The sequence below is a fragment of the Mycobacterium sp. Aquia_216 genome (assembly GCF_026723865.1).
Taxonomy (GTDB): Bacteria; Actinomycetota; Actinomycetes; order Mycobacteriales; family Mycobacteriaceae; genus Mycobacterium.
This window is the reverse complement of record NZ_CP113529.1, coordinates 3,336,778-3,392,582: the sequence shown is the minus strand read 5'-3', so window position 1 is coordinate 3,392,582 and position 55,805 is coordinate 3,336,778. Positions and strand designations below refer to the sequence as shown.

Annotated in this window: 58 protein-coding genes and 3 pseudogenes (1 of these 61 running past the window's edge); 36 read left to right on the top strand and 25 right to left on the bottom strand. The window is 65.8% G+C overall.

The genetic code is table 11. The features are described 5' to 3' along the window. The first annotated feature begins 100 nt into the window (after window positions 1-100). Window positions 101-1,231 carry a nitronate monooxygenase gene (locus OK015_RS15780; protein WP_268124245.1) on the top strand — a complete coding sequence of 377 codons (1,131 nt, stop codon included), beginning with the start codon at window positions 101-103 and terminating at the stop codon, window positions 1,229-1,231. A gap of 18 nt (window positions 1,232-1,249) precedes the next feature. Here OK015_RS15780 and OK015_RS15775 read toward each other — a convergent pair whose 3' ends face one another. Genes OK015_RS15775 through OK015_RS15765 form a run of 3 tightly spaced genes read right to left on the bottom strand, consistent with a single transcriptional unit; the run spans window position 1,250 to window position 2,213 of the window. After that, a complete protein-coding gene (locus OK015_RS15775) occupies window positions 1,250-1,474 on the bottom strand; it encodes an Rv1893 family protein (protein ID WP_268124243.1) in 225 nt (74 codons plus the stop codon). Window positions 1,475-1,518: 44 nt separating this feature from the next. Continuing rightward, the gene (locus tag OK015_RS15770) at window positions 1,519-1,809 is read right to left on the bottom strand and encodes a hypothetical protein (RefSeq protein ID WP_268124241.1); all 291 of its coding nucleotides are present in this window, start codon (window positions 1,807-1,809) and stop codon (window positions 1,519-1,521) included. A 5-nt stretch (window positions 1,810-1,814) separates the two neighbouring features. Further along, window positions 1,815-2,213, bottom strand: a complete 399-nt coding sequence (locus OK015_RS15765) for a hypothetical protein (RefSeq protein WP_268124239.1) — start codon at window positions 2,211-2,213, stop codon at window positions 1,815-1,817. 275 nt (window positions 2,214-2,488) lie between these two features. On the opposite strand from OK015_RS15765, the gene OK015_RS15760 reads away from it, so the two are divergent. From OK015_RS15760 to OK015_RS15745, 4 genes are all read left to right on the top strand, one after another. Then, window positions 2,489-3,766 carry a cytochrome P450 gene (locus tag OK015_RS15760; protein WP_268124237.1) on the top strand — a complete coding sequence of 426 codons (1,278 nt, stop codon included), beginning with the start codon at window positions 2,489-2,491 and terminating at the stop codon, window positions 3,764-3,766. A 24-nt stretch (window positions 3,767-3,790) separates the two neighbouring features. Then, complete coding sequence (locus tag OK015_RS15755; RefSeq protein ID WP_268124235.1) at window positions 3,791-4,804, top strand: alcohol dehydrogenase; 1,014 nt, start codon at window positions 3,791-3,793, stop codon at window positions 4,802-4,804. Between the two features lie 22 nt (window positions 4,805-4,826). Continuing rightward, complete coding sequence (locus OK015_RS15750; RefSeq protein ID WP_442791305.1) at window positions 4,827-5,366, top strand: YceI family protein; 540 nt, start codon at window positions 4,827-4,829, stop codon at window positions 5,364-5,366. A gap of 97 nt (window positions 5,367-5,463) precedes the next feature. Beyond that, a complete protein-coding gene (locus OK015_RS15745; protein WP_268124231.1) occupies window positions 5,464-6,393 on the top strand; it encodes an SAM-dependent methyltransferase in 930 nt (309 codons plus the stop codon). Window positions 6,394-6,418: 25 nt separating this feature from the next. Here OK015_RS15745 and OK015_RS15740 read toward each other — a convergent pair whose 3' ends face one another. Continuing rightward, the gene (locus tag OK015_RS15740; RefSeq protein ID WP_268124229.1) at window positions 6,419-7,546 is read right to left on the bottom strand and encodes a DUF7159 family protein; all 1,128 of its coding nucleotides are present in this window, start codon (window positions 7,544-7,546) and stop codon (window positions 6,419-6,421) included. A gap of 639 nt (window positions 7,547-8,185) precedes the next feature. Between OK015_RS15740 and OK015_RS15735 the strand changes: the two genes are divergently transcribed. The 8 genes and pseudogenes from OK015_RS15735 to OK015_RS29260 all read left to right on the top strand — a co-directional run. Beyond that, the gene (locus OK015_RS15735; RefSeq protein ID WP_268124227.1) at window positions 8,186-9,175 is read left to right on the top strand and encodes an esterase family protein; all 990 of its coding nucleotides are present in this window, start codon (window positions 8,186-8,188) and stop codon (window positions 9,173-9,175) included. Between the two features lie 115 nt (window positions 9,176-9,290). Beyond that, complete coding sequence (locus OK015_RS15730) at window positions 9,291-9,788, top strand: chorismate mutase (RefSeq protein ID WP_268132783.1); 498 nt, start codon at window positions 9,291-9,293, stop codon at window positions 9,786-9,788. A gap of 131 nt (window positions 9,789-9,919) precedes the next feature. Next, window positions 9,920-10,333: a resuscitation-promoting factor RpfC gene (rpfC, locus tag OK015_RS15725; RefSeq protein ID WP_268124225.1), complete on the top strand. Its 414-nt coding sequence runs from the start codon at window positions 9,920-9,922 to the stop codon at window positions 10,331-10,333. 34 nt (window positions 10,334-10,367) lie between these two features. After that, window positions 10,368-10,841 carry an SRPBCC family protein gene (locus tag OK015_RS15720; RefSeq protein WP_268124223.1) on the top strand — a complete coding sequence of 158 codons (474 nt, stop codon included), beginning with the start codon at window positions 10,368-10,370 and terminating at the stop codon, window positions 10,839-10,841. A gap of 14 nt (window positions 10,842-10,855) precedes the next feature. Further along, on the top strand, window positions 10,856-11,713 hold the full coding sequence (locus OK015_RS15715) for an SDR family oxidoreductase (protein ID WP_268124221.1): 858 nt from the start codon (window positions 10,856-10,858) through the stop codon (window positions 11,711-11,713). 12 nt (window positions 11,714-11,725) lie between these two features. Next, complete coding sequence (locus OK015_RS15710; protein ID WP_268132781.1) at window positions 11,726-12,139, top strand: lipoprotein LpqH; 414 nt, start codon at window positions 11,726-11,728, stop codon at window positions 12,137-12,139. A gap of 24 nt (window positions 12,140-12,163) precedes the next feature. After that, window positions 12,164-12,268 (top strand): annotated as a pseudogene (locus OK015_RS15705) (hypothetical protein); the annotation flags it as partial. After that, window positions 12,244-12,405: pseudogene (locus OK015_RS29260) on the top strand (cytochrome P450); the annotation flags it as partial. The pseudogenes OK015_RS15705 and OK015_RS29260, both read left to right, overlap by 25 nt. A 27-nt stretch (window positions 12,406-12,432) precedes the next feature. Here the strand turns inward: OK015_RS29260 and OK015_RS15700 are convergent. Then, window positions 12,433-13,347, bottom strand: a complete 915-nt coding sequence (locus OK015_RS15700; protein ID WP_268124219.1) for a dienelactone hydrolase family protein — start codon at window positions 13,345-13,347, stop codon at window positions 12,433-12,435. Window positions 13,348-13,428: 81 nt separating this feature from the next. On the opposite strand from OK015_RS15700, the gene OK015_RS15695 reads away from it, so the two are divergent. The 4 genes from OK015_RS15695 (at window position 13,429) to OK015_RS15680 (ending at window position 17,652) form a co-directional block, all read left to right on the top strand. Then, window positions 13,429-13,872 (top strand): limonene-1,2-epoxide hydrolase family protein, encoded by a 444-nt coding sequence (locus tag OK015_RS15695; RefSeq protein ID WP_268132779.1) that lies wholly within the window; start codon window positions 13,429-13,431, stop codon window positions 13,870-13,872. 1,483 nt (window positions 13,873-15,355) lie between these two features. Continuing rightward, a complete protein-coding gene (locus OK015_RS15690) occupies window positions 15,356-15,997 on the top strand; it encodes a TetR/AcrR family transcriptional regulator (protein ID WP_268124217.1) in 642 nt (213 codons plus the stop codon). A gap of 33 nt (window positions 15,998-16,030) precedes the next feature. Then, window positions 16,031-17,086: an oxygenase MpaB family protein gene (locus tag OK015_RS15685; RefSeq protein ID WP_268124215.1), complete on the top strand. Its 1,056-nt coding sequence runs from the start codon at window positions 16,031-16,033 to the stop codon at window positions 17,084-17,086. Next, window positions 17,083-17,652, top strand: a complete 570-nt coding sequence (locus tag OK015_RS15680; protein ID WP_268124212.1) for a GXWXG domain-containing protein — start codon at window positions 17,083-17,085, stop codon at window positions 17,650-17,652. Before OK015_RS15685 ends, OK015_RS15680 begins: the two co-directional genes overlap by 4 nt. A 100-nt stretch (window positions 17,653-17,752) precedes the next feature. On the opposite strand, the pseudogene OK015_RS15675 reads toward OK015_RS15680, so the two are convergent. Further along, window positions 17,753-18,015, bottom strand: a pseudogene (locus OK015_RS15675) (integrase core domain-containing protein); the annotation flags it as partial. Between the two features lie 183 nt (window positions 18,016-18,198). Here OK015_RS15675 and OK015_RS15670 point away from each other — a divergent pair. Further along, on the top strand, window positions 18,199-18,372 hold the full coding sequence (locus tag OK015_RS15670; RefSeq protein WP_268124210.1) for a 5'-phosphate oxidase: 174 nt from the start codon (window positions 18,199-18,201) through the stop codon (window positions 18,370-18,372). Here OK015_RS15670 and OK015_RS15665 read toward each other — a convergent pair. Continuing rightward, entirely contained in the window at window positions 18,369-18,707 is a 339-nt protein-coding gene (locus tag OK015_RS15665) for a hypothetical protein (RefSeq protein ID WP_268124208.1), read from the bottom strand. The genes OK015_RS15670 and OK015_RS15665 overlap by 4 nt on opposite strands. Before the next feature lie 75 nt (window positions 18,708-18,782). Between OK015_RS15665 and OK015_RS15660 the strand changes: the two genes are divergently transcribed. After that, a complete protein-coding gene (locus tag OK015_RS15660) occupies window positions 18,783-18,908 on the top strand; it encodes a hypothetical protein (protein WP_268124206.1) in 126 nt (41 codons plus the stop codon). Between the two features lie 570 nt (window positions 18,909-19,478). On the opposite strand, the gene OK015_RS15655 is transcribed toward OK015_RS15660, so the two are convergent. From OK015_RS15655 to bfr, 8 genes are all read right to left on the bottom strand, one after another. Further along, on the bottom strand, window positions 19,479-21,413 hold the full coding sequence (locus tag OK015_RS15655; RefSeq protein ID WP_268124205.1) for an adenylate/guanylate cyclase domain-containing protein: 1,935 nt from the start codon (window positions 21,411-21,413) through the stop codon (window positions 19,479-19,481). A 284-nt stretch (window positions 21,414-21,697) separates the two neighbouring features. Further along, window positions 21,698-22,132 (bottom strand): SRPBCC family protein, encoded by a 435-nt coding sequence (locus OK015_RS15650; RefSeq protein WP_268124203.1) that lies wholly within the window; start codon window positions 22,130-22,132, stop codon window positions 21,698-21,700. Further along, on the bottom strand, window positions 22,132-22,965 hold the full coding sequence (locus OK015_RS15645) for a lysophospholipid acyltransferase family protein (protein WP_268132777.1): 834 nt from the start codon (window positions 22,963-22,965) through the stop codon (window positions 22,132-22,134). The genes OK015_RS15650 and OK015_RS15645 overlap by 1 nt, the downstream gene beginning before the upstream one ends. Window positions 22,966-22,980: 15 nt before the next feature. Then, window positions 22,981-24,102 (bottom strand): amidohydrolase family protein, encoded by a 1,122-nt coding sequence (locus OK015_RS15640; RefSeq protein WP_268124201.1) that lies wholly within the window; start codon window positions 24,100-24,102, stop codon window positions 22,981-22,983. A 2-nt stretch (window positions 24,103-24,104) separates the two neighbouring features. After that, a complete protein-coding gene (locus OK015_RS15635) occupies window positions 24,105-25,448 on the bottom strand; it encodes a glutamine synthetase family protein (protein ID WP_268124199.1) in 1,344 nt (447 codons plus the stop codon). 30 nt (window positions 25,449-25,478) lie between these two features. Continuing rightward, the gene (locus tag OK015_RS15630) at window positions 25,479-25,973 is read right to left on the bottom strand and encodes a carboxymuconolactone decarboxylase family protein (RefSeq protein ID WP_268124197.1); all 495 of its coding nucleotides are present in this window, start codon (window positions 25,971-25,973) and stop codon (window positions 25,479-25,481) included. Between the two features lie 42 nt (window positions 25,974-26,015). Next, on the bottom strand, window positions 26,016-28,112 hold the full coding sequence (locus tag OK015_RS15625; protein WP_268124195.1) for an MDR family MFS transporter: 2,097 nt from the start codon (window positions 28,110-28,112) through the stop codon (window positions 26,016-26,018). 88 nt (window positions 28,113-28,200) lie between these two features. Further along, window positions 28,201-28,689, bottom strand: a complete 489-nt coding sequence (bfr, locus tag OK015_RS15620; protein WP_268124192.1) for a bacterioferritin — start codon at window positions 28,687-28,689, stop codon at window positions 28,201-28,203. Between the two features lie 245 nt (window positions 28,690-28,934). On the opposite strand from bfr, the gene OK015_RS15615 reads away from it, so the two are divergent. Beyond that, a complete protein-coding gene (locus OK015_RS15615) occupies window positions 28,935-29,132 on the top strand; it encodes a (2Fe-2S)-binding protein (protein WP_268124190.1) in 198 nt (65 codons plus the stop codon). 51 nt (window positions 29,133-29,183) lie between these two features. On the opposite strand, the gene OK015_RS15610 is transcribed toward OK015_RS15615, so the two are convergent. Genes OK015_RS15610 through OK015_RS15595 form a run of 4 tightly spaced genes read right to left on the bottom strand, consistent with a single transcriptional unit; the run spans window position 29,184 to window position 32,104 of the window. Then, window positions 29,184-29,942, bottom strand: a complete 759-nt coding sequence (locus OK015_RS15610) for an enoyl-CoA hydratase/isomerase family protein (RefSeq protein ID WP_268124188.1) — start codon at window positions 29,940-29,942, stop codon at window positions 29,184-29,186. Between the two features lie 37 nt (window positions 29,943-29,979). Next, on the bottom strand, window positions 29,980-30,432 hold the full coding sequence (locus OK015_RS15605; protein WP_268124186.1) for a TIGR03618 family F420-dependent PPOX class oxidoreductase: 453 nt from the start codon (window positions 30,430-30,432) through the stop codon (window positions 29,980-29,982). 7 nt (window positions 30,433-30,439) lie between these two features. Then, window positions 30,440-31,141, bottom strand: coding sequence for a hypothetical protein (locus OK015_RS15600; RefSeq protein WP_268124184.1), 702 nt, complete (start codon window positions 31,139-31,141; stop codon window positions 30,440-30,442). A 27-nt stretch (window positions 31,142-31,168) separates the two neighbouring features. Beyond that, the gene (locus tag OK015_RS15595) at window positions 31,169-32,104 is read right to left on the bottom strand and encodes a hydrogen peroxide-inducible genes activator (RefSeq protein ID WP_268124182.1); all 936 of its coding nucleotides are present in this window, start codon (window positions 32,102-32,104) and stop codon (window positions 31,169-31,171) included. Window positions 32,105-32,206: 102 nt separating this feature from the next. On the opposite strand from OK015_RS15595, the gene OK015_RS15590 reads away from it, so the two are divergent. From OK015_RS15590 to OK015_RS15580, 3 genes are read left to right on the top strand one after another with little or no spacing between them, the layout of a single operon-like run. Next, window positions 32,207-32,794, top strand: coding sequence for a peroxiredoxin (locus OK015_RS15590; RefSeq protein ID WP_268124180.1), 588 nt, complete (start codon window positions 32,207-32,209; stop codon window positions 32,792-32,794). Between the two features lie 25 nt (window positions 32,795-32,819). Then, on the top strand, window positions 32,820-33,356 hold the full coding sequence (locus OK015_RS15585; protein WP_268124178.1) for an alkyl hydroperoxide reductase: 537 nt from the start codon (window positions 32,820-32,822) through the stop codon (window positions 33,354-33,356). Window positions 33,357-33,362: 6 nt separating this feature from the next. Then, a complete protein-coding gene (locus OK015_RS15580; RefSeq protein WP_268132775.1) occupies window positions 33,363-34,682 on the top strand; it encodes an alpha-amylase family protein in 1,320 nt (439 codons plus the stop codon). Here OK015_RS15580 and OK015_RS15575 read toward each other — a convergent pair. Next, the gene (locus OK015_RS15575; protein WP_268124176.1) at window positions 34,679-35,113 is read right to left on the bottom strand and encodes a DUF1810 domain-containing protein; all 435 of its coding nucleotides are present in this window, start codon (window positions 35,111-35,113) and stop codon (window positions 34,679-34,681) included. The genes OK015_RS15580 and OK015_RS15575 overlap by 4 nt on opposite strands. 18 nt (window positions 35,114-35,131) lie before the next feature. On the opposite strand from OK015_RS15575, the gene OK015_RS15570 reads away from it, so the two are divergent. Further along, window positions 35,132-36,376: an alpha-hydroxy acid oxidase gene (locus OK015_RS15570; protein ID WP_268124174.1), complete on the top strand. Its 1,245-nt coding sequence runs from the start codon at window positions 35,132-35,134 to the stop codon at window positions 36,374-36,376. 9 nt (window positions 36,377-36,385) lie between these two features. Here the strand turns inward: OK015_RS15570 and OK015_RS15565 are convergent, their stop codons facing one another. Then, entirely contained in the window at window positions 36,386-37,150 is a 765-nt protein-coding gene (locus OK015_RS15565) for an AraC family transcriptional regulator (RefSeq protein WP_268124172.1), read from the bottom strand. A gap of 92 nt (window positions 37,151-37,242) precedes the next feature. Here OK015_RS15565 and OK015_RS15560 point away from each other — a divergent pair, with 92 nt between their 5' ends. The 8 genes from OK015_RS15560 to OK015_RS15525 all read left to right on the top strand — a co-directional run bounded on the left by OK015_RS15560 (window position 37,243) and on the right by OK015_RS15525 (window position 44,672). Continuing rightward, on the top strand, window positions 37,243-38,046 hold the full coding sequence (locus tag OK015_RS15560) for a sulfite exporter TauE/SafE family protein (RefSeq protein WP_268124170.1): 804 nt from the start codon (window positions 37,243-37,245) through the stop codon (window positions 38,044-38,046). 61 nt (window positions 38,047-38,107) lie between these two features. Continuing rightward, a complete protein-coding gene (locus OK015_RS15555) occupies window positions 38,108-38,656 on the top strand; it encodes a CGNR zinc finger domain-containing protein (protein ID WP_268124168.1) in 549 nt (182 codons plus the stop codon). Window positions 38,657-38,738: 82 nt separating this feature from the next. Beyond that, window positions 38,739-41,069 (top strand): endopeptidase La, encoded by a 2,331-nt coding sequence (gene lon, locus OK015_RS15550; protein WP_268124166.1) that lies wholly within the window; start codon window positions 38,739-38,741, stop codon window positions 41,067-41,069. Between the two features lie 143 nt (window positions 41,070-41,212). Next, entirely contained in the window at window positions 41,213-41,602 is a 390-nt protein-coding gene (locus tag OK015_RS15545) for a nitroreductase family deazaflavin-dependent oxidoreductase (RefSeq protein ID WP_268124165.1), read from the top strand. Between the two features lie 39 nt (window positions 41,603-41,641). Continuing rightward, a complete protein-coding gene (locus OK015_RS15540) occupies window positions 41,642-41,974 on the top strand; it encodes a TfoX/Sxy family protein (RefSeq protein WP_268124163.1) in 333 nt (110 codons plus the stop codon). Between the two features lie 43 nt (window positions 41,975-42,017). Next, window positions 42,018-42,662 (top strand): endonuclease, encoded by a 645-nt coding sequence (locus OK015_RS15535; protein ID WP_268124161.1) that lies wholly within the window; start codon window positions 42,018-42,020, stop codon window positions 42,660-42,662. Beyond that, entirely contained in the window at window positions 42,659-43,393 is a 735-nt protein-coding gene (locus OK015_RS15530; RefSeq protein ID WP_268124159.1) for a DUF72 domain-containing protein, read from the top strand. Before OK015_RS15535 ends, OK015_RS15530 begins: the two co-directional genes overlap by 4 nt. Window positions 43,394-43,439: 46 nt before the next feature. Continuing rightward, window positions 43,440-44,672, top strand: a complete 1,233-nt coding sequence (locus OK015_RS15525; protein WP_268124157.1) for an NAD(P)/FAD-dependent oxidoreductase — start codon at window positions 43,440-43,442, stop codon at window positions 44,670-44,672. On the opposite strand, the gene OK015_RS15520 is transcribed toward OK015_RS15525, so the two are convergent. The 3 genes from OK015_RS15520 to OK015_RS15510 all read right to left on the bottom strand — a co-directional run bounded on the left by OK015_RS15520 (window position 44,646) and on the right by OK015_RS15510 (window position 50,817). Further along, complete coding sequence (locus OK015_RS15520; protein ID WP_268124154.1) at window positions 44,646-46,769, bottom strand: NAD-dependent epimerase/dehydratase family protein; 2,124 nt, start codon at window positions 46,767-46,769, stop codon at window positions 44,646-44,648. The two genes, OK015_RS15525 and OK015_RS15520, sit on opposite strands and share 27 nt — an antisense overlap. Window positions 46,770-46,877: 108 nt before the next feature. Beyond that, window positions 46,878-48,362: an acetyl-CoA acetyltransferase gene (locus OK015_RS15515; RefSeq protein ID WP_268124152.1), complete on the bottom strand. Its 1,485-nt coding sequence runs from the start codon at window positions 48,360-48,362 to the stop codon at window positions 46,878-46,880. 43 nt (window positions 48,363-48,405) lie between these two features. After that, the gene (locus OK015_RS15510) at window positions 48,406-50,817 is read right to left on the bottom strand and encodes a CaiB/BaiF CoA-transferase family protein (RefSeq protein WP_268124150.1); all 2,412 of its coding nucleotides are present in this window, start codon (window positions 50,815-50,817) and stop codon (window positions 48,406-48,408) included. A 133-nt stretch (window positions 50,818-50,950) separates the two neighbouring features. Here OK015_RS15510 and OK015_RS15505 point away from each other — a divergent pair, with 133 nt between their 5' ends. Further along, complete coding sequence (locus OK015_RS15505; protein WP_268132773.1) at window positions 50,951-51,850, top strand: undecaprenyl-diphosphate phosphatase; 900 nt, start codon at window positions 50,951-50,953, stop codon at window positions 51,848-51,850. Here OK015_RS15505 and OK015_RS15500 read toward each other — a convergent pair. Continuing rightward, window positions 51,837-52,358, bottom strand: a complete 522-nt coding sequence (locus OK015_RS15500) for a GNAT family N-acetyltransferase (RefSeq protein WP_268124148.1) — start codon at window positions 52,356-52,358, stop codon at window positions 51,837-51,839. The genes OK015_RS15505 and OK015_RS15500 overlap by 14 nt on opposite strands. Before the next feature lie 93 nt (window positions 52,359-52,451). Here OK015_RS15500 and OK015_RS15495 point away from each other — a divergent pair, with 93 nt between their 5' ends. The 3 genes in view from OK015_RS15495 to OK015_RS15485 are tightly spaced (at most 46 nt apart) and all read left to right on the top strand, a layout consistent with a single transcriptional unit that may run on beyond the window. Continuing rightward, on the top strand, window positions 52,452-53,300 hold the full coding sequence (locus OK015_RS15495; protein WP_268124146.1) for an SDR family oxidoreductase: 849 nt from the start codon (window positions 52,452-52,454) through the stop codon (window positions 53,298-53,300). Window positions 53,301-53,346: 46 nt separating this feature from the next. After that, window positions 53,347-55,728 (top strand): phosphoketolase family protein, encoded by a 2,382-nt coding sequence (locus OK015_RS15490; protein ID WP_268124144.1) that lies wholly within the window; start codon window positions 53,347-53,349, stop codon window positions 55,726-55,728. A 45-nt stretch (window positions 55,729-55,773) separates the two neighbouring features. Continuing rightward, window positions 55,774-55,805 carry the beginning of a CPBP family intramembrane glutamic endopeptidase gene (locus OK015_RS15485; protein WP_442791114.1) on the top strand. Its footprint extends 736 nt past the window's final position, so only the first 32 of its 768 coding nucleotides appear in the window; the start codon lies at window positions 55,774-55,776; its stop codon lies beyond the right edge, outside the window.

Below are 55,805 nucleotides of genomic sequence, written 5' to 3'. Positions count from 1 at the left end.
TCGTAGTTACCGGGCGCAGGCGAGGGGCCCCTGGCCACGTCATCGGCGTGGGTACTAAACTAGAACACGTTCCAATTCGGCCGGCATCCCAGGAGTTGTAATGCACACCCCTATTTGCGACGACCTCGGCATCGAGTTCCCGATCTTCGCCTTCACCCACTGTCGCGACGTCGTGGTGGCGGTCAGCAAGGCCGGGGGGTTCGGCGTACTCGGGGCGGTCGGCTTCACGCCCGAACAGCTGGAGATCGAGCTCAACTGGATTGACGAGAACATCGGCGACCACCCGTACGGCGTCGACATCGTGATACCGAACAAGTACGAGGGCATGGACTCGAACCTGTCGGCCGAAGAACTGACCAAACAGCTTCAGTCGATGGTGCCGCAGGAATACCTGGACTTCGGAAAGAAAATCCTCGCGGATCACGGCGTGCCGGTCGAGGACAGCGACGGCGACACCCTGCAGCTGCTCGGGTGGACCGAGGCGACAGCCACGCCGCAGGTCGAGGTGGCGCTCAAGCACCCCAAGGTGAAGATGATCGCCAACGCGCTCGGCACTCCGCCGGCCGACATGATCAAACACATCCACGAGGCCGGGCTCAAGGTGGCCGCGCTGTGCGGCTCCCCCTCGCAGGCCCGCAAGCACGCCGACGCGGGCATCGACATCATCATCGCGCAGGGCGGCGAGGCCGGCGGGCACTGCGGTGAGGTGGGCTCAATCGTGCTGTGGCCGCAGGTCGTCAAGGAGGTCGCCCCGGTCCCCGTCCTCGGCGCGGGCGGCATCGGCAGCGGCCAGCAGATCGCCGCGGCCCTGGCGCTGGGCTGCCAAGGCGCGTGGACCGGCTCCCAATGGTTGATGGTCGAGGAATCCTCGAACACCCCGGTACAGCAGGAGGCATACGTCAAGGCCGGCAGCCGCGACACGGTGCGCAGCCGCTCGTTCACCGGCAAGCCGGCCCGCATGCTGCGCAACGACTGGACCGAAGCGTGGGAGAAGCCGGACAACCCCAAGCCCCTTGGTATGCCGTTGCAGTACATGGTGTCCGGCATGGCCGTGCGGGCCACGAACAGGTACCCGAACGAATCCGTCGACGTGGCGTTCAACCCCGTCGGCCAGGTCGTCGGTCAGTTCAATAAGGTGGAGAAGACGTCGACCGTGATCGAGCGCTGGGTGCAGGAGTACCTGGAGGCGACGAACAGGCTCGACGAGCTGAACGAGGCCGCCACCGTCTAACGGGCGACTACTTGTCGGCTAGTCCTCGTCTACGTCGTACTTACCGCCGGTGAAGACCTCTTTGGTCCTTTCGACAGCGTGGGTCGCGATGTCGATCGAATTCTCGACGATGCCGCTGACACCACCCTTGAGATCGCCGCGGATGATGTCGCTGGCGTTTTCGACGATGTCCGAAGCCTTTTCGACGGCATTGGTCGCGATGTCCTTGACCGCGTCCACGGCGTCTCTGGGATTGACCGCCACCGGAGTCTCCTATCGTTGCCGGACTTTGATACGACTCTAGTAGGTCAGTAGTTGACCAGGCTTCGCCAATAGTCTTCCGGGATCTCGGCGCCGGAACGCAGAATCCGCGCCAGCCCAACGGCCATCGCGATGCCGAGCAGCCCCAGCGATAGGCCCGCCAGTCCGATCACCGCCCAGAGCGCGGCGGTGACCGCTGGCCACGGCGACAGGACCGCGAGCACCGGAGCGAAGAAGAAACCGGTCCCGATGTACCAGGCCGAGCCGGCACGGTCGGACGCCAACACGAAGCGCAGCCACCGGGGAATAGGACTCTGAGCCGGGCGACTTTCGCGCATGATCGTTATCCCGACGGGGGGAAGAACCCTGCGCCGGTGAACCAACCCTCTTGCCAGCCTTGAGCTCCCAGGCAGAGCATCGGAAGTCCGGCATCGGACTGCGCCGCGGCCTGCGGGCCCGGGCACTTGGCACCGGCCTGCTGGACGCCGTACAGCGGATACGAGATCACCCAGTAACCAATGGTCGCCGCCGGGAACTGGTTAGGCGGCGGAAAATGGCACGCTTCAGCCTGGCCGCTGGGGCCTCGGCCGAAAATGAAACGCTCGTAGTTGTCGCACGGTGCGCCCAACGAGGCCTGATAGTTCATGTTCGGCACGTCGCCCTCGTAACCGGCTGCCGCACCCGGCGCCGCCGCGACGGCGCCCGCCGTGACCGCAGCGGCGGCGAGTAGTTCGCGAATCATGCGCTCCACCCCTTCGCGTAAGCGTCACCTGGTCCGTCCGTGCCGGTGACCTGGACCAAAGCATATCGACTGTGGTCCAGGCCACAAGGCCCAGGCAGTTGCGCCCTGCCCGCAGGGACCCCGACGGCCCTGTCGAGACTGATGAACTCGCTTGACGCTGAACATGTTGCAATTTGGTCGGTCGAAGTTGGGTCAGTACTTCCCAACAGTGGTGTTGCGGTGGTTTATTTGGCACAAGACATACGACTAGAAGACTTCGTATCGAGGAGTGGGCCTTGTCAACTACCAAGACGACCACCAAGCCGACCCCAAACCTGCCTCCGGGATTCGACTTCACCGATCCAGACATTCACGCTGAGCGATTGCCGGTCGAAGAGCTGGCCGAGCTGAGACGGACCGCACCGATCTGGTGGAACGAGCAGCCGGACGGCTGCGGCGGGTTCGACGACGGCGGGTACTGGGTGGTGTCCAAGCACAAAGACGTGAAAGAGGTTTCGATACGAAGCGATGTGTTCTCCAGCCTCGAGAACACCGCCCTGCCCCGCTACAAAGACGGCACCGTCCAGCAGCAACGCGAAACGGGCAAATTCGTCCTGCTCAACATGGACGCTCCGCAGCACACCCGGCTGCGCAAGATCATCTCCCGGGGCTTCACTCCCCGCGCCGTCGAACGGTTGCGCGACGACCTCAACGAGCGTGCCCGGCAGATCGTGCAGAGGGCTGCCGCGGAGGGTTCCGGCGATTTCGTGGAGCAGGTGTCGTGCGAGCTTCCGCTGCAGGCCATCGCCGGACTGCTGGGTGTGCCGCAGGAAGAACGCATGAAGCTGTTCCACTGGTCCAATGAGATGGTGGGTGACCAGGATCCCGAGTTCGCCCGCAACGATGCGATGGGCGCTTCGATCGAACTGATCACCTACGCCATGCAGTTGGCCGCCGACCGGGCGCAAAACCCCGGGGAAGACATCGTCACCAAGCTGATCGAGGCCGACATCGACGGCCACAAGCTCTCCGACGACGAGTTCGGTTTCTTCGTCATTCTGCTGGCGGTGGCCGGCAACGAGACGACCCGAAACTCGATCACGCAAGGCATGATGGCCTTCACCGACTTCCCCGACCAGTGGGAGCTGTACAAGCGGGAGCGCCCCGCCACCACCGCCGACGAAATCGTCCGCTGGGCCACTCCGGTCACATCGTTCCAGCGCACCGCGCTCGAGGATTACGAGCTGTCGGGTGTGCAGATCAAGAAGGGGCAACGGGTGGTAATGGTTTACCGCTCGGCGAATTTCGACGAGGACGTCTTCAAGGACCCGTTCAGCTTCAACATCCTGCGTAATCCCAACCCGCACGTGGGATTCGGCGGCACCGGCGCCCACTACTGTGTCGGGGCCAACCTGGCGCGGATGACGATCGACCTGATGTTCAACGCGATCGCCGACGCCATGCCCGATATGAAATCCGCCGGCAAGCCGGAGCGGCTGCGTTCGGGATGGCTCAACGGCATCAAGCACTGGCAGGTGGACTACAACACCAACGGATGTCCCGTCGCGCACTGAAGCGGGATTCGAGGGGGTAGGTCGATGGCGACACATCAAGCGGTCCAAATACAGTCCCCCGGTGGGTCTTTGGAGCTGGCGGAGGTCGAATCTAAACGACCGGGCCGCGACGAGGTACGGCTGAAGGTCACGGCCTGCGGCGTATGCGGCACGGACCGCGCGTTCGCCAACGGCGGCTTCCCGAACATGACGTGGCCGCTCACCCTGGGGCACGAAATCGCTGGAACCATAGCCGAACTCGGCGAGGGTGTCGAAGGCTTCGCGGTGGATGACCGGGTCGCCGTCGGCTGGTTTGGTGGGAACTGCGCCCGCTGCGAGCCATGTCGTCGGGGCATTTTCATCCACTGCGCGAACATGAAGGTTCCGAGCTGGCAGTACCCCGGCGGCTACGCGCAATCGGTGACGGTGCCGGCCAACGCGCTGGCCCGAATTCCGTCCGAGCTGTCCGATGTGGAAGCCGCACCGATGGGCTGCGCCGGCGTCACGACGTACAACGCGTTGCGTCACACCAAGGCGTTGCCCGGTGATCGAGTCGCGATTCTCGGTGTCGGCGGACTCGGCCACCTCGCTGTGCAGTTCTCCCGGGCGATGGGTTTCGAGACCATCGCGATCGCACGCGGCGCCGGAAAAGAAGCCGACGCGCGAAAGCTGGGTGCCCACCACTACGTCGATTCCACCAGTGGTGACGTCGCTCAAGCACTGCAGGCCCTCGGCGGGGCAGCGGTTGTGTTGGGCACCGCCGGCAACTCCGCGGCGATGGCCGACACGGTCGGCGGGTTGCGGCCGCAAGGCGAGTTGATCACCATCGGCGTCACCACGGAACCGCTGCCGATCAGTCCAGTGCAGCTGATCACCCCCGGGGTGAGTATTGTCGGCCATCCCTCCGGCACATCGAGAGACGTCGAAGACACAATGCATTTCGCCGTGCTGTCGGGTGTGCGGCCATGGATCGAGGAGTTGCCGCTAGGGCAGGCCGCCGACGGCTACGCCGCCATGGAGCAAGGGCGAGCGCGCTACCGCACCATCTTGACGATGTGAATACAGTCGGCCTGTGACCGACTTGTGGACTCTCGACGCCGCTGACGGCGAACTGCTTCTTCGTACCGGCGTCAAGGGCCGGGCCGCGCGCATTGGCCATCGCCTGACGATCGCGATGACGCGTTGGCGGGCGACGGTGCGCTGGGCCGGCGCCGATCCCGTTACGGCCGAGCTCACGGTCGACACGGACTCGTTCGAGGTGGTCGACAGCCAGGGTGGCGTCAAGGGCCTCTCGAGCCCCGAGAAAGCGCTGGTGCGCTCGAACGCGTTGAGCTCATTGGAAGCCGACCGCTTCCCCGACATCCGCTTCACCGCCGACGATATCGACGAGACCGAAAAGGGTTACCGGCTCACCGGCACGCTTCAAATTCGCGGAAAACAGCGAGCGCACGTAATCGACTTGCGCACAGAAGATCTCGGCGATTCCTGGCAAATATCCACCGAATCCACGGTCCGCCAGTCCGACTACGGCATCAAGCCGTACTCGCTGCTGATGGGCTCGGTACAGGTCGCCGATGACGTGACGTTGTCTTTTACCGCGGTTCACGCCAAGGACGATTGAACTCCACTGGCCGTACTCGTCGGCGCGTGTATCCTCGGTCGAGGATTCATTAATTCCGCTAAGTATCTATTTTCTCGCCTTCTCGAAAGGGGTCGAAATGCCTCGTACAGACAACGATTCGTGGGACCTGGCGACCAGTGTCGGAGCGACCGCCACCATGGTGGCCGCTGCTCGGGCGGTCGCCACGAAGGCCGACAACCCGCTGATCGACGATCCCTTCGCCGAGCCCCTGGTGCGAGCCGTGGGAATCGAATTCCTCGCTCGATGGGCAAACGGCGATATTGCCGCGTCCGACGTCGACGCAGCCGACGAGCCCTGGGGTTTGCAGCGGATGGCCGATCTGATGGGTGCCCGGACGCGGTACTTCGACGCGTTTTTCCGGGACGCGATGGACGCCGGCATCCGCCAGGCCGTCATTCTGGCGTCGGGGCTCGATGCGCGTGCCTACCGGTTGTCTTGGCCGACTGGGGCCACCGTGTTCGAGATCGACCAGCCCGAAGTGATCCAGTTCAAAACCTCCACGTTGGCCGATTTGGGCGCACGGCCGACGGCCGAGCTGCGGGCGGTGCCGATCGATCTGCGGCACGATTGGCCAACAGCCCTGCGCGAAAACGGATTCGATGCCACTGCGCCCAGTGCATGGATCGCCGAGGGCCTACTTGCGTTCCTGCCGCCGGATGCCCAGGATCGTTTGCTGGACAACATCACCGGTCTCAGCACGCCCGAAAGTCGGCTGGCTGCCGAGATTTTCGGTACCCCGCCGGATGAAAACGGTGAGCAAGCGCCGGACATGGTTGCGGCCGCCGGGGAGCGCTGGCGCGCGCACGGGTTCGATGTGGAACTCGCCGACTTGCGCTATGACGTCGAGCGCAACGATGTCGCCACATATCTGAATCGTCACGGCTGGCAGACACAGGTCAGGACGCTGAACGAATTGTTCGCGGACCACGGGCTACCCGAAGTGCCCCCGGCCGCGGGCAACCCGGCCGCCGGTGCCTATTACTGCACCGCGATTCGGCAGCCCTAGGCTGCCGCTGCGGAGTGTTTGAACTTTAAGGCTGCGGCGGTTCGCTCGGCGTCGTTGGATCGCCGGCGCCGCCGGGTATGTGTTCGAGCACTCTCGTCAAATACGGCTGCGGCCCGTTCGGGTCGAGTTGCTGCTCTGTCGGGGTGCCTTGCTCCTCCGGTGTGCCGGGCCGCGAAACCGGCTCACCGGTAGCGGCCCAGCCCGGCGCGGATGGCTCGGCCGACAGTGGCGGTGCGACCGCGGGCGTGACGGCTTCGGCAACCTGCGGCGTCGGTCCGTGCGCCGCGTGCTTCGTCGGTGCGCGCCCCGCGTCGGGGGCGAGCTGAATACCGACGGCAACCGCAAGCGATGAGACGAAGGTGATCGCCCCGGCGGCCAACGCGGTCACGGCCCCGGCGTAGGACAAGTGCCCAGGCCGCTTCGGCGGCGCGGCGGGTGACGGTTCGCTGGTGTCCGCGATCAGTCGCTCGTCGGTGAACTCGGTGCTTCGGGCCGCCGCCAGCGCCGCACCGCGTGCGACCGTCACCTGTGCCATCGTCTGCGCGAAAACCGGTACTGGCAGGGCCTTTTCGAGTTGCCACGAGAAGCCGTCGATGTCGCTGTCCGCGCCGACGACAACCACGCCGCCCGGGCGCCATCCGTTGCGGTCAAACATTCCGGTCAACCAGGATCGCAGCCCGTCGAACCCGCCGCTGATGTGCTTGACGACCGTTTGGGTCTCGTCGTCATGGGTGTCGACCATGACGACGGTCGCCCACTCGTGTTCGAGAACGCACACCGCGGTCTGCGCGTACCCGATGACCGGGGCGATCGCCCGCGCCAGGGTCTCGACGGCTTCGAGCAACCGAACCGGCACCACATTGTCGAACCCGGCATCGGTCAATGCTTCCAACAGCAGTGCGGCCTGCGCGGCCGCCTCGTCGTTCCATGTCACCCCGACGACGCGCAGGTGATGCTCGCTCGCGCTGGCCTGCGCGTCCACCCGCAAGACCTGCTGTGCGACCTGCTCGGCGGTACTCACGGCGGGAACGCCGTCATCGGCGTAGAGCGCCGTTTCCTGGTGGTCCAGGATGGTGCCGTCTGCGCCGTGCCCCTCAGCGAGGACCCACCCGAAGGTGGTCGGCGTCAGTGATAGCCCTAGTACCGTGTCCAAAGTTTGCACCTCAATCGTCCCGGGCTCCGACGCCCCCTGCCGAACCGTCGCGCACCACAAATCGCTGGTGCGGCTATTCGTGAGGGCCGGTACGGACCGGGTTAGCGTTCGGTCTCCATCGGCTTGCTCCGTGAGAGCCTACGCGGTCGTGGCGGGTTCGGCTGCATCGATGTCAGATCGCGGGACAACCTGGGCGCACCCTCGATCGGCGACGGAATCGAACTATTTGTCGACCGCGTCAAGCACTGCGGCGCCGGGTCGCCGACGGTGGTCCGCCGGCGTACCACGCGTCAATGGAACTAACCGTTCGGGCGATTGGACGTCGCGTAGGGCGTGTCGAAATCGGCGGACGATCTTGATTAGACAACTTTTGTAGTCCCTGTTGTCGCACGCCACTCCCCGGTGTCTCAATTTTCGCAGTATGGCTTCTACCTGGTGTTTTGCTTGGCGGGTGCGGTAAATGACGGTGCGGATGCGGTCGCGAGCTTTCCCGATCAGTTATCGCACTCCGTATATTTTTGCCAGTAGTGGATACAAAACTGCGATGAGAACGCGTCCCAATCGACATTTGACCTATTCACACGGTAAATTCTGCCGAGGGCACCATGCCAGGACATACGACCGACAAGGGGCGCAGGTATGACAGACGTGAGCGAGAAGATCCGGGCCTGGGGGCGCCGGCTTTTGGTCGGTGCGGCAGCGGCTGTGGCCCTGCCGGGTCTGATCGGTCTTGCCGGCGGCGGGGCCACCGCGAGTGCATTCTCGCGACCTGGCCTGCCCGTCGAATACCTGCAGGTGCCGTCTGCAGGCATGGGCCGCAATATCAAGGTCCAATTCCAGAGCGGCGGCGACGGCTCGCCCGCGGTGTACCTGCTCGACGGGCTACGGGCCCAAGACGACTACAACGGCTGGGACATCAACACCCCCGCGTTCGAGTGGTATTACAAATCAGGCCTGTCAATAGTCATGCCGGTCGGTGGCCAGTCGAGCTTCTACACCGACTGGTACCGCCCAGCGTGTGGGAAGGCCGGCTGTTCGACGTACAAGTGGGAGACCTTCCTGACCAGCGAGCTGCCCGCGTACCTGTCGTCGCAAAGGAGCGTCAAGGCGAACGGCAGCGCCGCGGTCGGCATCTCGATGGCCGGTGCATCGTCAATGAATCTGGCGATTTACCACCCTGCTCAGTTCGTTTACGCCGGTTCGCTGTCCGGCTACCTCAGCCCGTCCACCGGGCAGAGCTGGATAGGTCTGGCGATGGGCGATGCCGGCGGCTACAAGAAGGAAGACATGTGGGGGCCGGACAGCGACCCCGCATGGCAACGCAACGACCCCTTGGTCAACGTCGGCCAACTCGTTGCCAATAACACCCGGCTCTGGGTTTACTGCGGCAACGGGACTCCGAACGAGCTGGGCGGTGGAAACTTGCCGGCCACGTTCCTGGAGAGCAACTTCATGATCGGTGTCAACAAGAAGTTCCAAGATGCCTACAACGCAGCGGGCGGCCACAACGCCGTGTTCAACTTCCCCAACTACGGAACCCACAGCTGGGAGTACTGGGGAGCCCAGCTCAACGCGATGAAGGGTGACCTGCAGACCACCTTGGGTGCTTCCCCCGGCGGCGGCGGATAATCGCCTGCCCCACCGGACTTCGCTACTGCGCCTGACGATCGTCGTCAGGCGCAGTAGCGCGTTAAGGGCCGTTCTGATCGCGGCGTTGGCGCTGCCGGCGGCCCTGTTGCCGGCAATGCCCGCGCGAGCCGACATCAGCGGGCTGACCGAGCTGGTCGACGCGGCCGCACAGCGGTTGCAAACTGCGGAGCCGGTGGCCGCCTTCAAATGGAACACGCATGCCGCCATTGAGGATCCGGGCCGCGTGGAAGAAGAACTGACGACGTTGGGTGCCGATGCCGTCGGCGAACACCTCGACCCGACCTACGTCACCCGAGTGTTCGGGGACCAGATCGACGCCACCGACGCCATCGAATACAGCCGCTTCGCGGAGTGGAAACTCAACCCGTCGAGCGCTCCCGCGGGTTCGCCCGACCTGTCGGTGTCACGATCGACGATCGACGGTCTCAACCAGACGATGCTGACCCAGATCGTGATCGACTGGGATCTCCTGCATGCACCGGCGTGCGGCTCGCAGCTCGACGCCGCCAGGGCCGTCGTTATCCGTGCCCGCCGGCTCGACAACCTCTATCAGCGCGCGTTATCGCTGGCCACACAGTCTTATTGCACTTAATCGTGCGGCTCCGAGAAGCCCTGGGTGCGTGTGACGGACTGATTTCATTGCCATAGAAATGCCATAAAAATCTTATCTCGTGAATCAATCAAATCGGTAACGCTTTCTACACACATGCCGAATTGCTTGACATGAGAAACTTGGGGAAGCCTCTCGTGAAGTACGCCGTCGTCGGTGGGTTCCTCGCGGCGACCCTGGGACCGGCGACCGCCGAAGCCGGTGCGGCGCCCACACCCAACTGGGACGCAATAGCGCAGTGCGAGTCCGGCGGTAACTGGCACGCCAACACCGGAAACGGTGAATACGGCGGGCTGCAGTTCAAGCCGGCCACCTGGGCCGCCTACGGCGGTGTCGGCAATCCTGCCGCAGCTTCTCGAGAGGAGCAAATCGCGGTTGCCAACCGGCTTTTCGCAGACCAGGGTGTCGAACCCTGGCCTAAGTGCGGCGCTCAGTCGGGCCTCCCGATCGGGTGGTACTCGCACCCCGCGCAGGGCATTAAGGAAATCATCAACGGCCTCATCCAGGCGGCCATTCCGCACGGATGATCAAATCGCGCGCAGCCTATGTTCACGCCCAGGCATGTGTTTGGATCGGGCAATGGAAGGTTCGGCGACAGTACATATGGCGGCACCCGCGAACAAGATCTGGAGTCTGATTTCGGATGTCCGCAAGACAGGACAGTTTTCCCCGGAGGTCTTTGAAGCGGAGTGGCTGGGTGGCGCGACCGGCCCGGCTGTCGGTGCCAAATTCCGCGGCCACGTTAAAAGAAACGAGATCGGACCGGTCTATTGGACGACCTGCGAAGTAACCGCATGCGAGCCCGGCCGCGAATTCGGCTTCTCCGTCTTTCTCGGCGACAAGCCGGTCAACAACTGGCACTACCGCTTGGCGCCGTCGGGGGCTGGCACGGATGTGACCGAGTCATTTCGGCTCAGCCCCGCGCCGTGGCTCGGGGTCTACTGGCTGTTTGGCGGCTTTCTGCGCCAACGCCGCAACGTCCGTGATATGACCAAGACGCTCAACCGGATCAAAGATGTGGTCGAGGCGGGCTGAGTAGGAAGGCTTGCATGTCGGGCTCCCGGAACAGGGATGTTAAATCGGTCTTCATCACAGGCGCGGGCAGTGGCATGGGCCGTGAAGGAGTCAGGCTCTTTCACGGCAACGGCTGGCGGGTCGGAGCCGTGGATCGCAATGCTGACGGTCTGACGGCGCTCGGCCGGGAGCTTGGCGACGAGCGCCTATGGACTCGCGCCGTCGACGTCACGGTCAAGGCGGATCTGGACGGCGCCCTGGCCGACTTTTGTGCCGGCAATGCCGGCGGCGGACTGGACATGATGTGGAACAACGCCGGGATCGGCGAATCCGGCTGGTTCGAAGACGTGCCTTACGAAGCCACGATGCGCGTCGTCGAGGTGAACTACAAGGCGGTGCTGACCGGCGCCTACGGCGCACTGCCCTATCTCAAGAACTCTCCCGGCAGCCTGATGTTCTCGACGTCGTCATCGTCGGCCACCTACGGGATGCCGCGGATCGCGGTCTATTCGTCGACCAAGCACGCGGTCAAAGGACTGACCGAGGCGCTGAGCGTGGAATGGCACCGCCACGGTGTGCGGGTCGCCGATGTGCTGCCCGGTCTGATCGACACCGCCATCCTGACGACGACGCCCAACCACTCCGCCGATGGCGGCGCACCGATGACCGCTGACGAGCTGCGCGCCACCGCGCCCAAGAAGGGCACGCTGCGGCTGATGCCGGCGAACAGCGTGGCCGAGGCCGCGTGGCAGGCTTACCACAATCCGAAGCGGCTGCATTGGTACGTGCCGAAGGCCATTCGCATCATCGACCTGCTCAAGGGCCTGAGCCCGGAGTTTGTCCGCGGCCGCATCACCAAATCGCTGCCCGGGCTGATGCCGAAGCGACAGTAAGGAACTGAAGTGGTGCACTACAGGTCGGTCGCGGTCGCGTTTGCCCTAGCCGCCAGCGTCGCGGGCTGTGCGGAACCGCAGACGACGCCGCGAGCCGCCGCGCGCCTGACCATCGACGGAGCCAGCCATCCGGCGCGTCCGCCCGCATGCAGCCAGGTGCAGTCTTACCGGACCATCGATATCCGCGACCGTGACGGCCAGGTTGAAGCGGTGGTGCTGCTCAGCGCTTCTCGGGCCATCCCCCAATGGGTCAAGATCCGCAATATCGACGGCTTCACCGGAAGCTTCTGGCAGGGCGGGGTAGGCGAGGCTCACGTCGACGTGAACAACAGCGCGTACACGATCACCGGCAGCGCCTACGGCATCAACAGCAGCAACCCCGACAAGGTCATCACGACGGACTTCAAGATCACCGCGGAGTGCTGAGAAGGCCCGTTGCACTGGCTCGCGATGCACGGGTTCATCCGGGGCGTCGCGACGATCGGGGTCCGGCGGGCTGACATGCAGGCCAAGCTGATCGCCGACCCCGCGGTGGCCGACGACCCGGTGCCGTTCTGCGTCGCGCGCGACGACCTCCTGCATCCGCTGCGGCTGGTGCCGGGATGCGGCGAAATACCCGGGTGCTGCGGGGTTGGTCGAGCCTTCCGGTTGCGCTCGGCCGGGCGCGGTCGATGGCTCCCGCCGACGTCTAGGGCCTCGTCGCCGCGATCGCTGGCGAGTCATCGAGTGAGGTAGCGATTCAACCAGTCCAACATGCGCTGCCAGGCGTCGGCCGCGGCGGTGGCGTTGTAGCGGGGGCCGGTGTCGTTGAAGAAGGCGTGATCCGCGTTGGGCTCGACTACCACCTCGTTGACCTGCCCGAACCGATCGAGAGCGGCTTTGGCCGTGGCCTGTGAGCCGGTGACCCTGGTGTCCAGGGCGCCATAGATGGCCAGCACAGCGGCCTTGGACCCGGTGAAGTCGGGGTTGGGCGGAAACGGTCCATAGAACGGGACCGCGGCCGAGACTCCCAGCGCGCCGGCGGCCAGCAGTTGCCACACCAGTCCCCCGCCGAAGCAAAATCCGACCACGGCCACCTTCTGTCCCGGTGCACGAAGCTTTAGCTCCGCGACACCGGAGTCCATGTCGTGGGTGAACTGTTCCGGCGCGATGGCACTCAGCGCCGCGGTGGCCTCCGCGGGATCCCGGAACGCGGCTGTCCCGCCTTTCGCGGACAGCAGGTCTATGGCGAGCGCCGAATACCCGGCGCCTGCCAATCGGCCGGCGACCGATCGCACCCAGTCGTTGAGCCCCTTGTTCTCGTGGATCACCAGCACGCTGCCCTTGGGATTGACGCCCTGCGCCCACGCCCCCTGCAACTGACCCGCTGACCCGGCCCACGAGATCGGCGATGTGGGCAGCGTGTCCGCCATACCGGGTGGTTGCACTGGGGCAGTTGCCCTTTCGGCAGCCGACGAGGGCTTGGGAGTTTCGGACTGTTCTTCTGCCGGCGAGCAGGCGGCGAGGAACGCGGTCGCTGTCGCGGTCCCTAACCCGAGCAGAGAGAGTCGACGCATGGCTTCGCGTCTGGTCAACAGGCCGTCGACGTGGTCGGTGGCGATCTCGTCGGCGATGTAGCGCTGCAGCGGGTTCACCTTCGCGAGTATCCGCCTGGGGCAGCGTTATTGACACGTGTGCAGCGAGCGAGTTTATTTGCCAATATGACAGAAGTTTCTATGATCGCGGTCGACGATGTCGTACTCGGGTTGTGGCGGGCGCTTTCCAGTCGCGACTGGAATGCGGTTGCGTCGTTCCTCGCCGAGGACTGCCTCTACGTCGACATGCCGGTCCCCGCGTTGGCGGCGCGTGGCCCCGGAGACATCGTGAAACGACTCAAGATCGGACTCGAGCCGCTCGCGGGTTACGAGAACCACGACGGCCTGCTGGTGTCCAACGGCGCCGACGTTTTTTACGAGCACTCCGAAACCTGGACGTTCACCTCAGGGGAACGGGGCGTGTTGAGATTCGTCACGGTACATAAAGTCGTCGATGGCCAGATCGCGATCTGGAAAGACTACTGGGACATGAATAGCCTGGTCAGCTTTGCGCCACCGAATCATTTCGAATCATTGGCAAACACCGACACATCCTGGATTTTTGATGCTACGGGTTTGATCTGATCCGTCTTTCGTTGTCCACGGATGCGAATCGGGCACAGTAATTACCCATCGGTATCATCTGGCGCGTCGCAGCGGATCTCGGTTATCATCGGCACCGACCGAATCGGGTCTGAATGCGGCGGTGGGCGCCTTCATGCCGGCTATTTGTTGTTCGGAGTCGGGAGCGGTCGTTTCTTTGTGTCTCCTGACGCCGCGCCCCGGCTTGGCTTGAGCCGGGTGATAACTGGACGAATGGAGTGCGAATGTCGCGCGCAGCCAGCAAATTCAGTTTCGCTTTAATCCTCGGCTTCACCTCGGTGACGGCATCGGGGTGTTCGCCGGTCTTGTCGCTCTTTTCTTTTTGAGACTCGACACAGGCGGATGAGACGAGACGTCGATTCTCCGCGTGCGTTCGGCCCGGGTGGTCGTCGGCGAGTGTGGCCGGCGACGACCACCCGCGTGTACGTGGACCGGGATACCGCGACCCAGTGAGTGCGGTGTGGGTGGCGCCTAACCAGCAAAGCCGACATTTCGTGATTCTCGGCTTGGGCATCGTGAACGTTTTCAGCATGCGCTCGGTATTCTCGCTGACCGCTTTTTGATGGCCACGCCAAATCGGGATATTTGCCGGGCTTTTCGTCCGTCGGCGGATAGTCTACCGGGCGCATGCGTCATCGACGGTGTGACGGTTGCACGCATCCTGGAGCAGTCTCGTGCGCATTCGGCACGACTCCGCAAAGCGACACGATCACGTTACCGACGGGTAAACCTGGTATGACTTGCAGATTTCGGGTTAGTATCCGGACCGGCAGAATCGGGTCTGAATGCGATGGTGGGCGCCTTCATACCGGCTACTTGTTGTTCGGAGTCGGGAGCGGTCGTTTCTTTGTGCCTCCTGACGCCATGGACCCGGCTTGAGGTGAGTCGGGGGCAATCGGGACGAATGGAGTGCGTTATGTCGGGCATCACCAGCAAACTCGCTGTCGCTGTAATCCTCGGACTTACAGCCGCATCGGCGACAGCATGTTCGCCGGTCTTATCGCTGATCACCGTAACTATGTAAGGCGTGCGGCGTGTCGCACTGGGTGTGGGCGCACCGCGGGTAAATGTCAGTTGAGTTGTTTGCACCGTTCGAGGCAACGCGAGTTTCCTCAAAGCGTCGCTCCCACACAGCAGGCTTGACTGCCTGCTGTGTGGGGTGTGCGCAGTTCGCCGAGGAGATGCGTAAGGCCGACTCGTAGCTGGCGCGCTATGCGCATTGTTTGCCGGACAGTGAGTAATTGCGGCCGGAGCTGACTCCGTGAATTGGCCCACGGCAAACAAGAGTCGTTCAACGGGGTGCGGTAGTTAGTTCAGCGGGCTGGCCGCTCGTGTGGGCTACGGCCCCGGTGTCTCGTTTGTAGAGAAATGAGAGCGTTCAGGTCCTGTCTCACGTGACAGGACCCTTCTGGCTGTCGTTGCTCATCGAGATCAAGGATCGGGAGACGGGTTCTAGGGTGATTGCGTGAGTGAGGAGGATCGTCCGGTGTGGCGTGGGACGTCTGCCGACGAGCGCGTCGTAGAGCGCAAGCAACGGTTGTTGGTGGCGAGTTACGGCATCGTGGGGAGATCGGGGGCGGCTGCGCTGACGGTACGTGCGGTGTGTGCGACCGCGAATGTCGGACAGCGTTACTTCTACGAGAGCTATCCTGATATCGAGGCGCTGTTGGGAGCAGTGTACGACTTCGCTGTTGGTCAGTTGCTGGCCGCGGTCGCAGCGCGCACCGATGCTGCTGGCGAGAGGCCACTGAGGACGCGAGTCTGGGAGGGATTGGACGCTGCAGCGGGTTTCTTATTGGATACGCCGGCATGTGGCCGAATCGTCTTTGTCGAGGCGTTGTCCAATGAGGTGTTGCGCACCAAAGCGGCGAAAACGCTTCCGGCGTTCATCGAGACCGTGCGGCAGGTCCTCGATAATGGTGTTGTCCCCGACGTGGGTGCCGAGCGTGCGCGTATGGAGACCAGCGCGCTCTCCGGCGCGCTTAGCATGGTCTTCGCCGACTGGTTAGCTGATCCTGCCGCGATCTCGCGCCACGCCTTGGTCAGCTATTGCACTGATGTCTCACTGGCCCTCTTGGCGTTGTCGCGTCCAGATCCGCTGCGTTGACACTTACACATCCATAGGAAACAATCGTTTCCTATGGATGTGTCTGGTAGGGCGCTCGGGTGCGAACCCGCGGCGATCGGTGATCCAGCGTCGACGGCGAGTGATCTCGGTGCCGCTCCTGGCAACCATGCGGTCGTGTGGGCGAGTGACCCACAGGCACCCGACCGCGGGTACTTCGGTCCGAACTCGATGGCGTGGACAGTGCTGAGCGCACCGGCGGTGACCCTGATGATCGCGCAGATCACCAACCTGCTGGAGGCGCCGCACGTGGACTTTCAGTCGGTGCTTATCGATCACGATCCGCTGTTCCCGACGAACTCCAGGCGCCAGCGCGGATCTGTTCTGGGCCAGGGCGGTCGCTTCCATGACCGTATTGGGCGCACCGTCGCGGTGCCGTTGCCGATCCTGTTCGGTGACCGGCGCAGCGCACAGGACTGCGCCCGGAGACTCTTCGACTATCACCGTCCCATGCGGGGTACCAGCGCCGACAACGGTGCGTCTTATGCCGCTACAGATCCGGCCACCATGTTGTTCGCCGCGGTGACCATCACCCACGCCGGACTGCTGGCCTACGAAAATTTTGCATTTTCCGGCATCACCCCGCCCCGCCGGTTGTCGCCCGCTCTGCGCGACCAATATCTGGCCGAGATGGTCGAATTGGCTGTCCTCATGGGGGTTCCGCGCGCACAGGCGCCCTCGAACACGCATGAACTGGCCGACTACTACGCCTCGGTGTCGGGGAAATTCACCTCCCGCAAGGGATGGAGACGGGCGCAGCGCCGCACCGCGACCGCTCTGCTCAGACCTGCCGGCCTGGCCGATCTGCGTCGACTCGTCGCCGACGTGAGCTTGATGGGTTCGGCGGTCTTGGCCGCCGCGGCGCTGCCCGCACCATCACGGCGCCTCAACGGAATTCCCCGGATCGCAGACCCGTTCTTGGCGATCTGCCGGCTGCTCGGCCTGCCCCTGTTCGCGGTGCTGCAGACTTGCGTGCTGGGTCGATCGTTGCGGAGCGCACTTATTGGCGCGGACAACGTCGCTGCCGTGGACCAGGCCCGGGCATTGGCATTGGCGGACGGGAACCGGTGACGTCACCGTTACTCGATGCCATCGACGGCGGACATCCCCCGCGGCTGTCCGCTGCTGATGCCCTCGCACACTTCGATGAGCTGCCTTCTATCGACGAAACCGAAATGCGAGGGCGCTGGCAAGGATGGGAAGTGTCCACCGGTCACCCACTCGACGGCGTTCTCGCCAAAGTGGCTTGGTACGGCAAGCAGTTCGACGCCGCTGATCGAGTCCATCCGGTGCTGGTCCGTGACTCCCGCGGGCGCGTCTTCCCGATGAACCCGCGTCTGGTTCGACTGTGGATGCTGACCTCACCACCGCCTACGCCATCAGTATTGCAACATGTTGCGCCACAACTGATGTCGCTCTTGAGCCCAGTCGTCAGCACTGCAACCTATGGTGCGCAGCTGCAAACGATCGAGTACCGAGGTGTGCGCACCGCGGCGATGCGTTACCTCGACAAGCCCGTCACCGATGTCTTCCGAAAGCTCGACGACCACACCGTCCTTGGCCTGATGGACTACCCCGGCATGCCATACCCCTATTATTTCCTGTTGCGCCGAGAACCTTCGGCGGCCCGCGCGTAGTCGGCCGACGGCGCCGTGCGTTGCGTCGTCCACCTGCCCGTCTGGCTCACATTCGGCCCTGACCGGCCCCGTGAACTGGTCCACGGCGCGCGAAAGTCGTTCATTCGTGGGTGCAGGTGGGCAGCGTAGCGGGCCCGCGGTTGATAGCCCAGCGATGACTGCCGGTGGTGGTGGTGGTTGTAGTCGTGTTTCCAGTCCCTGATGACCACTCGGGCCTGGGCCAGTGCCCAGAAGCTTGTCATGGTGAGGCATTCATCGCGTGTGCGGGACTCGGATTCGACGTAGCCGTTGCGCCACGGCTCGCCGGGCGGGATGAAGTGCAACCTGACCCGCCGACCAGTCGGCCACTGCACTGCTGGCCACAACGGCGGCCGCAAGACCCTGATACACCCTGGATCAACCGATCGGGGTCAGGCCGGCCCGGACCCGACGAATGGCGGCCTTCCCGTCGGCGTAAGCCGTGGAGATCTCCAGGGGCGCAGCGATCTGCGACCATCATTACTGATGATGGTGCCGGGAGCGCGTCGATCGACGGAGGGCGAACTGATGTCGCGGTTCAAAACTGAAATGGAAACCTGCCCGCACTGCCGACGGACAGCCGAAGCCACGGTCGAATACATCTACGACGCCGGCGGCAACGTCATCGGAAGGCGGGTGCGCGACGTGAACTGCCGATACGGAGACTGCCCGGGCAGCGAAGTACCCCCGCACTGGCGCTAGCGGATGTTGGTCGACGCGAAACCGGTTGGCAAAGCCCTCGCGACGCGCACCGTCAGCTCGCTCCAATGGTGGGCAACATCAGCGACTCGGGACCTTGCAGCCGCGGACACATGGGTGGGTTCGCCCTGACATTCGCCCGGTAGCCCGGCCTGCATCCCCTTGCAGCAACCAAATTCCCGTTGATCTTGATTTGAAAAGTGTTGCACCTCAGTGTGTTTCAGCTGCGCATACCAGTTCCCTGACAGATAGGCGGGAATCGTACCGATTGAATGCATCGAGCCAAAAAATCTTGTGCCGATTTTCGTGAAAACGCTCGTGATCATGAGCTTTGCCATCGTATTGTACGTGTGTCTCGGGCAACGGAACGGATCTCTGCTAACAGAACGCCCTTAGACGAAGGGGGTAATTTCATGTCACGTCTCAGCAGCAAAATTGTCGTCGCCGTGATCCTCGGCTTCACCGCGCTGACGGCATCCGGATGCACATTTCCGGTGACCATCGACCCAGGCAGCTCCGGTATAGTCATTACGCCTTAGGGTCAGCAGTCGTTGAGGTGAGTCCGCGATAATCCCTGTGCGAGCAGTGATTATCGCGGATCTCCGCTCTATCACTTGGCTGAACCGCGGCCACCAACTTGGTGCCACGCGGGTAGTGCGCTACGCAACGCCGCGAATGTTGCTGCGGCGCTGTGCCAAACACCCTAGCTTGGGTCCGAGCTGATTCGGCTTGCTCGCCATCAAGACGTGCAGGTAAATGGATCGCAATTGATCGTGACCGGAAACGTACACCCCGACGCTGTGGAAGCGGTAAAGGCGAGCATCAACGCGACGACGATCTTGCTCGTGCAACGTGACATGGCATTTCCCCCGTACGTCTTCGAACAATGTATTCTGGGCGCGGACTTTGTGCAGCAGCGAATTGCCCGCGAGGGTTATTATACGTCGTCTCACGTTCTGGGCCAATGGATTTCGCTACACATACAGCAATCCTGTGCAGCCGTATTAACTCAAAACTACGGTATGTTTCACTGTGCAACAACGGGGTTCACGTCTTACGCCATGCGCTGCCGTTAGGCGAAACGTACAGCAAAGACACGAAATCCGTTGCTATGACGCTAATTCGTGTAACACACACAGGCGAATCGGGTCGCGCTTGCCCTTGACCTTCACCCAGCCGTGCCTGCTCACCCGGGCGGTCGTACCAAGCGCTGTCGAGGTGCTGGGGCCAACTACCACCTGACCCGGCTCGGCTAAGTTCTGCAGGCGCGCCGCCAGATTCATGGTGTCCCCGATTGCGGTGAAGCTGCGCATCTGCTCTGCACCGATGTTGCCCACCAGGGCCGGCCCGGTGTTGACCCCAACCCGAAACCGCGGCCAGTCGGAGTGTCCGCAGGCCGCCTCATCGACCACGGCGTGCAGTGCGAGCGCGGCACCAGCGGCTCGCAACGCGTGGTCGGCCTGGCGCGCCGGAGCGCCCCAGATCGCCATCACGGCGTCGCCGACGAACTGCAGGACGGTGCCACCTGATTCGAGAATGACCGGAACGACCGCGCCGTAGTAGGTATTCAGCATGGTGACCACCTGGTCCGGAGACGTGGCCTCGGCGAACGGAGTGAAGCCGTGCAAGTCGGCCATCAACACCGTCACATCGGCGATCGCGCCGCCCAGCCCGGCTTGATCCGGGTCGGCCAGCAGAGTGGTCGCGACCGCCGGCGACATGTAGCTGCGGAACAGGCCGTCGAGGTGGTGGTAGAGCCGGGCGTTTTCCAATGCGATCGAGGATTGGGTAGCGAATGAGCGCAGCAGCGCTACGTCGGCATCATCGAACGCGCCGTCCGGCCGATATGCCTCGATCACACCGGCGACCTGGCCTTTGACCATCAGGGGCAGCTCCAGCGCGCGGTCGGCGGGCGCATCGTCACGAAAGCTGAGCTCACCATCGCGCATGATGCCCAATCGAAATCGGTCCCCGGGGAAGGCGTCGGCGATGGCGGCCATAACCCGACCGAGCAACGTGTCCTCGTCCTGGATCACGCTGGACTCCCGGCCCAAGGCGATCAGCGTGCCCAGCTTGCGCACGCGCTCGCGCTCGGTGCCGAGCGCCTCCGCGCCCCGCTTGAGAACGGCGACCTGCTGTTCGGACAGCTCGAACCGGTCGGCAAGCCGGGCGGCCGCGGTACCGGGAGCCACCAAGTCACCGCGCTCGCGGCGCTGCAGCACGTCGACCATCTCCTCCAGCGCCACGGTGTAGTCGCGGCGCAGATCGGCGACGGTCTGCTGAGTGGCCAGAGCATCGAACAGCCCTCTGACCGCGCCCTCCCGGCGAAATTGGACCCGCGCGCTGTAGGCGATGAAACAGAAGGCCATCGTCATGAGCAGGTGCCACAGCCACCACGAGGCATGCCAGCTCATCCCGAGCGCCAACGCCACCGATGCCTCGGCCAGCAGCACGAAGGCGGTGAGCACCGACATGACGACCACTGCGGGGCGTCGCCGGTAGATCGGGAAGTAGGCAAGCGCCGCCGCCGAGAACAGCGCCCCGCCGGCCAGCGCCCCGACCTGCTCCACGCCTTCCAGAAACTCCTGATTCTGCAGCCGGTCCAGCATGCCGCAAAGGATCAATACCGCGGACCCCGCCATGAGGACCCAGACCAGCACGGATATCCGGCGGCGCCATGCCCAAAGAAGAGCGTTTCTTTCCGGGGTGAACGTGACGGCGGAGGCCAGCGCGATCACGCCGGCCAACACGAGGCCCATCCGAGTCGGCAACATGAATTCCGCATCGGAGGTGTCCATCAGCACCCCCGGCGTGAACAGCGCGTGCACCCCGAAAAAGCCGGCAGTCGTCGTAAACACGAGAGACACCAACCAAAGGCGTGCGTCGTCCCGTGCGCGAGCCTCACGCCCAATCAGGGCGCCCAACACCACACTCACCACGGCTGCCGACAGGACCAACACGAAGTGTGCCACCCGGTTGTCCCATTCCAGGTCGACTTTGGGTTTGTCGAGCAGCAGCCACAACGCCGCCATCGGAAGGGTCATGTGCATCAGCCAATTTGCCGTACGCACCCGAGATCCCGGGCGTGCGGTAGCGCTCCCCGTCCTCGGCCGGCCAGGCCAGCCAAACCGCCGGCTCATGGCCCGCATCGAACAAGCCACCCCCTCGCTGGACTGCTCTCGGATCGCCCTCGCTGGACTGCTCTCGGATCGGCCGCCCTCGTACTGGTTCGATTCCAGCAAACGACGGGGCACAAGGGGAAATTCCCGTGCGGCGACGATCACGTTGACAACATGCGATGTCGTCGCAGGCGGTTCGTTCCCGGTAGTCAGGACTCAGCGAGTCCCTTGAGGCACTTCAGCGTGTCGGACAGCGTGCGGCCCACCTGGCGCACAGCGATTCGATCGGCGATGTAGCCCAGTATTCCGCCGGGCGCCTGATACGACAGCCGAAAGGTTGCTTTCGTTTGGCCCGCGGCGCCGTCTCGCAGCCGGATTCGGCCGCGTAACGCGACGCCCGTGATGCCCACCCAAGCCAGGTCGCGGCGCTCGTCGAATTCGACTACCTCGATCAGGCCGCCAACCGGCACCGAACCGATTTTCCAATGGACGGTATAGCGGGCACCCACGCCGGCGGCCTGATCGTTCGCCGCTTCCCAGCGCTCGAGGTTCGTCATGAACGTCGGGTAGCAGTCCGGGTTGCTGACGATTTTCCAGACGGACTCGCGGTCGGCCCGGATGGCACATCGGCGTTCGACGCGCATCAGCCGATCACCGGTAACCGACGATCGGCGGCGAGCCGGTCGACGGCGGCCTGCAGGCTGGCGATCACCTTGTCGTGAACCGCTTCGTCGTCACCCTCGACGTCGATCGGTTCCTGCACCTCGATCGTGATCTTGGTCGGCAGCGGTATATGGCCCGCCAAGTCGCCGATGTTCAATCCCCAGGGCAATGCCAGCGATATCGGAATGCTCTTGAGCCGCAGCAACTTATCTGCCATCAAGAGCTTGGCCAGCCACTGGCCGCGGTTGAGGAACAGCGCGCTCTCCTGGCCTCCGATGCTCGCGACCGGGACGATCGGCACACCGGCTTCCCGGGCCAGCTTCACATAACCCATGCGGCCGCCGAAGTCGACCTTGTGGCGCTCCCACGACGGCCGGAACACTTCGTAGTCGCCGCCGGGATACACCAGCAGTGCCGCGCCGGAATCCAATGCGAGCCGCGCATTTTCGGGGTTGGCAGCCACCGTGCCGAATTTGCGCAACCAGCCCAGCGGCGGTGCCGAGACGACGAGGTTATGGGCCAACTGGTAGAACGGCCGCTCGACGCCGAAGTACGAGCAGAACGCCAGTGTGAACACGAAGGTGTCCGGGGGCACGTTGCCGCCGCTGTGGTTGCCGATCATCAGCACCGGTCCCTCGCTGGGGATTCGATCCAAGCCCTGCACGTCCGCCCGGAAGTACAGCGACGCGAGCAACCACGTGCCCGGCAGTTGGTCGCGGATATAGTCCGGGTCGCGCTGGTCGAAATCGGCCTTGGGCACTCTGGACACGACCTGTCGCCGGGTCCAGTCGATGGCCTCCCCGACGAGCCCCATCTCCACGTCCTGTCCTCAGCGCCTCCCGAGTTCCAGGCTGTAGACGCGGGCAGCGTTCTCACGTGCAAAAAGGTCGACTACCCGCATTGCGTCGCTTTCACACCAGTCGCCGTCTTCGACGAATCCACGTAGCACGCGGTGAATACCCTTGCGCCACAATGCAGCGCTTAAATAGTGCAGTTCGACTGGCCCGAAGCCATCGGATGAATACATGATCTTGCGAAACGGCGCCATCTCCAGCAGCCGGCCGATGAAGGCCGGCGACCGGGCACCCAGGTAGTTGATGCTCAAACCGCCGTCGAGATAGACGTTGTCAAAGGCCTGCGCCAGGTAGCCGGCCTCGCGCTCGTAGGGATAGCAGTGCAGCAACACGATCGGAGTGTCGCCGGATTGGCGCAGAAAGTCGAGCAAGTACAGCGGATTGGCTTTGTCCAGTTCGCAGTCGCGGTCGCCGAAGCCTACGTGGAATTGCAGCGGCTTGCCGAGTCGCAAGGCCTGGTGCAGCCCGAAACGCAACAGAACTCGGTCCTGCAACCGGGTCCCGCCGCGATCCCGCCATCGGCGGGCGGCCGAACTGACTTCTGCGGCCCGGGGCTCGGTCAGGTCGCCGTCGAAACCGCCGCGGTAGGCCAGGATGGACTTGGTGCCGACCGCGCCGGCCGCACGCTCGTGCAGGATCTCTTCGAACGCCGACGCGTAATCGCCGGGTGCCTGTGCGGCCTGTTCGGCCACCTGCTCGAGGCGAACCACCTCGTGTGCACGGTTGCCGGAAAGTGCGCTGAGCTGAACAACATCCGTAGTGCCGCCCCCGATTCCGGTGTCCACCAGCCAGTCGCTCACTGCGGCGGCCGGCAGAAATAGGCGTGCCAGCTCGCTTTCAGTGAATTCGCTGCGACGTTCCCAATAAACTTGAGGATCAACGTGTTTGGGTAATTCCAGGATGGGGGCGCAGTGGGCGCGCACCGCGAAGCCGAGCTGCGAGTCGAGATTCGAGTCCGCAAGGGGTTCGGTGTTGGCTTCGTTGAGGGCGTTCTCGAACCGTCGCCGATCCCCCGACTCCAGCCAGCATCCGTGGACGTGGTGATCGATCAGCACCACGTCGCTGATGTGCTGCGCGAGAGCCGGCGAGTCAGCCACCGCTAGAGGCTCCACGCCATTCGGAACTTATCCGTCAGCTGCTCGGCGTTGAGATCGCCGTAGCACTCCTGCTCCAGGCGCCGGACCGCGACGACCATGTCGACCGCGGCATCGCCCAGTATGCTTCGCATCAGAGCCGAATTATCCAGTGCGGCAATCATCTCCGCCTGAGATAGGGCGAGACTCCGAAGACCGGAGCGCTCGCGTTCGGTCTCGGAGAGCTGTGCCGGGTCGACCGTGGTCTCCGGCGGTAAGGCCACGTCGTGCCGGATGCCGTCCAGTGCCAGCCCAAGGATCGCCGCCGACGCGAGGTAGGGATTCGCCGACGGGTCGACGATCTTCACCTCGACATTGCCCACGCTGCCGGCGCCCCTGACGAATCGCACCGCGGCCTCCCTGTTCTCGATGCCCCAGCAGGCGTAGGCGCCCGCCCAATTGCCCGGCTGCATGCGTAAACCGGACACGATCGATCCGCACAACACACCCTGAGCCACCGGCAGCCCGCGAAGCACCCCGGCAACCGCACTCTCCCCCGCCGGTTTCATGCCGCCGGCGCCAGGCCCGTCGGAAAACAGCGGCCCGTCCGGGCCGGTCAGCGAGAAGTGCTGGTGCGCACCGGATCCGACGCTGCCGGCGAAGGGTACCGGTGAGAGGCTGACGCGCAGCCCATGGCGGCGGGCGGCGCGGCCGATGATGATCCTGGTCAGTATCAGCTGGTCGGCCGCGGCCACCGGCGGTAGCGGTGACAACGAGATCTCGAACTGGTTGGCCCCGTACTCGGGGTGGAACTGCTCGATCCCCACGCCGGAGGTTGCGGCTGCGGCGATGACGTCGCGCACGAACGTCTCGTGTTCGAGCACACCGGCGAGCCCGTACTGCGCCCACAGTGTCGACGGCAGCCGGCCGCCGTCCGGGCCGACCAGAACGAACTCGATCTCATGGCCGACGGACGCCTCGATGCCGGCGCCGCCGAGCAGGGTCTCGAGCCGGCGCAACGTTCCCCGGCTGCAGGTGGAAACCGGTGTGCCGTCCTGCTCGAAGAATCCGGCGGGCCCCCAAGCCAACCCGTCACCGAGGTGGCGCAACGCCGAAAGTTCGATGCGCACCCGTTGATCGCCGATCACCCCGACCTCGTCGGTGAAGGCAATGCCGGTTTGGTCGATGGCGAATGCGTGCCACGAGGGGCTGGCGCCCAAGCCGGGATCGGCGAAGGTGGGGGTGCGCCGGACCGGCACGGCCTTGGCTTGCGTGAGGCCGGCGGGGTTTACCACGGTGCCGATGACGATGCCAACGCCTTCGGCCTCCAGCTGGGCGACCGTCGGAGCCGCAAGCGGCGTGGCGGCCATCGCAGCCTTACCGGCGGGGGTGGTTGACGACTATGCCCGGCTGGGCAGGGTCAGCATGCAGGTCTGGCCGATGTCCAGGGTGCGCAGCATCCGTCCCATGCCGACCCACAGCGCGCACGACATGGCCAGGTCGGCGAGCAACTCCTCGGAGAAGTGCTCGTTGGCCCGGCTCCAGAAGTCTTCGTCTTCGCGCAACTTGGTGTGCTCGGTGCCGAACCGGTGCGCGAACTCGGCCGCCAGCCGCTCCTGCTCGCTGAATCCGGGCCAGGTGCGCCATTCCAGCGCGTGCTCGTAAAGCTCTTCGTCGACGCCGGCGGCCGGCCCGTCCGCGTCGCGTGTGTTCATGCACACCGTGCATTCGTTGTCGTGGGCGATCACGGCGCGGGCGATTTCGCGAGTGCGCATCGGCAGCCGGTTCTTCGTGTAGACCGCCTGGCTGAAGTTGGCGATCGCGCCGCCGAGGTCCGGGGACTTCGTGGCCCAGCTGTAGATGTCGTCGTCAGCGAATGTTCCGATTCGGCTCATGGCGTGATGGTACGCCCGAGCCCCGGTTTTCTGGAACACGTTCTAGTGTCGGCCACCGGTGCCCGCCGAGAGCCGGGCCGTGGCGGGCGCGTCGTCGTGCCAATCGCGTTGGGCCAGAACGCGGTGGGCGATGTGCTGGAGCGCGGTTTCGACTTCGCGGCGGTCCGGGCGCCCTTGGTAGCTGGGCGAACGGGCCAGCTTGTCGATGATCCAGGCCAGCAGCAACGAGTAGACATAGTCGACTTGCTGGGCTCCGGCCGGAGTCAGCCACATCTGGTCGCCGGCGCGCTGCGCGTAGCCGGTGGAGACCAGGCGGCCGAAGGTGGGTTCGAGGACCTCGAACGGGATCCGCATGGAGTCGGCGATGTCGGTGAGACGGGCCGTTCCGTACATCTGGCCGAAGCGGTAGATCCGCATCACGCCCCACAACCCGGCCACGTCGAGGCGACAGTCGGGCCGCATCGCGATGCTGCGCAACCGCACACCCGGGTCACCGCGCAGCATGCGCGCAATCGCGTTCTCCAGCAGCCGTTCCGGAGTGTCAGTGGTCGGCATTCCGAATCCGTCGCCGAGATCGACTGCGCTGTTGTGGATGTCGCGCAGCGGGATCTCACGCAGGAACAACGCGAGAACGAATCCGAGCAGGGCGACCGGTGCCGCCCAAAAGAAGACCTCGCTCAGCGACTCGGAATAGGCCGCCACAATGGGGGCGGCCACGTTATGAGGCTGGCGATGCAGCGCGCCCGGTGAACTGACCGCCTCGGGCGGTGCGCCGCTGGCCGCCAGGGCCGCGCCCATCCGGCTGTCGAGGAAGTTCGAAAACAGCGAACCGAATATCGCGGCTCCGAACGAACTGCCGATGGTGCGGAAGAAGGTCACGCCCGAGGTGGCGACACCGAGATCCTCGAAATTCGAGGTGTTTTGCACGATGAGGACCAGCACCTGCATGGACAAACCGATTCCGGCGCCCAGGATGACCAAATAGATGGACTGCACCAGCGCCGAGGTGGACGGGGTCATTCGCGACATCAGCAGAAATGCCAGGGCCATCAGCGCGGTGCCGGTCACCGGAAAGATCTTGTAGCGGCCGGTCTTGCCGACCAGGGTCCCGCTGCCGGTCGAGGTGATCAGCATCCCGACCACCATCGGCAGGGTGCGCAGCCCCGACGTCGTCGCCGATACACCGTTGACGTACTGCATGTAAGTGGGCAGAAACGTCATCGCGCCCAACATCGCGAAGCCGACCACGAACGACAACACGCAGCAGACCGTGAACACCGGACTGGCGAACAATCGCGTCGGCAGGATCGGCTGCGGCACACGGCTTTCGACCCAGACGAACGCCACGAGCGCCGCGGCGGCGCCGACGAACAATCCGACGATGGCCACCGAACCCCACGGGTAGAGGGTGCCGCCCCAGCTGGTCGCCAGTGTCAGGCCGGTCGCGCCCAGTCCGATCAACACGATTCCGGCGTAGTCGATGACGGGCTTGCCGGACGTCGCCAGCGCCGGAATCGCCACCGCGGCAACGACGATGACCAGCACCGAGACCGGAACGTTTACCCAGAAAGCCCACCGCCAGGTCAGGTAGTCGGTGAAGTAGCCGCCCAGCAATGGACCGACGACCGTCGTGACACCGAAGACCGCGCCCAGGATGCCTTGGTAGCGGCCACGTTCGCGCAGCGGAACAACCTCACCGATCAACGCGCTGGCGGTGACGGTGATCGCGCCGCCACCGATTCCCTGCAGAGCCCGCGATCCCACCAGCATGGCCATCGATTGGGATAGCCCGCACAACACCGATCCGATGACGAAGAACACGATCGCGGCCTGGAAAACCCGCTTTCGGCCGAACAGGTCACCGAGTTTACCGACCAGCGCGGTGACGATCGTCGACGCCAGCAGGTAACTCGTGACCACCCAGGACTGATGACCGGCGTCGCCCAGGTCGGCGACGATGGTCGGCAATGCCGTCGCGACGATGGTCTGGTCCAGCGCCGCGAGCAGCATGCCGAGCACGATCGCGACGAAGATCAGGTTCCGGCGTTGCGGAGTGATCGGCGCGCCGCTGGCTCCCGGATCCCCGGCGACGGGGATGGCATGGGTCGCCGCGCTGGATGCTGCTCTCGGGCTCGTCATACCCGCCTTCCCGTCGGCGTTAGATGCTAACGGGTACCCGGGGTAACCCCCGGCAAGCTCGCGGCGGGTTGGTTGCTGGCGCCCCGGACTAGGCGATCGAGCCCGGTGGCCGGGAAACGCATTGCGCCAAGTACAGCTCTTCGCCCAGCTTCTCCATCAGCTGGAGCTGGGTCTCGAGATAGTCGACGTGGTTTTCCTCGTCGGCGATGATCTTCTCGAGCAGGAAGGCGCTCGTGCTGTCTTCCTTCGCGCGGCACATGATGACACCGGGCTTGAGCCGGGCCAATACCTCATATTCGATCGCCAGATCCGCCTCGAACTGCTCGCGCAGCGTCTGGCCGATGCGCAACGAGAAGAGGCGCTGGTAGTTCGGCAAACCGTCCAGCAGCAAGATGCGATCGGTGATCGCCTCGGCATGGCGCATTTCGTCGAACGACTCCGCGCGAGTGTGCTCAGCTACCTCGGTGAAGCCCCAGTTCTCTTGCATTTTCGAGTGCAGGAAGTACTGGTTGATCGCGGTGAGCTCACTGGTCAATTGCTCGTTGAGTAGACGCAGAACGTCCGCATCCCCTTGCATGATCACTCCTCCGGTGTGTCAGGGCTGTGATGTCAGAGCGCGGCGGCGACGCTGGGCTGGAGCGCACCATGCCGGCCGTAGCAGCACTGTGCCACGCAAATTGGAATTGTTCCAGCAAGGTATGGCTGCGCTCACTAGCCAAAATAGGCTTCGGCACGTTAGTTAGGTTCGTCTTACCTACTTAGGCTAGACTCACTTAACATGAGGCCGGTTCGGGCGACTGCTCGCAGCTGTGAGGTGCGCTGATGTACGTATGCCTGTGCGTCGGGGTCACCAACCACACCGTGGCCGAGTGCGTGGCCCGTGGTGCCGCTACCTCCAAGGAGGTGGCCGCGGCGTGTGGCGCGGGTGGCGACTGTGGACGGTGCCGGCGCACACTGCGGGCAATCATCGCCGCCTCGCAGAAAGTCGATTCTGAGCTCGAACCCGCGGCATCCCACTAGGACACGCACTAGACGCGCCGCGTTTCACTGAGCCCTTTTTCGCTCGGTGCTTCAATTTTGCTTTCGCTCCGCGAAAGAGGCCAAGGCCGCGGCATTGGCCTGGGCGCCCATCAGTTCGGCGAAGTGGGCGTTCTCCCGTGCGGTCGCGGCCACGATCTCGGGCCGGATCGGTTCGGCCATCGTGTGTTTGACCGCCATCAAGCTCGAAACCGGCCGGGACGCAAGGATTTCCGCGTGCCGACGGGTTTCCGACAGCAGCTCGTCCGGATCGCAGACGCGCCAGACCAGCCCCATCCGCAAGGCCTCTTGCGCATCGACCCATTCCGAGGACATCAGCAACCACGCGGCGTTCTGCCGTCCCACCAACTGCGGCAGCAGATAGGAAGAGGCCGCCTCGGGTGCCACGCCGAGGCTGGTGAACGGACATTTCAGCCGCGCCGTCGACGACATGAACGCCAGATCGGCGTAGCCGAGGATGGTGGTGCCGATTCCCACCCCGACACCGTTCACGGCACAAATCAGGGGCTTGGGAAACGCGCTGAGCGCGTCGATCAAACCGGGGAATCCGTGTTTGCCAGGAGTGAAGTCGGGGTCGGTGATGCGCGCCTGCATTTCGGCCAGATCGGTACCGGCGCTGAAGCCGCGCCCGGTCCCGGTCAGTACCACGACCGCGATCTCCGGATCGTCGGCGGCGGCCAGCAGCGCCTCGGCGGTGGCGTCGTAGAGGGCCTCGTTGAAAGCGTTGAGCGCCTCGGGCCGGTTCAGGGTAAGGGTGCGTACCCGATTGGTGTCATCGATCAACAGCGTCACCGGTGCAGCCTAACCTCGCGACGCTGCCCACCAGAGCTCACCCGTTGCTGTAGACGCGGGTTGGCGCGATCAGCACCACGGCGCGGCGTTCCATGGCCATCACCCGGTCGTACTCGTCCCAGTCGTCGTGGGTGCCGCCGGCCGCGGTGAAGACCTCGCGAAGCAGCAGGCGCAACTGGTCGGCTCGCATGTGTGGCGCCAGCCACGGCTGCGCGTCCTCGGGCCCGGCCAGCTCCGCGCGTCCCTCGACCGTCGCCCACTGCCAGCCGTTACGGAACGTGACGGCCAACTGCGGCCGCTCCCGGAGATTGGCGAGTTTGACTTTGCCGTAGGTGGTGAAGCCGAGGACGGGCTCACCGGTGTGCGGGTGCGGCAGGAGACCGACATTGACCAGCGACGCCTGCACCGTTCCGTCGGCGCGGACGGTGGAGATCACCGCCAGTCCGCTTTCCGCCGCCGCCAGCTCCACGGCATCCTTCAGTGTTGTCATGCGGTCCTCACGTTCGAAAGGCTGTCTTGAACACGTAGCGGCTGGTCGGGACCGTGTCGATGTTCTCGTTAGCGCCGAATGCAGTTGTGCTGGCGACCATCCGGCCCAGCCGGTGCTGCAGATCGTCATCGTCGGCGGCTCCGAAAAACGCCCTGAGATCGGTGACCGCTTCATCGGGGAACAACTCCTCGACGATGCCCGCGATTCCCGGCGCGTCGGCAGTCAGCGCCCGCACCACCCAGTTCTGGGTATAGCCGAACGTTGCCTGCGTCTCGATGGCCACCGAGGTGTGGTTGAGCTGCCATCGGTTCAGCCAGGTCGCCTGATCCAGCTCCGAGGGCCGGCGCAGCAACGCGATGTTAGCCAAACCTGTTGTCCGCGAGCCAGGTTCGCTGAGGGGGGCGGCCAGTGGAACGGACTCGGTCACCAAGTAGGCGGCGAGCCGTTCACATTCGGCCTCGAGCAGGGCCAGCGCTGCGGTCAGCTGTTCGCCGTAGCACTGCTGGGTCCACATGCTCACGACCGCAACTGCCGGTGGGTCCATCGTCGTCAGCGTCATCAGCGAGTGCCGCACCGCGCTGTCCCGGACGTTGACAGCCAACCCGGGCAGGCCCAGACCCAGCAGCGCGTCGGCGACCGGACCCCGTTGGCGGGCACACCAATCGTCGTCCGAGCCGGCACGCCTGAGCACAGCGATCACCTTTTCCATAGGGTGAACCTACAGTCGGCAATGCCGCTATTTGACCAGGCGTACCTGCTGTTCACTGTGGACCGCGTCCCCGATGATCGCGGCGAGACGCCGATAGGATTCGTCGCGGCCGCTTGACGCGCGGAACACCAGGCCGATTCGTCGGCCGGGGCGGGGAGCCGCAAAGTGCGCGAGCCCGAGTTGGCTTCGCGCGGCTTCGACAGGCGCGGCGCTCTGCGGGATCAGGGTTACGCCCAGCCCGCCGGTCACGCACTGGACCGCCGTCGCCAGCGAAGCGGCCCGGGTGTCGGCGAGTTCGGCCCGGACACCCGCTTTTTGGCAGACGTCCAGCGCCTGATCGCGCAGGCAGTGGCCCTCGTCAAGCAGCAGCAGCGGCAAGTCGGCCAACGCCGACGCGGGCACCCGGCGCTTTCCCGACAGTGGGTGCCCGGGCGGTACCGCGAGCAGGAAATCCTCTTCGTAGATCGGGACCTCGGTGATCCCGCCGGGCTCGGCTGGCAGCGCGAGCAGGGCCGCGTCCAGCGCCCCGCCGCGCAGGGCCGTCAGCAGGCGTTCGGTTTGGTCTTCGATCACCCGCAGGGTCAGGGCGGGAAGGCGACTGGTCAGCGCGGCCAGCACGGTGGGCAGGACGTAGGGCGCCACGGTGGGGATCATGCCGAGGCGCAGGGTGCCCTGCAGCGGATCCGACGTCCCCGCCGCGGCGGCGGTGAACGCCTCCGCCGATTCGACCACGGCTTGGGCGAGCGGAAGCAGCTGCGCGCCTTCCCGTGTCAAGCGGACACGCCGGGTCGAGCGCTCGACCAGATGGGTGCCCAGGCCCGTTTCGAGCGCCGCGAGCGACTGCGACAGCGTCGACTGGCTGACACCGAGAGTCGTTGCCGCACTGCCGAAATGATGCTTCTCGGCCACTGCGGCAAAAGCGCGCAGGCCGGCCAGGGTAGGCTGAAAACTCTTATCGGTCATGGCTATAAGTATAGTGCGATATATCACCTTTACTTCAGGCGCCGCTCCCGGCAACATGGTGGAGGACACTCAAACTTGACTAAATCCAGATAAGGAGCGGATATGACACTGCTTACGATCGGCGACCAGTTCCCCGCCTACGAGCTCACCGGGCTGATCGGTGGCGACCTGTCGAAGGTCGATGCTCAGCAACCAGAGGACTACTTCAAGACCATCTCCAGCGACGACTACGCGGGCAAGTGGCGGATCGTGTTCTTCTGGCCGAAGGACTTCACCTTCGTGTGCCCGACCGAGATCGCCGCGTTCGGCAAGCTGAACGACGAGTTCGAGGACCGCGACGCGCAGGTGCTCGGTGTCTCGGTGGACAGCGAATTCGTGCACTTCCAGTGGCGGGCCCAGCACGAGGACCTGAAGACGCTGCCGTTCCCGATGCTCTCGGACATCAAGCGCGAACTCGCCTTGGCCACCGGAGTCCTCAACGACGGCGGAGTCGCCGACCGCGTCACCTTCATCGTCGACCCGAACAACGAGATCCAATTCGTCTCGGCGACCGCAGGATCCGTGGGGCGTAACGTGGACGAGGTGCTGCGGGTCCTGGACGCTCTGCAGTCCGACGAGCTGTGTGCCTGCAACTGGCGCAAGGGTGACCCGACGCTGGATGCCGGCGAACTGCTCAAGGCTTCGGCCTAAATTTCAGGCCCGATCTGGAGGCGAAATGACCGTAGAGAATCTCAAGGACGCGCTGCCGGAGTATGCCAAGGACCTCAAGCTCAACCTGGGCTCGATCACCCGCACTACCGTGCTGAACGACGAGCAGTTGTGGGGCACGCTGCTGGCGAGCGCCGCGGCAACACGAAACACCCAGGTGTTGGCCGAGATTGGCACCGAAGCAGCGGACAATCTGTCGGCCGAGGCGTACCAAGCGGCACTGGGTGCCGCGTCGATCATGGGCATGAACAACGTGTTCTACCGGGGCCGCGGGTTCCTGGAGGGCAAGTACGACGACCTGCGGGCCGGACTGCGGATGAACATCATCGGCAATCCGGGTGTGGACAAGGCCAATTTCGAACTGTGGTCGTTCGCGGTGTCGTCGATCAACGGGTGCTCGCACTGCGTTGTCGCCCATGAGCGCACCCTTCGGGAAGCCGGTGTGGATCGCGAAGTGATCTTGGAAGCGCTCAAAGCAGCGGCAATCGTTTCCGGTGTGGCGCAGGCGATCACCACCGCTGAGGCACTGGCGAGCGTCGGCTGATCGTCGCTGGTGACCGCATCCTGGGTGGCACACGCGATCTGGTGGCAGGTCTATCCCTTGGGCTTCGTGGGAGCGTTTCCCACACCCGAGGGATCGGCGCCACCCGATCCGGGCGATCACCGGTTGCGGCGACTCGCCGAGTGGTTCGACCACGCCATCGAGTTGGGGGCATCGGGAATTGCGCTGGGGCCGATCTTCGCCTCGCGCACCCACGGTTACGACACCACGGACCATTACCGGATCGACCCCCGGCTCGGTGACGACGGCGATTTCGACTATCTGATCACCGAGGCACGCGCTCGCGGCCTGCGGGTGCTGCTCGATGGCGTGTTCAACCATGTCGGCGTGGGCTTCCCGCGATACCGCGAGGCGTCGCGCGACGACGGCACGGCCGCACGCTGGTTTCGCGGGCGTCCCGGGCGATTTCACTCCTTCGAAGGCCACTCCGAGCTCGTCACCCTCAACCACGCCAACCCGGAAGTCGCCGACTACGTGGTCGACGTGATGACGCACTGGCTGCAGCGAGGCGCGGATGGTTGGCGGCTGGATGCGGCTTACGCTGTGCCGCAACAATTCTGGGCGGCGACGTTACCGAGGGTGCGCGAGCGGCATCCGGACGCATGGTTCGTCGGCGAACTCATCCATGGCGACTATGCGGCGATCGTCGAAGAGGCCACCTTTGACTCGGCCACCCAATACGAGCTGTGGAAGGCGATCTGGAGCAGCCTCAACGACGGCAACTTCTTCGAGTTGGACTGGGCTTTGCAGCGGCACAGCGAGTTCGTGGCCAGCTTCGTGCCGCTGACCTTCATCGGCAATCACGACGTCACGCGCATCGCCAGCCGCCTGGTTAACGCCGATCATCTGGCGCACGCGCTGGTGTTGCTGTTGACGATCGGCGGTGTACCCAGCGTGTACGCCGGCGACGAGTTCGGATTCCGCGCTGTCAAAGAGGAACGGTATGGCGGCGATGACGCGGTGCGACCGGAATTCGCTGCTCCCCCGTTGCAGCTGGACGACTTCGGCGCCGAGATGTGGCGACTACACCAGTTCCTGGTCGGGCTGCGCCGCCGCCACCCCTGGCTGCATGCGGCCACGACCGCTGCGCTGCGGCTGGAAAACCAGCACTACGTCTACGAGACGCGCAGCGGCGACAACACGTTGGTGATCGCGCTGAACATCGACGACGAGCCGCTGCGGCTGATGCTCTCGGAGCTAGGCCGCGGGCGCGCCGAGGTGATCGCCGGATCCGGCGCGCCGTCCAGCGACGTCGTCGACGAGGTCACCGTCGAGGCGCACGGGTGGCGGGTCCTGCGACCCGCTTAGTCGCGCAGCCGGGCCAGCGTCAAGGGGTCCCGCTCCCCGCGGTAGTAATTGTCGAGCAGCGTGGTGAAGTCCTGGTGGCCGTCGGTCGCCAGGGCGAACAGCGTCATCGACGAGCGCAGCTTGAGATCGTCGGGTGAGCCGAAGATCTCCGTGATCGAGCGTCCTTGCACCTGGTTGACCAGCTGGGCGCACTCATACAGTCGCGGCCCCAGCAGCTCATGCGCGAGATAGGCGCGGGCTTCCCGCAGTGACGAGATGCCGTAGCGGACTGCCATCGGACTGCTGCCCAGGCCGCGCAACTGCGGGAAGACGAACCACATCCAGTGACCGCGTTTTCGTCCGGCGCGCAACTCCTGGACGACGTCGCGGTAGACCGGGGCCTGCGCGACAACGAAACGTGTCAGATCGAAGGGAACGTCTACCGAGTCCATATGACTACGGTGGCATACATGGCCGTCAAACGACGCATGCCCAAGGCCCGTGAGCTGGCCCCGCTGATGCAGTTCAAGCGGCCCGAGTTCGACGCCACCAAGCGCCGACTGGACGCCGCGTTCACCATCGATGATCTGCGCCGCATCGCCAAACGGCGCACCCCCAAGGCGGCCTTCGACTACACCGATGGCGCGGCCGAGGACGAGCTGTCGATCGCGCGCGCCCGACAAGCGTTCCGCGACATCGAGTTTCACCCGACGATCCTGCGCGACGTCAGCAATGTCACCGCGGGTTGGGACGTGCTGGGTCAGCCGGTCGCCTTGCCCTTCGGGATCGCGCCGACCGGATTCACCCGATTGATGCAGACCGAAGGCGAGATCGCCGGCGCAACGGCGGCGGCCAAAGCCGGCATTCCGTTCTCGCTCTCCACGCTCGGCACCTGCGCAATCGAAGACCTGGTGACCGCTGTCCCGCAGGGCCGCAAATGGTTCCAGCTGTACATGTGGAAGGACCGGGAGCGTTCGATGGCGCTGGTCAAGCGCGCAGCCGACGCCGGATTCGACACCTTGCTGGCCACGGTCGACGTTCCGGTCTCCGGGGCACGTTTCAGGGACAACCGCAACGGGATGACGATCCCGCCGTCGCTGACGCTGCGCACCGTCCTGGACGCGTTGCCGCACCCGAAGTGGTGGTTCGACCTGCTGACGACCGAACCGCTGGCCTTCGCGTCGCTGGATCGCTGGCCGGGCACCGTCGCCGAATACCTGAGCACGATGTTCGACCCCAGTCTGACCTTCGACGACCTGGCCTGGATCAAGGAGCAATGGCCCGGCAAGCTCGTGGTCAAGGGCATCCAGACGCTCGACGATGCACGCGCGGTGGTCGAGCGTGGCGTCGACGGCATCGTGTTGTCCAATCACGGTGGACGCCAGCTCGATCGGGCCCCGGTGCCCTTCCACCTGTTGCCGGCGGTGGCGCGCGAACTCGGTAAGGACACCGAGATCCTGGTGGACACCGGCATCATGTCGGGCGCCGACATCGTGGCCGCGATCGCGCTGGGGGCGCGGTGCGCGCTGGTGGGGCGGGCCTATCTGTACGGACTGATGGCCGGCGGCGAGGCGGGGGTCAGCCGCGCGATCGAAATCCTGGAGAGCGGCGTGCTGCGCACGATGCGACTGCTGGGGGTGAGGAGTCTCGAGGAGCTCTCTCCCGCCCACGTGACGCAGCTGCGGCGGCTCGGGCCGGTCGAGCCGCCGGCGTGAGCGGGTAATTCATCTGGGGCGGAACGACTTCGGTGTGCTCCCCACTTGACTGCCGAACATGGCCGAAAACGACGCCGGGGTGTCGTAGCCCACTGCCGTCGCCGTCTGGGTGACGGATGTGCCCGACGACAGGAGCCGAATGGCCTGCAGGACGCACGCGCGCTGACGCCATTGCTGAAAGGTCAGACCGGTTTCCGCGCGGAACAATCTGTTGAACGTTCGGCCGCTCACCGCGAGCTCCGCGGCCCATTGCGCCGGCAACTCCTGGATGCTCGGTGCGGCCGCGAACGCCTGACATCTGCGGCGCAGGTCGTCGCGTGCGGGCATCGGGAGATCGAGCGGCAGCGGTGTCACCGATTGGATCTCGTGCAGGATGAGCTCGATCAGCGCGCCATCGCGTCCATGGCGATCGTAGAGTGCCGGTAGCTCGACCGCGGCGAGCAGCAGCAGGCGCAGCAGCGGTGAAACGTCGACCACCTGGCACCGGGCGGGGAACCACGGCACGGCCGACGGCTTGAGGTAAAGGCTGCGCGTGCTGACGTTCCGCATCTGCACCTGGTGGTCGGTGTTCGACGGAATCAGCACCGCCCGCTGCGTTGGCACCGTCCACGTGGCCTCGGCCGTATCGACTCGCATGATCCCGGTCGCGCCGTAGAGAAGCTGGGCGCGACGGTGGCGGTGAAACGGCAAGAGATGATCGGCTGGGTAGTCGGTGCCGATCGCCAGCACGGCACGGTCAATCTCGTCGACGTCGTCCAGCGCTACATTCCGCACCGAGTCAGCCTAGCCCGTTATGGCGCAAACTCAGGTGTTTATGGCGTGATAGCGATTGTGCGCCACGTCCGTGAAAACCTAACGTGAGCTGCATGATTGGATTTGTCCTGTTGCTGGTTGCCGTCGGTTGCGTCACCGGTGTTACGACGGTGCTCTTCGGGTTCGGCGGCGGATTCGTCACGGTCCCCGCTGTCTACGCCGCGGTCCAGGCCACCAGCGGAACCGACGCGATGCATACGGCCGTGGCGACTTCGGCCGCGATCATGGTCGTCAATGCCTCGTCGGCGACGATCGCCTCCGCCCGATTCGGCCTGCTGCGTCGCGAATACCTCTGGCCTATAACGGGATTCATCGCCATTGGTGCGGCTCTGGGTGCCGTCGCTGCTAGCTGGGCGCCCGAAACCCTGTTGCGCGGCCTGTTCGCCGCCTACATCGCGACCGCCATAATCGACTGTGTCGCCCGGAAGGGCTTCCTGAGCAATTCCGCTGCGCCCGGGGCGAAAGGGTCGTTGGGACGCGGCATGTCGACCCTCGGCGGCATCGGAATCGGGGCAGCCGCCAGCTTTCTCGGCATCGGTGGCAGCGTTATCACCGTTCCGCTCATGCGGCGCAAGGGAATTCGAATGGCCGACGCCGCGGCGCTGGCCAACCCGCTGAGCCTGCCCATTGCCGTGGTGGGAACCGCCGTCTACCTTCTCGCCTCACCCGCCGCGATACATCCCGGGCAAATCGGCTATGTCAGCCTCACCGCCATGGCGGCTCTGCTCGCTGGTTCGGTTCCTACCATCGCGCTTGCCAGGCGAGTCCTGGCCGGATGGAAGATTCCGGACCGGGCCCACGCGGTGGCGTACCTGACCCTGCTCGGAGTCATCCTGATCGCGACCGTGGCCGGATAGCCCACTGGCCCACCGCTCGACTTCGGTTGCGGGGTTCGCTGAAACCTGCCAGGGTGGTTACGTGAAATTCGGGTTCGTGTGCGGCCGGACATGCCTCAACTTCGCGGGCACGCTCGGACATCGGCTCACCGTCCCCGAAGAGCGGTTGACCAGTCCTGAGATCCTGTCGGAGTGGGCTGTGCAGGCGGGGCTGGTGGACACCGGCATCGAGGTCACCGAGGACGATCTCGTCATCGCGATCGGATTGCGCGAAGCGATCTACCGGACCGCAATCGCCCGGCTGGACGACCGCGAGCCAAATCCGGCCGACGTGGTCCTGCTGAACCTGCGGGGCTCGCAGCCTCAGCTGACACCGCGGCTGCTTCCCGATGGCACGACGAGCCGGGAGGGCACCGCGTCGCAACTGCTGGCCAGCCTGGCCGCGGATCTGCTCGACCTGCTCGCCGGGCCCGAGGTCGGCAACCTCAAACGGTGCGCCCACCCGAACTGTTCGCTGCTCTACGTCGATTCCTCGCGGGCCAAAAACCGCCATTGGTGCGGGATGGCTACCTGTGGCAACAAGGTGAAGGTCCAGGCCTTCCGCGCTCGTCAGCGAGCTTCCGCCAGTTGATCTAGTTCACCCGCGGCTTTCGACGGGAACAAAAGCCATCCCCCAAAGGTTGAGCGCAACAGACTAAACCTTTGGAGAACAGATGTCTGAAGTGAAATCAGTGCCGGTGTTGTTCGTTACCGACACCATCGTGTTGCCCGGAATGGTCGTGCCTATCGCCTTGGACGACGCCGCCCAAGCTGCCATCGACGCGGCCCGAGCCAGCGACACCGGGGAGCTGCTCATCGCCCCGCGGCTGGACGACCGCTACCCGTCCCACGGCGTGATCGCCAAGATTCTGCAAGTCGGTCGCATCCCCGGCGGAGGCGGCACCGCCGCTGTGGTGCGCGGCGAGCGCAGGGCGCAGATCGGGGCGGGAGCATCGGGCCCCGGCGCGGCGCTCTGGGTTGAGGTGAACGAGGTCGCCGACATCGAGACGACCGAGGAAATCAAGGCGCTGACAGCGGAGTACAAGAAGCTGCTGCTGGCCATGCTGCAACGGCGCGAGGCCTGGCAGATCATCGACTACGTCAACAGCCTGACCGACCCGTCGGCGCTGGCCGACACGTCGGGATACGCCTCGTATCTGACCGACGTGCAGAAGCGCCAGATGCTGGAGACCGTGGACGTCGCCGAGCGGCTGCGGGTGCTGATCGACTGGACCGGCGACCACCTGGCCGAGGTCGAGGTCAACGACAAGATCGCCGAAGACGTGCGCGACGGCATGGAAAAGACGCAGAAGGAATTCCTGCTGCGCCAACAGCTGGCCGCGATCCGTAAGGAGCTGGGCGAGGGCGAACCCGACGGGTCCGACGATTACCGGGCTCGCGTGGAGGCCGCCGATTTGCCGGAGAAGGTTCGCGAGGCAGCGCTGCGGGAGGTCGGAAAGCTGGAACGCTCCAGCGACCAAAGCCCGGAAAGCGGCTGGATTCGCACCTGGCTGGACACCGTGCTGGACCTGCCCTGGAACGTCCGCACCGAGGATTCGACGGATCTGGTGGCGGCGCGGGGCATCCTGGACGCCGATCACCACGGGCTGGACGACGTCAAGGACCGCATCGTCGAATACCTGGCCGTGCGAACGCGGCGGGCCCAACGTGGGCTGCAGGTTGTCGGCGGCCGCGGTTCCGGCGCCGTGATGGTGCTGGCCGGTCCGCCCGGCGTCGGCAAGACTTCGCTGGGTGAGAGCGTGGCCCGGGCGCTGGGCCGCAAGTTCGTGCGCGTGGCGCTGGGCGGCGTCCGCGACGAAGCCGAGATCCGTGGGCACCGGCGCACCTACGTGGGTGCGCTGCCGGGCCGCATCGTGCGCGCGATCGGCGAGGCGGGATCGATGAATCCCGTTGTGCTGCTGGACGAAATCGACAAGGTCGGTTCGGACTATCGTGGCGACCCGAGCGCGGCTCTGCTCGAGGTGCTGGACCCGGCGCAGAACCACACGTTCCGCGACCACTACCTGGATCTGGACCTCGACCTGTCCGACGTCGTGTTCCTGGCCACCGCCAACGTGATCGAGAACATCCCGTCGGCCCTGCTGGACCGCATGGAGCTGGTGGCTATCGACGGCTACACCGAGGACGACAAGGTCGCCATTGCCCGCGAGTACCTGCTGCCCCGGCAGCGGGAGCGGGCGGCACTGACCGACGACGAGGTCACCGTCACCGACGCCGCGCTGCGCAAGATCGCCGCCGACTACACCCGCGAGCCGGGAGTTCGGCAGTTCGAGCGGCTGCTGGCCAAGGCGCTGCGCAAGGTGACGACGAAGATCGCCGAAGGCGGGCCGGAGAACCGGAAAATTCTGGACGAGCCCGATCTGGTCGAATACCTTGGCAGGCCACGGTTTACGCCCGAGTCGGCCGAGCGCACCGCGGTGCCCGGAGTTGCCACCGGACTGGCGGTCACCGGCCTGGGCGGCGACGTGCTCTACATCGAAGCCGGGGCCACCGACGGCGAGCCCGGGTTGCAACTGACCGGTCAACTGGGTGACGTGATGAAGGAATCCGCGCAGATCGCGCTGTCCTACGTCCGGTCCCATGCAGCCGAGTTGGGCGTCGACCCGAAAGCGTTGGACCGGCGCATCCACGTGCACGTGCCCGCGGGCGCGGTGCCCAAGGATGGCCCGTCGGCCGGTGTCACGATGGTCACCGCGCTGGTGTCGATGGCAACCGGGCGTCAGGTCCGCGCCGATGTCGGCATGACCGGCGAGGTCACGCTGAACGGGCGGGTGCTGCCGATCGGGGGCGTCAAGCAGAAGCTGCTGGCCGCCCAACGGGCCGGTCTGTCCACGGTGTTCATTCCGCGGCGCAACGAGCCGGATCTGGACGACGTGCCTGCCGAAGTCCTCGAGGCGCTGACCGTCGAGCCGATGACCGACGTCGCCGACATCGTCGCGCGGGCCTTGGAACCGGCAGCCGATACCGCAACCGTCGCTGCTTGATCCGCGTGGGCAAGCTTCCTGGCGACCTGCGGAGTGAGGTCGAACCGGACCGCCGGTCCTTGTCCTCGCCGGGCCGCGGGAGTGGGTGTTGCGCGCCGTCGGCGTCCCCACCCCGCGACCGGCTTAGGCGCTAGGTTGAAGACATGACCGGTATCGGCGATGTCAAACGGCAGGTAGTGCATCGCCTTCAACGGCTGGTGGTCAATCCGGTAGGTCGGCAATTACCGGTGACCATGCTCGAGACGACTGGCCGCAAGAGCGGGCAACCACGCCACACCCCGGTCGGCGGGCGCGTGGTGGGCGACAAGTTCTGGATGGTCTCCGAACACGGTGAGCACTCGGACTATGTCCGCAACATCAAGGCCAATCCGGCTGTCCGAGTGCGCCTCGGCGGCCGGTGGCGCAACGGTACCGCGCACCTGCTGCCCGACGATGACCCGGTGCAGCGGCTGGGCAACCTACCTCGGCTCAACAGCAGGATGGTGCGCATCATGGGCAGCGAGCTGCTCACCATTCGGGTGGATCTGGACTGACCCGGCCAGGGTGTCGGTGCCGACGAATACCGTCAACCCATGGCTTACGATCTCGAACTCGCCGACCGGATCCGCGAACTACTGGCACCGCGGCGCGGTGTCGACGAGAAGGCGATGTTCGGCGGGCTGGCGTTCCTGATCGGCGGACACCTGGCGGTCGCGGCCAGTGGCAAGGGCGGACTGATGGTTCGGGTGCCACCCGAGGACACCGCCAAGCTGCTGGAACGCCAGCACGTCAGCCCCATGGTGATGGCCGGCCGCGAAACCCGGGGCTGGCTGCGGGTCGACGCCGAGGGCGTGAAAACCAAACGCCAGCTTGAGAGTTGGATTACCCGCGGCGTCGGATACGCGGGCAGCCTGCCGCCGAAGTAACCGTGCTCGTTTGCCGTTGTGCGTGGCGGGTACGCGCCGACGTATGAGCAACTCGGACGGGTCCAAGCAGCTGGTGCAACGCGTGCTCGAGGCTGGCGGCACCACGTACGCGGACGAGGCGGGCATCCGGATCAACGACAAGCCGATGCCGCTGTTTCAACTGCTGGTGTTATGCATGCTTGCCAGCAAGCCGATCGATGCCGCGCTCGCCATGCGCGGGGCACGGGAACTGTTCGAGGCGGGTCTGCGCACGCCGAAGGCTGTGCTGGCCGCCGACCGGCAAACGATCATCAGCGCCTTCGGTCGGGCTCACTACGTGCGTTATGACGAGAGCTCGGCCACCCGTCTCACCGAGATGGCGCAGCGGGTGAGTGACGAGTACTTCGGCGATCTGCGCGAGATCGCCGAGCGCAGTCATCGCGATGTAGCGCAGGCGAAACGAATGCTGAAGGAATTCAAAGGAATTGGCGATACCGGTGCCGACATTTACCTGCGCGAGGTTCAAGACGTGTGGCCCTGGGTCCGTCCGTACTTCGACGAGCGTGCCACCGGCACGGCCAAGCGGCTGGGACTGCCCGCCGAACCAGCCAAACTGGGAGCACTCGCACCGCGCGCCAACGCGCGGCTGGCCGCGGCCTTGGTCCGCGCGTCGCTGGATAACGATCTGCGACAACGGATGGCGGGTTGACCGTTCGGATCGGGACATCCGGGTGGTCCTATGACCACTGGGTCGACGTGCTGTACCCGCCCGGAACGGCGCCGGCCCGCCGGCTGGCTCGCTATGCGGAGGTGTTCGACACCGTCGAGCTGAATGCCAGCTTCTACCGCTGGCCCAAGGATTCGACGTTTGCCGGATGGCGTGACCGACTGCCGACCGGCTTCACGATGTCGATCAAGGCACACCGCGGGCTTACCCACTATCGCAGGCTGGGCTCACCCGAGCCCTGGATCGAGCGATTCGAGCGGTGTTGGCAACTGCTGGGTGATCGAAGCGGGGTGCTGCTTGTCCAGGTGCATCCCGAGTTGCAGCGCGACGCCCACTCGCAGGCCCGCCTCGACTCGTTCCTGGAACGGCTGCCGCCACACATCCGGGTGGCCGTCGAGCTGCGCCATCCCTCCTGGAACGACCCCGCTGTCTACCGGTCGTTGGAACTCCACCGGGCCGCGTACGTGGTGATGAGCGGCGCCGGACTGGTGTGCATGCCCAGGGCAACCACCGATTTGGTGTACATCCGGATGCACGGCCCGGACTCCGATCCGATCTATGCCGGTTGCTACTCGAACGATGAGTTGCGTTGGTGGGCCGACCGGATCACCGAATGGGACCGCGACGGAAGGGACGTGTGGATGTACTTCAACAACGATCTGGGCGGCAACGCGGTCCGCAATGCGCTCACGCTGCGGGACCTGGTGAGTTAACCCAGCGCGAGTAGGGTGGAAACGCGACACGAACGGAGCAGCGATCATGGCCAGCTCGAGTACATTCGTCATCGTCGGCGGCGGACTTGCCGGGGCCAAAGCAGTAGAAGCTCTGCGCGACAACGACTTTGACGGGCAAATCGTTCTGTTCGCCGATGAGGAACGTCTGCCCTACGAACGACCCCCGCTTTCCAAGGAGTATCTCGCCGGCAAGAAGTCGCTGACCGAATTCACGGTGCAGAACTCAGACTGGTACTTCGACCACAATGTCGACTTGCGGCTCGGATCGCGGGCGTCCACGCTGGACGCCGCCGCACACACCGTCGCACTTGGCGATGGCACCGCGGTGCGATACGACAAATTGCTGCTGGCCACCGGCTCGGCATCCCGGCGCCCACCGATCCCCGGCTCGAACGCGGACGGGGTCCACTACCTACGCAGCTACGACGACGCCGAGCTACTGACTTCTGTTCTCAGCGAAGGAGCTTCGCTGGCCGTGGTCGGCGCCGGATGGATCGGGCTCGAGGTGACCGCCGCTGCACGTCAGCGCGGCGTCGAGGTAACCGTCGTCGAGGCCGCCCAACAACCGTTGGTGGCCGCACTCGGCGAAACGGTCGGCGAGGTGTTCGCCAACCTGCATCGCGATCACGGCGTGGATCTGCGGCTCGAGGCGCAGGTCGAGGAGATCTCCACGGCGGAGGGAAGGGCCACCGGGCTGCGGCTGCGCGACGGTTCGACGGTCGTTGCCGATGCCGTTTTGGTGGCCGTCGGCGCGGAGCCGAATATCGAACTCGCCGAGCGGGCCGGGCTGTCCATCGGAGACGGCGGTGTGCTCGTCGATGCCTCGCTGCGAACCAGCGATCCCGACATCTACGCGGTCGGCGACATCGCGGCCGCCGAGCACCCGTTATATGGCACCCGCATCCGTACCGAACACTGGGCCAATGCCCTCAAGCAGCCCGCGGTGGCGGCCGCCGGAATGCTTGGCACGCCAGGCGAATACGCGGAGCTGCCCTATTTCTTCACCGATCAGTACGACCTCGGAATGGAGTACGCCGGGTACGCGCCCAGCTTCGAGCGGGTGGTCTTGCGTGGCGACGTCGCGGGGCGTGAGTTCGTGGCGTTCTGGCTGGACGGCGACAACCGGGTGCGGGCCGGGATGAACGTCAACATCTGGGATGTGCTGGACGACGTCAAAGCCCTGATCCGGTCCAAGGTGGGCGTCGACCCCGACAAATTGGCCGACCCGCAGTCAGCCCTCGGCGATCTCCTGGACTGACGGTGGGTCGACCGGCACCCAGTCGTGGTCGATGACTTCGGGCGGGCGCTGCGCTTGCAAGCGTTCCCGTTCGGCACGCCGACGTTTGATCCGCAACCGGGCATCGGCCGGCATGGTGACCAATTCGTCGCAGGTCAGGTAATACACATCATCGACGACGTCGATCAAGTCGGCCGCGACCCGGCGAGATCCAAGCTCGCGCAACGTCATTCGAAGTTCATGCGTGAACCGCAGGGTGGCGTCGTGGGCAAGCTCGCGCGAAACGCGGGCGTTGGTGGCGATTCGCTGGACCAGCGTCACGGGCGGGTCTGACTCGGCGGGCTCGCCGGCGAACTCGGCGGCCGCGCTCAGCAGCAACGCCGGGTCGTCGCTGAAGACTCGGCTGGCCAGCTCGGCTTCCCCGGGGCCGCGGTGCCCGATCTGGGCGATCGCCGCATCGAGGAGCGCGGCGGTACTGGGCGACAACGCGCGGATGCTGGCGAGGTTGCCTTCCTGCGCCATCGCGCGCAGTGGCGGGTCGAGGCGTAGCGCCGCTGTCAGCTCCGCGATTTCGTCGGCGATGCGGCCGCTTTCCATGATCGCGCCCACGCCGGGCACGCGGGTGGCCGCTTCGGTGTACTCCAGCGCCGCCGCGGTGACACCGGAGTCGATCAACCACAAGGCCGTCAGAATCCAGCCCTGGTGAATGCGGTCCCGCAGCAACCGCACTCGGACTCCGAGGCCCGCGTCGGGCAACAGACTCAGCTGCGCGGCATCCCAGTGCTCGGCCTTTGCGGCGGCGCTGTAGGCCCGCGTATCGGCCTTGAGATGACGCATCAACGCCAGCGATCGTGTCGTGGCGACCGCCTTGGCGACCGACCCGAGTGCTCCTCCGGCCAGCCGCGGCTGACCAAACGGCAGCACGTCCCCGACCTGTGGCTGGCCGACCAGGGCGCGCCGGACCAGGGCCTTGTCATCCCAGCCGAGCAACTGGTTGGCGGCGACGACGTTGGCCGACACCCCGACATAAGGCCGATGGCCGAACACCGCGACGGCCCTGCTGGCCCACTCGTCGTCTACCACCCCGCCCAACGCCAGCGCCTGACCCATCACCCGGCTGGCGGTGTGCAACCCGCTCACCTGGACATCGAGGGTTATCGGGGTCAACGGCCCGGGCAGCGCCTCGGTGAGGCCATCGGTCGCGAACACCGGGAACCGTGGATCGATGCGGTCGTCGAACTCGCCCTCCACTCCCTCCGGTGCGGCGCTGGGCAGTTCGTCGGAAGGCGCGGGCCGCGGGAGAACCTCCACGGGCAGCGCCATCTGCGCCCCGTGGCTGGTCGCGCCGGCGGCACCGAGCCTACGGCCGACGAGTCCCCGCGCGGTGTCGGCGACCGCATCGAACGCCGCCCAGCCAAACTCGAACAGCCAATCCTCTTGTGCGGCGACGATATCCATCGGTGGAATCAGCTGTGACCAACCGTGAATCCGATGAATTCGCGACCGGGGGTCCACGGCGCGCAGCAGCCGCCAGGCGGTCACCACATTGGTGGTATCCGGGGTGGCCAGATCCACCACGCCGGTGCGGTCGGTGTTCAGCGCCAATACCAGAAAGCGCACCAGGTCGTCGAGGTGCAGCACCCGCATCGGCTGCGTCGAGACCTTGGCGCGCAACAGCGTGGCCGCGGTGCGGCACACCATCCAGTCGAGCTGGCGGCCCACCGGCGGTGCGATCCGGACGATCAGGCTCGGGCCCAGGCCGGTGGACACCAGGTCCTCGGCCGGTTCGTACACCTGCGGGGAGCCTGCGGCGTGGGACACGAACAGCAGGCGGGCACCGGCGCGGCCGGCCGCATGCGTCACATAGGCCACCCCGTTGATGCCCGCACTGCCCGGTACTCCGGGTTCCACCGGGGCCAGGTGGATCACCGCATCGGCTTCATCGGCAAGTTCTTGCAGGACGGGGTCGCTCAGCGAGGCGCAGACAAATTCGACCGCCGGGTCCAGGCGGGGGTCTGACTGCTCAGAAATGCCGGTAACGGAATGCCCGGCAGCAATCAGCTGCCGGGCAACCAGCCTCCCGACCGTGCCGGTGGCGTCGGTAACCAGGATGTGCACCTGGGCTCACCTCCCCCAACGTCCCCTTCGACAATATGCGTGCCACTATGACTGCGCGACTGCTACGCGGACAACAGTGCTCTGGCCAGGGAATTTATTTCCCGGCGCCTACTGCAGCGTGGCGCTGCCGTCCCCGGCGACGGCGACCTTGGCGCCACCGATGTCTTCACGAACAGTGGCCTGGGCCGAGTCGGGATCGGTGATGACCGCCAGCGCCCGGGACCCGTCGGGCGTTCGCACAGCAACGAACGCCTTCTCCGGGTGCCCGTCGCGGTCGAACGGCGTCGTCCACGATTCGACGGTGCCGACGCCCTCCCACTCGACCAGCCCTTCCCGGGTCGGCTCCCGCTCTACCGCGGGTTGCATGTTCTCCCAACGGAATTCGGCAGGTGGTTCGGTGCTGTATACGCCGAAGCTGTGCTTGGTCAGGTAGCCGCCGTTGGCGGTGATCAGGGCGCGTCGTCCGGGATTGGCCACCAGCAACTCGGCCACGGTGGCGATCGAGTGCATGACGTAGTTGCTCCAGGGACCGCCGGCGAACGTCAGCCCACCGGTGACGGTCAGCGGGCGGGCGGGGTCGTCGGTACTCAATCCCAGCTCGCCGGCCGCCACCTGAACGGCGGACGGAAAGCACGAGTACAGGTCGACGTAGTCGACATCGTCGATGCCGAGGCCCGCGAGCTCCAGCACCCGAGCGCCGGCGATCCGGATGGCGGTCGAGCGGTGTAGTTCGTCGCGTTCGGCGATGGAAGGCGTGTCGTAAGCGTCCGTGCCGGCGTGCGGGTAGATCCACCGCTCGGCGGGGATTTGCAGGCGCTCGGCCTGCTCGACCGACGTCAAGATCAGCGCCGCGCCCTGATCGACCATGTTGTTGGAGTTCATCAGCTTCGTATAGGGCCAGCTGATCATCCGGTTCTGGGGGCCGGGCTGCGAGATCTCGGCCGCGGTCGCCGGCTTCCGGATCCACGCGTGCGGATTGTCGACCGCGACGGCGTTGAAGCGCGCCCACAGCTCGCCGACGCGGGTGCGGTGGTCCTCGACCGACTCGCCGTTGGCGATGCGAAGCGCCTGCTCGAACAGCGGGTAGACGTAGGCGGGCCGGTCCAGGCTGATCCTGATCTCGGCGTCCCCGGCCATCGGCACATCTTCGCCGCTGACCTGCGCCATCGGCACGGATTCGTCCTGAGCCGTCCACTGCAGCCGACCGCCCTTGGCCTTCAGTCCTCGCCTGGTGCGCCAGGTTTCGGCGCCGGTAAGCAGCACCACGCCGGCGCGGCCCCGCTGGATGTCCAGGCACGCCTGGTTGAGCAGGGTCTGCGGCACGTTGCCGCCGACCGGGCTGTACAGCGTCGTGAACTTCTGTGCGCCGATGCGCTCGCCGACCAACAGCCCGGCGTCGCGGTAGGTGGCCGAAAGGACGTTCACCACCCGGATGGAGTCCACGGACTCGAGAACCCCGGCGTCGGCGGCTTGCCGGGCGGCGGCGACCATCAGGTCGACGGGCTCGACCGACCGTGTTTCCGGGTCGATCTGGTCCCGGTGGTTGACCTGGCCGTAGCCGATCAGCACCGGTGTTCTGGGGTCGACGGGCATAGGACGAACTTATCCTGGCGACGCTCGCGGCCCGGCGCAGTGGTCACCGCAGGCCGGCGCGGCCCGTCGTAGCCGGGGCGAACAACACCCGATCGGTGATCAGCCGGTCGATCTCCTCGGTACTCATCTGCAGCAGTTCCCGGCAGAGTTCGCGGGTGTCCTGACCGGGCAGGGGCGCGGGACGTTGCGGCGCCGAGGGGATGTGGCGGAACGGCGCCGGGCCGGTCTCGGCCGGCAGCGGTCGCTCGACCAGGGGATGCACCATGTCGCTGAGCAGTTTTCGTTCGAGCAGCTGTGGGTCCTCGAGCACGTCCGGCGGCCGGTTCATCGGCCCGGCCGGAATCCCGGCCGCCTGTAGCGCCTCGGCGGCGTGGACCGGGCTTTGCCTGCGGCTCCAGGCCGAGAGCAGCCCCACCAACTCGGTGCGATGGGCCACCCGCGCCTCTCCGGTCGCGAAGCGCGGGTCGTCAGCAAGCTGGGGCTGCTCCAAAAGCGCGGTAGCACACTGCCAGTCGCTGTCCGAGCGGATGGAGATGACGCACCACTCGTCATCGCCGGCACAGGGGTAGACCGCGTGCACGCTGGTGTCGTCGCAGACCTCCGCTGCGCCGGCCCGCGACGCGGCCTGGGTGACATACAGGGTGTCCAGCTGATTGACGACGACCTCGGCCTGGGAAATGTGCACGTGGGCCGGGTCGCCGGTCCGGTCGCGCCGGATCAGCGCGGCCAGCGCCGCGATCGCGGTGACCCGTCCCACGACGTGGTCGGGAAAGATCGTGGTCGCGTCGTAAAAGGCATGCCGGGCGCCCGCTGCGCGGGCTTCCTCGGAGGCTTCCTCGGACGTCCAGAGACTGGTCACGCCGGTGGTGGCGCGGACCAACGGACCGTAGCCCATGCGCCTGCTCCACGGGCCCCGGTTTCCGAACGCACTGCTGCCCGCGAGCACGATCCGCGGATTGAGCTCGCGCAGCGTTTCGAACGAAAACCCCAGCGAGGTAAGGGTTCCCGGCTTGAAGTTGGCGAATACCGCGTCGGCGTCGGCGACCAGACGGCCAAAGATCTCCTTGCCCTGCTCGCTGCGCAGGTCCAGGCCCAGCGCCAGGTGGTTGCGGTGCGCCCAAGCGAACGATTCGCTCATGACATGGCCGACGCGCGACTGCCGCAGCCCATCCGGGTAGTCGGCACTTTCGACCTTGACGACCTGGGCGCCCAGGTCCCCGAAGAGCCGGCTGAGCTCGCCACCGGCGACGATCACGCCCAGATCGAGAATCCGCAGGTCTTTGAGCGGATACTCGCCGGCCCGGCCGGACGGTGCGGCCGTCACCGGGTCGGCCAGCCAGCACGGCGTGTCGGCTCCGGCGGAGGGGGCCGGGGTGCGGAACCCGGAGCGCTCGTCGTCGACCACGAAGTATCCGGTGGGCACGTCGGTGCGCACCCCGGGAACGAGCTCGGCGTGGGTGATCGCGCCCACGGCCTGGAAGTGTTCGGAGGCCAGGATGCGCGACGGCGTCAGCGCCGCGGAGATGGGGACTCCGTGAGCCTGCCCCTCGGCGACCAGCTCCTTCATGGTCTTGTCGGCGAACAACGCGTCGACCAGCACGCTGATCTGCGGCCACGCGGCGAACCGGGCGCCGAGCGTGTCGAACTTCGGGTCCTGGAACTCCGCCGGCTCCCCCAGCCAGCGGCGCAGGCCGCGCCACTGCCGTGGCGCCATGACGCAGAGGCGAACGTAGCCGTCCCGGCACGGGCAGATCGGGTAAGGGTCCTGGTTTTTCGGGCGGCCCCGCCACCCGCTGGTGCGCTGCCCGGCGGTGGCCTGCCCATGCGCGCCGAAGGCCGGGTCGAGCGCCATGACGACCGCGTCGAACCGGGAGAAGTCGATGTAATCCCCTGTGCCGCAACGTAGTTTGTTGTAGTACCCGACGAGCGCGGCCCAGGCCGCCTGCACGGCGGCAGTGGCCGAGGCGATGCCGTCGGGCGGTAGCACCGGAGTGCCGACGGTGGGGCCGGATCGCGACAGCGAGCCCGACATCGCGAACAGCACGGGATCGGTCGCACGCCACGACGAGCGCGGACCCGTCGCACCGAAGTCGGTGATCGACAGCACGACCAGGTGGGGATGGCGATCGGCCAACTCGGCACCCGACGTCCCGAACGCGACGGCCTGACCCGCCGCCTCGACGACGATGTCGGCGCCCGCGACGAGCTCGAAGAACCTGCTTCGGTCGCCGTCGTCGTGCGAATCCAGCACCACGCTGCGCTTGTTGGCGTTGTGTACGGCGAACGGGATGCTGGCGCCGGCCAGGGTCGGTTTGTCGTGGCGAGCCGGGCTGCCGCGCGGGGGCTCCACTTTGACGACATCGGCGCCCAGGTCGGCGAGCAGGCGGGTCACCGTGTCGGTGACGCCGCCGGACAAGTCGAGGACGCGCACCGCGGTGAGCAACCTGTCGGCCATGGGCTCACCGTACCGGCCCGCCGCGGCGACGCTTCGCGTGGTGGCCAAAAGCTCAGTCGCCCAAGCGGGTTCGGGTTGGCAATCCCGTACCGCTACGCTCTGTGGCGTTGCCGACGACGAGGAGCCCGAACGGATGAGCCCGCACCTGAGCTACGTCGAAGCCGTCATTGTCGGTGCTGCCCAGGGCATCACCGAACTGTTCCCGGTGTCGAGCCTCGGGCACTCGATCCTGGTGCCGGCGCTGGTCGGCGGGCAATGGGCCCAAGACCTCAACGTCTCCGCACCCCAGTCGCCCTACCTGGCGTTCATCGTCGGCCTACACGTCGCAACCGCCGCCGCGCTGCTGGTGTTCTTCTGGCGGGACTGGCTGCGGGTGCTGGCCGGGTTCGTCTCCTCGGTGCGGTATCGCCGGCTTCAGACGTCCGACGAGCGGTTGGCGTGGCTCATCGTGGCCGGCACCATCCCGGTGGGCCTCGCGGGGCTGTTTCTGGAGCGGCTGTTCCGCACCACGCTGGGCAATCCGATCCCGGCCGCGGTATTTCTGGTTCTCAACGGAATCGCGCTATACGCGGGCGAGGCACTGCGCCGTCGGGCGGCGATGCCGGAGCGCCAGCCGGTCGACCACACCGGCGAGGCCGTCGACCATCGGCTCGCCGAGCTTCCGCTCGGGCAGGGCGTGTTGATCGGCGCCGCTCAAATCCTGGCCCTGCTGCCCGGCATCAGCCGCTCCGGCATCACGATCGTCGCGGGCCTGTGGCGCGGCCTGTCGCATGAGGACGCCGCCCGCTTCTCCTTCTTGCTGGCGACACCGATCATCCTGGCCGCCGGGGTCTACAAGATCCCAGATCTGTTCGGGCCGTTGGGAACCGGGATCGGCGGCCAGGTCCTCGCCGGCAGCATCGCCTCGTTCGTCTGCGCCTACCTCGCCGTGCGCTACCTCACCCGGTATTTCGAAACCCGCACTTTGACACCGTTCGCCATCTACTGCGCCGCGTTCGGCGCGGCCAGCCTGGCTTGGCTCACGCTGCGGTAGCTCCGAGTGCACATCGATAGCGCACTTCGTCCACGGCCACGTCGCCGTAGGTCGAGGTGCGGTGCGTCCCGTCGCATCGCCAGCCGTCGCGTTCGTAGAACCGTCGTGCGCGGGCATTGCCGTCCAGCACCCACAGCGCGGCGGCCGTGACGCCAACGCTACGGAGCCGAGCCCGGGCAGCGGTCATCAGTACCCGGCCCACCCCGGTGCCCGCATACGCCGGATCGACGTAAATCGCGATCAGCTCACCGAAGTTCGACAAATCGCCGTCGCGGCACAGACCGGTGGTGACCAGGCCGCACACCGTCGACCCGTCGAGCGCGACCTGGGTGGACGGCAACCCGGACCCCATGCGGCCAAACGTGTATCTGGTGGCCCACGGCTGCGGCTCGAGGCTGTCGAGGTACTCCCCGGCGAGGAGTCCCCGGTAGGCCCACTGCCAAGACCGGATGTGCACGCGGGCCACCTCGAGCGCATCGGCCGGGACGGCTCGCCGCACACTGATCACCGTTGCAGTATCGACGCCGCGACCGGGCCTGGCATCCGCCATTGTCGTCACGCCGTCGTTGCGCCGCCCGAAGCCGAGTGCTCTGCTTGACAGATGGCAGACACGGCATCCATCGGCCTCAAAGTCCACGGGAAGGTCATCGTGATCACCGGTGGCGCACGGGGAATCGGCCTGGCCACCGCGACCGCGCTGCACAACCTGGGCGCCAGGGTCGCGATCGGCGACGTCGACGAGGTCAGGGTCAAGGAGTCGGGTGCCGCGCTCGGCCTCGACGTCTACGGCAAACTCGATGTCACCGACCCGCATTCGTTCGCGGAATTCCTCGACGGGGTCGAGCGTCAACTCGGCCCGATCGACGTGCTGGTCAACAACGCCGGCATCATGCCCGTCGGCCGCATCATCGACGAGCCCGACGCCGTCACCCGCCGGATTCTGGACATCAACGTCTACGGCGTGATCCTCGGCAGCAAGCTGGCGGTGCAGCGCATGGTCCCCCGCGGCTGCGGGCATGTGATCAACGTCGCCTCGCTGGCCGGTGAGATCTATTCGGTCGGGCTGGCGAGCTACGGGGCCAGCAAGCATGCCGTGATCGGCTTCACCGACGCTGCCAGGTTGGAGTACCGCTCCGCCGGGGTGAAGTTCTCGATGGTGTTGCCGACGTTCGTGAACACCGAACTCGTCGCGGGCACCGCGGGTTTGAAGGGATTCCGAAACGCCGAGCCGTCCGACATCGCCGACGCGATCGTCGGGCTCGTCGCGCATCCCAAGCCCCGGGTGCGGGTCACCAAGGCGGCCGGCGCGCTGATCGCGACGCAGAAATTCCTGCCGCGGGTGGTCTCCGAGGGGCTGAACCGCGTCATGGGCGGTGAGCATGTCTTCACCGACGACATCGACGTCGACAAGCGCAAGGCGTATGAATCCCGTGCTCGCGGCGAAGAGTGACTTTCGCTCCTAGCGGCGTTCATCGGCGTCGCGGACAATCGGGCGGGTGAGCCTCGAAACCCCGACAACCGCGCCCGAAGCACTCTCCGACGACGACCTCACGCTGATCGACAAGTATTGGCGCGCCGCCAACTACCTGTCGGTTGGGCAGATCTACCTGCTGGACAACCCGCTGCTGTCCGAGCCGCTGGCGGCCGAGCACGTCAAACCCCGGCTGCTGGGGCATTGGGGCACCACGCCCGGGCTCAACCTCGTCTACGCGCACCTGAACCGGATCATCCGCAACCGCGACGCCAGCGTCATCTACATCACCGGGCCCGGCCACGGCGGTCCCGGCCTGGTGGCCAACGCGTACCTGGAAGGCACCTACACCGAGGTGTACAGCGGTATCGGCGAGGACGCCGAAGGACTGCGCCGACTGTTTCGTCAGTTCTCCTTCCCCGGCGGCATCCCCAGCCACGTCGCCGCCCAGACGCCGGGATCCATCCACGAAGGTGGCGAACTCGGCTACGCGCTGGTGCATGCGTTCGGCGCGGCGTTCGACAACCCCGATCTGGTGGTCGCGTGTGTGATCGGCGACGGCGAGGCCGAGACCGGCCCGCTGGCGGCCGGCTGGCACTCGAACAAGTTCCTCAACCCGGCCATCGACGGCGCGGTGTTGCCGATCCTGCACCTCAACGGCTACAAGATCGCCAACCCGACCGTGCTGGCCCGCATCCCGCGCACCGAGCTCGAATCGCTGTTGCGCGGCTACGGGTACCGGCCGATCACGGTGGCCGGTGACGACCCGGCCACCGTGCACCGGGAGCTGGCCGCCGCCTTGGACGATGCGTTCGACGACATTGCGGCGATTCAGCGCGCCGCGCGCACCGGCGAGACGACCGAGCGACCGGTGTGGCCGATGATCGTGCTGCGCACCCCGAAGGGCTGGACCGGGCCCAAGGTGGTCGACGGCAAACACGTCGAGGGCACCTGGCGAGCGCATCAGGTGCCGCTGTCCGAGACGCACCAGAACCCCGCGCACCGCGCGCAGCTGGAAGAGTGGCTGCGCAGTTACCGGCCCGACGAGCTGTTCGACTCCCGCGGCGCGCTGCGCGCGGAGCTGCGTGAGCTGGCGCCGAAGGGCCCGCGGCGGATGAGCGCCAACCCGCACGCCAACGGCGGCCTGCTGCTGCGTGAGCTGGATCTGCCGGACTTCCGCGACTACGCGGTGCCGGTGGACCAGCCGGCCACGTCCACCCACGAAGCCACCCGGGTGCTGGGGACGTTTTTGCGCGACGTGATCACCCGCAACCCCGATCGCTTCCGGCTGATGGGCCCCGACGAAACCGCATCCAACCGGCTGTCCCCCGTCTTCGAGTCCACCGGCAAGGTCTGGCTTTCGCGGACCGAACCCGACGACGAAGGCCTTGCGCCGGACGGTCGCGTGATGGAGGTGCTCTCCGAGCACCTGTGCCAGGGCTGGCTGGAGGGGTACCTGCTGACCGGGCGGCACGGGTTGTTCAACTGCTACGAGGCGTTCGTGCACATCGTCGACTCGATGCTCAACCAGCACGCCAAGTGGCTGTCCACCAGCCGCGAACTGCCCTGGCGACAGCCGATCGCGTCGCTGAACTACCTGCTCAGCTCGCACGTGTGGCGCCAGGACCACAACGGCGCCTCGCACCAGGACCCCGGGTTCATCGACCTGGTCGCCAACAAGCGCGCCGAGATCGTGCGGGTCTACCTGCCGCCGGACGGCAACACCTTGCTGTCGGTGGCGGACCACTGCCTGCGCAGCCGCGACTACATCAACGTCATCGTCGCCGGGAAGCAACCCGCCCTGGCCTACCTCGACATGGACGACGCGATCGCGCACTGCACCCGCGGCCTGGGAATCTGGCCATGGGCGAGCACCGCCACCGGCGAACCCGACGTGGTGCTGGCGTGCGCCGGCGACATCCCCACCCAAGAGGCTCTGGCCGCCGCCGACATCCTGCGTCGCGAACTGCCCGACCTGGCCGTGCGGGTGGTCAACGTCGTCGACCTGATGCGCCTGCAGCCGGATTCCGAACACCCACATGGGCTGCCCGACAAGGAATTCGACGCATTGTTCACCCGCGACAAGCCGGTCATCTTCGCCTATCACGGATACCCGTGGCTGATCCATCGGCTCAGCTATCGGCGCACCAATCACGCGAACATCCACGTGCGCGGGTTCAAGGAGCGTGGCACCACGACGACGCCGTTCGACATGGTGATGCTCAACGACCTCGACCGCTTCCACCTCGTCATCGACGTCATCGACCGGGTGGAGGGATTGGCCGGCCCGGCCGCGCTGCTTCGGCAGCGCATGGTCGACGCGCGGCTGGACGCCCGCCGCTACACGCGCGAACACGGGGAGGACGACCCGCAGATCGCGCAGTGGACGTGGGAGTCTCGCGGGTAGGCGAGTGACCGGTGCGGCGCTTCCTCGCAGGTAGACTCGGCAGGGATGTCTGAGTACGCCGCCTTCGACGCTGTTGA

Excerpts from the sequence above, each read along its gene's own strand:
- OK015_RS15730 (WP_268132783.1), top strand. The coding sequence starts at position 9,291 with ATGCCCGCGCGAGCCGACATCAGCGGGCTGACCGAGCTGGTCGACGCG.
- OK015_RS15630 (WP_268124197.1), bottom strand. The coding sequence starts at position 25,973 with ATGAGCCGAATCGGAACATTCGCTGACGACGACATCTACAGCTGGGCC.
- OK015_RS15765 (WP_268124239.1), bottom strand. The coding sequence starts at position 2,213 with ATGATTCGCGAACTACTCGCCGCCGCTGCGGTCACGGCGGGCGCCGTC.
- OK015_RS15650 (WP_268124203.1), bottom strand. The coding sequence starts at position 22,132 with ATGCGCGTCGAACGCCGATGTGCCATCCGGGCCGACCGCGAGTCCGTC.
- OK015_RS15645 (WP_268132777.1), bottom strand. The coding sequence starts at position 22,965 with ATGGGGCTCGTCGGGGAGGCCATCGACTGGACCCGGCGACAGGTCGTG.
- OK015_RS15515 (WP_268124152.1), bottom strand. The coding sequence starts at position 48,362 with ATGCCCGTCGACCCCAGAACACCGGTGCTGATCGGCTACGGCCAGGTC.
- OK015_RS15595 (WP_268124182.1), bottom strand. The coding sequence starts at position 32,104 with ATGACCGATAAGAGTTTTCAGCCTACCCTGGCCGGCCTGCGCGCTTTT.
- OK015_RS15525 (WP_268124157.1), top strand. The coding sequence starts at position 43,440 with ATGGCCAGCTCGAGTACATTCGTCATCGTCGGCGGCGGACTTGCCGGG.
- OK015_RS15685 (WP_268124215.1), top strand. The coding sequence starts at position 16,031 with ATGGATGTGTCTGGTAGGGCGCTCGGGTGCGAACCCGCGGCGATCGGT.
- OK015_RS15560 (WP_268124170.1), top strand. The coding sequence starts at position 37,243 with ATGATTGGATTTGTCCTGTTGCTGGTTGCCGTCGGTTGCGTCACCGGT.
- OK015_RS15715 (WP_268124221.1), top strand. The coding sequence starts at position 10,856 with ATGTCGGGCTCCCGGAACAGGGATGTTAAATCGGTCTTCATCACAGGC.
- OK015_RS15695 (WP_268132779.1), top strand. The coding sequence starts at position 13,429 with ATGATCGCGGTCGACGATGTCGTACTCGGGTTGTGGCGGGCGCTTTCC.
- OK015_RS15600 (WP_268124184.1), bottom strand. The coding sequence starts at position 31,141 with ATGGAAAAGGTGATCGCTGTGCTCAGGCGTGCCGGCTCGGACGACGAT.
- OK015_RS15605 (WP_268124186.1), bottom strand. The coding sequence starts at position 30,432 with ATGACAACACTGAAGGATGCCGTGGAGCTGGCGGCGGCGGAAAGCGGA.
- OK015_RS15575 (WP_268124176.1), bottom strand. The coding sequence starts at position 35,113 with ATGGACTCGGTAGACGTTCCCTTCGATCTGACACGTTTCGTTGTCGCG.
- OK015_RS15735 (WP_268124227.1), top strand. The coding sequence starts at position 8,186 with ATGACAGACGTGAGCGAGAAGATCCGGGCCTGGGGGCGCCGGCTTTTG.
- OK015_RS15720 (WP_268124223.1), top strand. The coding sequence starts at position 10,368 with ATGTGTTTGGATCGGGCAATGGAAGGTTCGGCGACAGTACATATGGCG.
- bfr (WP_268124192.1), bottom strand. The coding sequence starts at position 28,689 with ATGCAAGGGGATGCGGACGTTCTGCGTCTACTCAACGAGCAATTGACC.
- OK015_RS15670 (WP_268124210.1), top strand. The coding sequence starts at position 18,199 with ATGTCGCGGTTCAAAACTGAAATGGAAACCTGCCCGCACTGCCGACGG.
- OK015_RS15665 (WP_268124208.1), bottom strand. The coding sequence starts at position 18,707 with ATGGCAAAGCTCATGATCACGAGCGTTTTCACGAAAATCGGCACAAGA.
- OK015_RS15540 (WP_268124163.1), top strand. The coding sequence starts at position 41,642 with ATGGCTTACGATCTCGAACTCGCCGACCGGATCCGCGAACTACTGGCA.
- OK015_RS15535 (WP_268124161.1), top strand. The coding sequence starts at position 42,018 with ATGAGCAACTCGGACGGGTCCAAGCAGCTGGTGCAACGCGTGCTCGAG.
- OK015_RS15505 (WP_268132773.1), top strand. The coding sequence starts at position 50,951 with ATGAGCCCGCACCTGAGCTACGTCGAAGCCGTCATTGTCGGTGCTGCC.
- OK015_RS15545 (WP_268124165.1), top strand. The coding sequence starts at position 41,213 with ATGACCGGTATCGGCGATGTCAAACGGCAGGTAGTGCATCGCCTTCAA.
- OK015_RS15570 (WP_268124174.1), top strand. The coding sequence starts at position 35,132 with ATGGCCGTCAAACGACGCATGCCCAAGGCCCGTGAGCTGGCCCCGCTG.
- OK015_RS15495 (WP_268124146.1), top strand. The coding sequence starts at position 52,452 with ATGGCAGACACGGCATCCATCGGCCTCAAAGTCCACGGGAAGGTCATC.
- OK015_RS15635 (WP_268124199.1), bottom strand. The coding sequence starts at position 25,448 with ATGGCCGCCACGCCGCTTGCGGCTCCGACGGTCGCCCAGCTGGAGGCC.
- OK015_RS15585 (WP_268124178.1), top strand. The coding sequence starts at position 32,820 with ATGACCGTAGAGAATCTCAAGGACGCGCTGCCGGAGTATGCCAAGGAC.
- lon (WP_268124166.1), top strand. The coding sequence starts at position 38,739 with ATGTCTGAAGTGAAATCAGTGCCGGTGTTGTTCGTTACCGACACCATC.
- OK015_RS15625 (WP_268124195.1), bottom strand. The coding sequence starts at position 28,112 with ATGACGAGCCCGAGAGCAGCATCCAGCGCGGCGACCCATGCCATCCCC.
- OK015_RS15770 (WP_268124241.1), bottom strand. The coding sequence starts at position 1,809 with ATGCGCGAAAGTCGCCCGGCTCAGAGTCCTATTCCCCGGTGGCTGCGC.
- OK015_RS15745 (WP_268124231.1), top strand. The coding sequence starts at position 5,464 with ATGCCTCGTACAGACAACGATTCGTGGGACCTGGCGACCAGTGTCGGA.
- OK015_RS15615 (WP_268124190.1), top strand. The coding sequence starts at position 28,935 with ATGTACGTATGCCTGTGCGTCGGGGTCACCAACCACACCGTGGCCGAG.
- OK015_RS15590 (WP_268124180.1), top strand. The coding sequence starts at position 32,207 with ATGACACTGCTTACGATCGGCGACCAGTTCCCCGCCTACGAGCTCACC.
- OK015_RS15655 (WP_268124205.1), bottom strand. The coding sequence starts at position 21,413 with ATGACCCTTCCGATGGCGGCGTTGTGGCTGCTGCTCGACAAACCCAAA.
- rpfC (WP_268124225.1), top strand. The coding sequence starts at position 9,920 with ATGAGAAACTTGGGGAAGCCTCTCGTGAAGTACGCCGTCGTCGGTGGG.
- OK015_RS15660 (WP_268124206.1), top strand. The coding sequence starts at position 18,783 with ATGTCACGTCTCAGCAGCAAAATTGTCGTCGCCGTGATCCTCGGCTTC.
- OK015_RS15510 (WP_268124150.1), bottom strand. The coding sequence starts at position 50,817 with ATGGCCGACAGGTTGCTCACCGCGGTGCGCGTCCTCGACTTGTCCGGC.
- OK015_RS15780 (WP_268124245.1), top strand. The coding sequence starts at position 101 with ATGCACACCCCTATTTGCGACGACCTCGGCATCGAGTTCCCGATCTTC.
- OK015_RS15755 (WP_268124235.1), top strand. The coding sequence starts at position 3,791 with ATGGCGACACATCAAGCGGTCCAAATACAGTCCCCCGGTGGGTCTTTG.